The following is a 45,463-nucleotide window of genomic DNA, read 5'->3' as shown; positions in this document are numbered from 1 at the left end:
GTTCAGTTGTACCTGTGATTTCTGGTGTTGTATCGTTTGTATCCGCAATTGGATCAATCGTTACATCGGTATCAGATGGTGCAGTTGTATCAACTTTAAATGAGCCATTAGATGTCGCTTCACCAACGTTACCAGCTTTATCTTTCGCTTCAGCTTTAACTGTATATTCACCTTCTGGTAGTGCTTCAGTCGGTGTATACGACCAGTTACCTTCAGGATCTACAGTCGCATCACCTGTTGCTACAGGGTTGCCATCTTTGTCTAAGATTTCAACTTTTACTGTTGCGCCTGGTTCAGTCTTACCATTAATTTCAGGAGTTGTATCACTAGTATCTTCTAGAGGATCGATTGTAATTTCCGGATCGATTGTATCAACTTCAACCGTAGTTTTAGCAGGTTGACTTACATTTCCTACCGCATCACGAGCTGAAGCCTCGACACTATATGTACCATCTGGTAACGCTTTAGATGGCTTATATGTCCAGCTACCATCGGCTGCAACATTCACAACTGCAGATTGAACAACCTTGCCAGCCGCATCCTTGATTTCAACACGTACTTGTGTTGCACCATCTTCAGTTTTACCTTTAAAGGTAGGCGCATCAATGTTCGTAAGTGGTAACTCTTCAATCGTTACTTTAGGTGGAGTAATATCCACAGTAAAGCTTGAAGTAGCGACTTTACTATTACCAGCCGCGTCATATGCTGTTGCTTCTAGTTTATAGTCACCTTCAGCTAATGTTACAGGTGATTTAAACTGCCATTTACCGTTGGTCACTGTAGCAGGACCTTCTGCGATAATCTTACCTGAACTATCGCGAATCACTACTTTTACGCTCTCACTATCTTTAGTGGTTCCCGTAAATGTAGGAGTTTGATTTTTAGTTGTAGTCACTGGATTATTCTCCGATTCCGAAAGAGTATTTGCGATTGCAGCGATTGCAAAAGTTGATTGATTCGTTGCTGTATCCCAACCCTCAGGTTCAGGATCAGTAGGGATTGGATCGATGTCTATGTCTGGAGGAGTTAAGTCAACATTGAATTCTTGTTTTTCTTCTTCACCTTTATTTCCTGATTTATCAATAGGCGTTACGATAACTTCGTATTTACCTTCATCCAGGTTTTTCTCAGGTGTATATTCCCATTTACCATCTTTATCAACAGGAACAGTTTCTTTATCAACCACGTTCCCATCTTTATCTTTAATTTCTATTTCAACATTAGATTCTGGCTCACCTTCACCTGATAATTTAGGTGTTTCTGAGTTTGTTTCACCCTTATTTCCAATTTCATCAATAGTGATGTCTGATGGTGGGACAGTATCAAGCGTGATTGTCTTAATCGGTGATTTATCACTTTCTTGACCACTTACAGTTTGTGTGACAGAAAGCTCATAGATACCATCTTTTAAATCTTGATCAGGTGTAAAACTCCAATCACCATTAGACAATGCAACCGTCTCACCAATTAGTTCATCGCCATTATAGATTTTGATGATTGCACCAGGTTGAGCTCCAGAACCTTTGATTTCTGGACGAGCATCATTTGTTACACCACCATCAGCAACTTCACCGATATGCTCTGGTACATCATCAATGACGATTGGTGCATTTAATAATGCATTTGGCTTTGGCTGAGGGTTAGGCGTAGGATTAGAGTCAGAACCATTATCTGCGACTGCCGCAATTGCACCAGCTGCACCAGCACCAATTAACCAAGGGAGAATACCACCGATAAAATCATCGGAATAAAGAAGAGGTTCGATTTCTTCGATTGGGTAATACAGAATTGTTTCTGCAATTGAGCCATCTTCATTGGTAAATTTAACCCAATAAAGTTGACCACTTTCATCTTGGAATACGAGGCTGTTATCAGCAAATGAAGGATTGAAATAGTTTTCAATCACAATCACTTCACCATTACGCAAATTGATTAGAGCATTATTATTATCACGAGTGATTGAAGCTACATCATCTTTAGATACTTGAACGACAACTACAGAGTTTTCGTTAAGCCCCACTTGACTAGAGTTGACATTCTCTAATACCTGATGACTCTCTTTAGATATTACGGAGATATTAGCCATGGTAAATTCTCACTTATAAATTTTATTTTTATCGATCTTTCTACATCTAAGATACAAAAAAGATAGACACTATTATCTATAAGTGAGATTTATATCACATTTTTAAGATTTAATGCGAATAGATTTTGCGTCTTTTATCAGCTTTTTGTAACCGCTCATCCACAATCAAAATATATCTTTTATTTACAAACACTTATGACATAAGAATTAATATTTTTACTTACTTTTAGGATATTTCAGGTCACCAAATTTCAAAGGCTTACTTATCATAATTTCTGCTATATTTAGCTTAACTACATACGGTAACTTGCTCACCTAACATTTTAATGTTAGTAAACTAGTATACTTTTCATTTTATATTGAAAATTAATACTTACTTTTTAGTAAGTTAAGAAATAAAATTTGCTTTAAATATGATGTAATTTTCACATTTTAATTTTATATTTCATCGATAAAATTCTGCGTAACTGAATAAAATATTTAAACAATATCACTGTTATCTTCTGCATTGATCATACTTAATTCATAAAAAAAAGAGCAAGCACTATCATGCTTGCCTCAATTAAGTATAATTTTTTTAGAAATTTTCTGGATTTTCTAACTTCTTCACCTCTTCAGCTTTAGCGGGATGATGGACGATTGCCACACCATCATCAGAAGTCCGATCTAATATCACTTCAGGATTATAAATCGTAATAATCTCATTACCTTTACTATCTTCACCAACAATATATTTAAATCCTTTACGATTAAGCTTATTACATAATCGCTGATATATTCCCTTTAAGCCCTCTTTTTCCTCATTAGGGTTGTAATAGAAAGCATTCATGACTGCTGGCAAACCTAAACCACATACTACGCCCGATAATAAAACAACAATAAAAGTATAACCAATCAAGATACTACTGTATTGCCTTAACTCTGGGACATTAGCAACCGCAAGAATTAGAGCCAATGAAATCCCTCCTCTTACTCCCCCCCATGATAAAATTGCTAGGCTACCGTTATAGCTTTTCTTACGAAACGATGGGAAGAATGCAAAAGCCAGAAAGTTCGCAGCAAAACGTGAAATATGTAAAATTACAAATGCGATAATACCGCCAAGTATCATGCTGGCATTAAGATCAAGAATAAACAGCTCTAAACCAATTAAAGTAAATAAAAAAGAATTAATGATACCTTCAACTGTATGCCAAAAGTGATTTACTTCTTGGATTTCACGATTTTGTAAAATTTCTTTCCATTTATTACCAACAATAAGTCCACCAATCACACATGCGATTGGTGCTGATGCATGAGCAAATAAAGCAACCAAATATGAACCACAAGCCAGTAAAGCTGTCGTTAGGATTAATGATTCCATTTCATGCTTCCCGCGAAGCAATCGTAAAATCCCCCAACCAAATACCAAACCAATAATTACAGCTACCACAATTTCATAAAGGAGTGTTTGTAGTGTCAGCAACAGACTAAAATGCTCGCCTTCAAGCACATTCAACAATGTCATAAATACAGCGATACACATTGCATCATTGAACAGTGATTCACCCTCCAATTTCACCATTAAATGATGTGGTGCACGTACAGAACTGAGTACCCCTTTGATTCCGATTGGATCTGTAGCACCTAAAGCAGAACCGAGTAATAAAAGTACGAGTATTGGTACAGGGTTACCAATCAAATATTGAAATCCAAATAATAATCCACCAAACAATGCTGCACACAAAACCAAAGCAATAGTGGCAAGAATACTAATTGGCTTCCAATACACTTTTAGATCAGACACTTTAAATTTCAATGCCGACGATGTAAGAATGAAGCAAATAACACCATTTACGAGAAAATCATAAAAATCAATATGACGAACTGCTTCTTCAATATTTGCCAAATTAATAGTGATAAAACGATTATCCCCTAATAAATTGGCAGCCCATTGCAGAATAAAGACAAAAATTGCTGAAACAATTGGCACCCCTATCGCTTGGGGAAAACCTAGAATTCGTTTATTGAATATGGTTGTGGCAATTGAGAGGGCAAAAACCACTGTAAATACTTGGAGAAAAAAAAAGTTGCCCATTTTGCACTCTATGATATGTTTTATTTAAATGAGATCATTTAAATTTTAAATGAAAAAACTATAGCCATTTATTTATTTTATATAAAGAATGTTTACTCGCAATCCCTTTTTTTTAAAGATGTGTAGCCTTCCTAATAAATTATTCTATTAGCAGGCTACATGTTTTAACTTTGCAGAAAAACAATCGATTCTGCTTGGTAGATTTAGATTGAGGTATTGAATGTATCACATTGGTTCACATCACCTGTTTTCATGCCACGATCGAACCAATACATTCTTTGTTGGCTTGTACCATGGGTAAAGCTATCAGGAACCACATGTCCTCTCGCCTTTTTTTGCAGATAATCATCTCCGATCTTATGCGCCGCATCCATTGCCTCTTCAACATCACCTTGCTCCAAGAATTGAGTTCGTTGATGTGTATCTTTTGCCCACACACCAGCTAGACAATCAGCTTGCAATTCCAAACGGACTGATAATTGGTTCCCTTGAGCTTCAGTAGCTCGTTGTCTAGCTTGTTGGACTTGAGTTGAAATACCTAAAAGATTTTGAATATGATGTCCGACTTCATGCGCAATCACATAAGCTTGTGCAAAGTCACCAGCAGCATTTTGTGTAGATAATTCTGATTGATTGCGTTCACCCGAAATACCCATTTGCTGGCGCATATCTTTAAAAAAATCAGTATCAATATAGATTTTTTTGTCTGCAGGACAATAAAATGGCCCCATCGCGGACTGCGCTGTACCACAGCCTGAATTAACTACGCCACTAAACATGACAAGTTTCGGAGCTTGATATTGCATTCCCTGTTTTTGAAAAACGGTGGTCCATGTATCTTCCGTATCAGCAAGTACTGTACCAACAAATGCCGCTGTTTCTTGTTGCTCGGGTGTTGGGTTTTCAATCCCTATCGCTTGTTGCTGATTATTAGAAGTCACTTGTTTAGTTGCCTGATAGGCTTGTTGTGGATCAACCCCAAAAAATTTCCAAGCAACAAATGCAACAACTAAACCGAGAATACTAATTCCACCAGCTTTAGCCCCACCACCTCCACGGCGATCTTCTAAATTACTACTTACTCTCCGGCCTTTCCAACGCATAATCTCAGCCCTTTTAAATCATATAACTTCTTATAATACGTTATTTCATCAAACTCTAAACTTTTCTAGCGTTCCATAGTTTTTGTATTCCTGAAACAACGACCAAAACAATAAGTCCTGCAATAAAACCTATGACAAAGTTTAAGAGCGTCGGGGTTAAAGCACCGATGATACTGCCTACATTTGGAATATGTTCAATATAATCGACGGAATCTTCAGTAAAATGATGAAATAATGGGATGGTATGATTAATAATACCACCACCAACCAAGAACATCGCGATTGTTCCGACAATGGTTAGTGTCTTCATAAGTTTAGGCGCAAAAGCAAGTAAGCCCTGACCAATTCTCTGTTTCAATGTAGACGTTTGTTTGACGAGATAAAATCCCAAATCATCAATTTTAACAATCATAGCAACTAAACCATAAACACCAATCGTCATTAAAATTGCGATGACTGACAATACTGCAACCTTTATTCCAAAAGTAGCTGCTGCAACTGTACCCAATGAAATCACGATAATTTCAGCAGATAAAATAAAGTCTGTTCGTATCGCGCCTTTGATTTTATCTTTCTCAAAAGTTGCTAGATCTACATTTAAGTTTTCGAGTTCTTTTTCGGCCTGTTCAGATGTTTTAGCTTTTTTATGGTGTAATGAGTGAATTACTTTTTCTACACCTTCATAACATAAAAATAATCCACCTAACATCAATAATGGATTTATAAGCCAAGGTGCAATCACACTAATTAATAATGCTAATGGAACCAAAATTAATTTATTAACAAATGAGCCTTTTGCAACAGACCAAACGACAGGCAATTCACGGTCGGCTTTCACACCACTAACTTGTTGAGCATTGAGTGCTAAGTCATCACCCAATACACCGGCCGTTTTTTTTGCAGCCATTTTACTCATCAGCGCAACATCATCAAGAATGGTGGCTATATCATCTAATAGCACCAATAAACTATTTGCCATTATTGTTATCCTTCTTTGTTTTTTGGAATTTTATTCTTCTATTTCAATTTATTCTGTATCAACATTATTAATACTATCTCAAATAAGGCGTTTTTAATTCGATTCTTTCGATGCTTTATGCTGACATAAAAAAAAATAATGCCGTACAATATTACGAAATTTTAAAAATTCAGCCCTAGTGTTGATGACTTTGGTATAGAAAATGAGTAATCAAGATAATCGCCCTGTTATTTTGACAGGTGACCGTCCAACTGGACAACTTCATTTAGGCCACTTTGTCGGTTCTTTACGTTCACGAGTAGGTTTGCAAGATTCCCATCACCAACATCTATTATTGGCTGATGCACAAGCTTTTACAGACAATGCTGATAACTTCGAAAAAGTTAGACGTAATATTATTGAAGTTGCAACTGACTATCTCGCTGTTGGGATCGACCCGACAAAAACAACAATTTGCGTTCAATCAAGCTTGCCAGCTTTGAATGAGCTGACCATGCTTTATTTAAACTTTGTCACAGTTTCAAGACTAGAACGAAATCCTACGATTAAGTCTGAAATACAAATGCGTGGGTTCGAGCGTGACATCCCAGCTGGATTCTTATGCTATCCAGTTGCTCAAGCAGCTGATATCACTGCTTTTAAAGCATCGATTGTGCCCGTGGGTGAAGACCAAATTCCAATGATTGAACAAACAAATGAAATTGTTCGTCGTTTAAATCGTCAGATTGGTCAAGAGCTTTTGCCTGAATGTAAGGCACTGCTATCGAATGTAGGTCGATTACCAGGATTTGATGGTAAAGCTAAAATGTCTAAATCATTGGGCAATACAATTGTCTTAGATGCTTCTGATAAAGACATTAAAAAAGCGGTAAATGCAATGTATACAGATCCTAATCATCTTCGTATTGAAGATCCAGGTCAGGTGGAAGGTAATGTTGTATTTACTTATTTAGATGCTTTCGATCCAAATCCAGAAGAAGTAGCAGAGCTTAAAGATCACTATCGTCGTGGTGGTTTAGGTGATGGTACAGTCAAAAAACGCCTTGAAGGTGTTCTAAAAGAGTTGATCACGCCTATTCGTGAACGTCGTATGGAGCTTGCTAAGGATCCTGATTATATTATGGATATCTTAAAAACTGGTACTGACAAATGTCGTGATATTACGCAAGCAACATTGGATGAAGTTAAAGCTGGATTAGGTGTTTTTAAATTTTAATCCCTAAAAAATAAACACACTTAAAGCCGCATCACATTGCGGCTTTTTTATGGCTATTTATTAGCCTATTTAAAATTAACCTTCAATTAAACTTATTAACGTAATCTTACACGTTTTAACCCGACTACCAATGAGTTGCTAAATGAAATTGAATATCATTTAATTACTGTTATGAATACCCCCAAAATTCATAACATTTCTCCTTAACCGAAACTGTGTAAGCAGATTCGTTGTTCTGCGCAGTGATCACCCCAATCACTGCGTATTTTTTTATGTTGAATCCATTCAAAATGAAATCAATATTATATAATTGATAATTACGTCACTTTATTTTATTATTTTGATTTAAATTTGATAAAAATTCTAATATTTATAAGAGACTACCCATGTGGGACATGTTTATAAATCCGTCGAACCTATTCTTCAGTATTAGTATCTGCTTGATGTTTTTTATAGGCATTCTTGAAGTCTTTCTATTAATAACAGGTCTCAGTAGTCAAGGATTTTTAGAGCAATTTCTACCTAGTTCATTAGATTCTTCTCCTGAAATGATCGTTGACCATCAATCTAGTATTTGGATTCAATTTTTAGATTGGCTTTATCTTGGACGTATTCCTGTATTAATTTGGCTGATCATCTTTCTCACGACCTTTTCAATTGTTGGCTTCTTATCCCAATCTATCGTCCATCATGTATTTGGATCATTTTTAACAGTCTGGCTCATTACTCCACTGGTACTTGTGGTCTGTATGCCATTCGTACGGCTATTCTCAAGATGGATAGCAAAGATCATCCCTAAAGTTGAAACCACAGCAATTCATAGCGACGATTTAATTGGACTTCGAGCAGAAATCATTTTAGGCACTGCTCGACTGCACTATCCTGCGCAAGCAAAACTCAAAGATCGCTTTGGTCAAACACATTACATTTTAGTCGAACCTGAAGCTGACGAAATATTCGTACAAGGTCAGCAAGTCTTACTTACACAACGTAGTCTCAAAGGCTTTCAAGCAATTTCACAATAAATCAACTTAGAGAAAAAAATGTTTAGTTCAATTTTTTATCAAATTATTATAATTGCAGGACTTATTCTCATTGCGCTGGTTGTCATCGGAACCATTATTGCACGACTATATAAACGCTCTAGCAAGGAAGTTTCATTTGTCAGAACTGGTTTTGGTGGGGAAAAAGTTATATTAGGAGGCGGTGCAATTGTACTTCCTGTTTTACATGAAGTCATTCCTGTCAATATGAATACCCTTCGCTTAGAAGTTAAACGTGCAGCTGATCAAGCCTTGATTACGCGTGATCGAATGCGTGTAGATGTGATGGCTGAGTTCTATGTTCGTGTTAAGCCAACAGCTGAATCCATTGCTACCGCAGCACAAACTTTGGGTCAAAAAACCATGTCACCAAATGAATTAAAAGATTTGGTTGAAGGTAAATTTGTAGATTCCCTGCGTGCAGTAGCAGCAGAAATGGCTATGGAAGAGTTACATGAAAAACGTGTCGACTTCGTACAGAAAGTTCAACAAGTTGTTTCAGAAGATCTGTTCAAAAATGGTTTAGAACTCGAAACTGTATCTTTAACAGGTCTTGATCAGACCAGCTTTAAATTTTTTAATCCACAAAATGCATTTGATGCAGAAGGTTTAACAAAATTAACAGAAACTATTGAAGATCGTCGAAAAAAACGTAACGATATTGAACAAGATGCTGACTTAGCCATTAAAGCGAAAAATTTAGAGGCTGAACAAGCACGCCTTCAAATCCTGCGTGAAGAAGAATACGCAAAGATGCAACAAGAGCGAGAAATTTCGATTCGAAAAGCTGAACAACTTGCTGAAATTGCAACACAAGAAGCTGCCAAAAAGCGTGAGGCAGAAGAAGCCCAAATCGCTGCAGAACGTGAAATTGAATTAAAACGTATTTCAGCTGCACGTGATGTCGAAAATCAAAATATTCAAAAAGCACAAATTATTGAACAAGCGCAAGTAGAACAAAAGAAAACCATTGAACTTGCGGAACAAGATCGCGCAATCGCGATTGCCGAGAAATCTCGTGCTGAATCCGAAGCCAAAGCACTTGCTGACCAAGCTCGTGCGCAAGCAGTGAAAGCCGAGGAAGAAGTTGTGACTGTTCGTGAAACACAGCGAGCTGAGCGAATTAAAGCGGTTGAACTTGTTGCTGCAAAACAGGCTGCAGAAACTGATGCTATTTCAATTACTGTGGCTGCCGAGGCATCAAAACAAGCTGCTGTAGATGAGGCTGAAGCTGTTCGTACTGCGGCTGAAGCAGAAGCTGAAAAAGTCCGCTTGAAAGCTAAAGGTGAAGCTGATGCTAAAATTCTTTTGGCTCAAGCTTTAGAAAAACAATACCAAGTCGATGCTGAAGGGACACGCGCAGTCAATGAAGCAAATAATATTTTGTCAAGTGAACAAGTTGAGATGCAAATTCGTTTGGCACTTTTGAAGTATTTGCCTGAAATCATCCGTGAAAGTGTTAAACCAATGGAAAATATTGATGATATCAAGATATTACAAGTGAATGGTCTGGGTGGCATTACTGGCGCCACGACTTCAGCTGATCAAGCAGATCAATCACAATCTGTTGCACTTTCAGACCAAGTGGTGAATAGCGCACTCAGATATCGTTCACAAGCCCCTCTTATTGACAGCTTAATGAGTGAACTCGGTATTCAGGGTGGAGACATCAACGGTCTTACACAAAACCTAAAACCTAAAACCAATTAATGATAAAAGCCCTGATTTTCAGGGCTTTTATTCGCTTTACTGCTAGCTATTGCTTTTCTTATTATTTTTAAGATAACAAATATTATTTTAAGATTGATCAGTTTTCCCTACCCGACGATCTCATGCATTTTTCTTTTACTCCTGCTTCAGCAATTGATGCAGTCACCTTATGACGTTATGTATCTTTATTCTAGGCGCAATTTTTGCTGGATTTATTCAAGGTCTCACAGGTTTTGCCTTCGCTCTTATTGCGATGTCTTTTTGGGTATGGATTCTACCGCCTCAGATCACCGCCCCCTTGGTCGTTTGTGCATCACTATGGTGTCATATCATTTCAATGTATAAAGAACCAAGAACCTTTATAAAGCCCTCTATCGTTTGGGTCTATATTATCGCTGGCTTAATTGGGGTACCTTTGGGTACTTTTTTGCTTCATTATATCAATGCAGACACGTTCAAATTACTACTTGGGATATTTTTATTAATTTGGTGTCCACTCATGTTCTTTAATCCGCAACTACATTGCTTAAAAGATACCGAACTCAGGATGGACGGCTTGATTGGTTTTTTGGGTGGAATTTTAGGTGGGCTCGGTGGATTCTGTGGTGCAATTCCCTCAGCTTGGGTGATGCTAAAACAACTTCCTAAACATGAGCAACGCAACATTCTTCGACATTTTAATTTCGCCATTCAACTGTTTACTTTGCTCATCTATTTATTTAACCAGACCATTAACGTGAATCACTTGTCTTATTTGTGGATTTTGATCTTTGCAGTTAGCCTACCTACGATCATTGGTGCAAAAATTTTTTATCAAATATCTGAGCAAAAATTTAAATCGATTGTCTTAACTTTATTGTTTTTTTCAGGCTTTATTTTAACCCTAAACGCAATTTTCTTGTATTAAAAAAGGCAGATTGTTCTGCCTTCTCCATATATTAACTGTTGTGTGAATATCGTTGGTCAACACTAAATTTTTCGGGGAATTTAGCTGAAATCTTTGAATAAAATTCCATAATTTCTGCCATATCCACTTCTATATCTCCAGTAGGATAAATAATTTTACCTACACCGCATTTTTTTTGCCTGTAATCCATATATGCTAAAGCGATTGGGACATTCGCTGTAATTGCTACATGGTAAAAACCCGTTTTCCATTTTTCTTGTTTTGACCTTGTTCCCTCTGGCGTCACCAACATGACCAATTTTGGATGATCTTTAAAAAGATCTGCCATTAATTGTACCATGCTTGGTCTTTCCTCTCCCTCTTTCTTCGGTCGGCGATTAATTCCGATCCCTCCCATAGCCCGGACAAAAGGACCAAATGGAAACTTCATATAGCTGTCTTTAATTGTAATTCTGACATTTACACCTAAAGCTTTGAGCGCTAATCGCGCGTATAAAGCATCCCAGTTACTGGTGTGTGGTGCAGCAATCATGACACATTGGTCTAAATCTAAGGGCCAATGGTTATCAATTTCCCAACCTAATGCATTTAAACTCTGTTCAGCAAATTTTTCAAACATATAAATATACAAATGTAAATTTTCGGGATTGTAACAGCTTTGGCATTACTTTTATTCAAAATATGTATTAGGTTTTACTACCGCTGTTTTTCTATCTATACATCAATTAAATTGGCTCATGTATTTAGTTAAATAATTTCATTAACAATAAAAAAACCCTGCTTACGCAGGGTTTTTTTGAATCAGTTCAGTGCTTATGCAGAGAATTGGTTCATTGTATTTTTCGCATCGTCACCCGCTTTAAGCGCGTTGTCGCCAGCGAAGATTTCTTTATGGTCATCACCGATGTCTGAACCAGCCATTGCTTGATGTTTAACACAAGCGATACCACCACGGATTTCTTTACGTTGTACACCAGCAACATAAGCCAACATACCTTCAGAACCGAAGTAACCTTCTGCAAGCTCATGTGTAGAAAGCGCAGCAGTGTGGTAAGTCGGAAGTGTAATCAAGTGATGGAATACACCTGCTTCACGAGAAGCATCAGCTTGGAACGTACGGATCTTCGCATCAGCATCAGCAGCTAATTCAGTATTGTCATACTCAGCGCTCATTAACTTAGCACGGTCGTAAGCAGATACGTCTTTACCTTCAGCAACCCAACGGTCGTAAGCTTGTTGACGGAAGTTTAACGTCCAGTTGAATGATGGTGAGTTGTTATAAACAAGTTTTGCATTTGGCACAACTTCACGTACACGGTTCACCATGTGAGCGATTTCTTCAACGTTTGGCGTTGCAGTTTCGATCCAAAGAAGGTCAGCACCGTTCTGTAAACTTGTTACACAGTCAAGTACAACACGGTCAATTTGAGTACCTTCACGGAATTGATATAGACCAGAAGCTAAACGCTTAGGACGGTGTAATTTACCATCACGTTTGATTAGGATTTCGTCTTCTTGCGCTTCTGAAATATCAATTTCAGTAGTGTCTAAGTAGCTGATGTATTGAGAAGCGATATCGCCTGGCTCTTTAACCACTGGGATTTTTTGAGTCAAGTCAGCGCCTTCAGAGTCAGTACGTGCAACGATGATACCATCGTCAAGACCCATTTCTAAGAATGCATAGCGAAGTGCATGGATTTTCGCAATGAAGTCTTCGTGTGGAACAGTTACTTTACCTGCTTGGTGACCACATTGTTTCGCGTCAGAAACTTGGTTTTCGATTTGAAGTGCACATGCACCCGCTTCGATCATTTTCTTCGCAAGTAAGTAAGTTGCTTCTTCGTTACCGAAACCAGCATCGATGTCGGCAATAATTGGCACAACGTGAGTTTGGAAGTTGTCGATTTGTGAAGTGATTTCAGCAGCTTTAGCAGTATCACCCGCTTCTTGCGCTTTTTTAAGTGCACGGAATAAGTCGTTTAATTCTTTTGCGTCTGCTTGACGTAAGAATGTGTAGATTTCTTCGATCAATGCAGGAACTGAAGTTTTTTCGTGCATAGATTGGTCAGGAAGTGGACCAAACTCAGAACGAAGTGCAGCAACCATCCAACCAGAAAGGTAGATGTAACGGCGTTCAGTAGTGCCGAAGTATTTTTTGTTCGCAATCATTTTTTGTTGTGCGATGAAACCATGCCAGCAACCCAAAGATTGAGTATATTTGCTAGAATCAGCATCATAAGCAGCCATATCACGACGCATAATCGCAGCTGTGTATTTCGCAATATCTAAACCAGTTTTGAAACGGTTTTGAAGTTGCATACGTGCAGCATCTTCAGGACTGATGTCTGCCCAAGTGTTGCCGAATTTTGCTTTTAATTCGCGGATTGCATCAATCGCTGTTTGGTATGTAGTCATGATATTTTACCCTGTATATAATTTTAGGATTTATCAATCGAAGGACTAAATCTACTCGGTATTAATTGTTCAGATTTAGAGCGCTTCGTTGCTATGGACTTAGCTTAGATTGACTCTAGAAATTAATCCAATATTTTCGTTTAATTCTCAGTATTTATTTAAAAAATATGTAGATTAAAGTCGTAACATAAATGAAATACCATTCTATAAATCATTGATTTTAATAAAATTTATAAAATAAGTATTTGTACACTTTTAACACAATTTGAGTGATTCTTATTCATTAGACTTAAGTATCAAGCTCACAATTACGTTTAATTTTTCTTCAAACATCTTTAGATTTTAATCTTCAATTGACTTTTCTGACAGAGCCTCGTTATTAAACTGTTAGTTTTAAATGAATATTTTTTAAACTGTGAACCATATTGATGGAATTACCAATAAAGCATTTAAATTGAGATAAACCTAAAAACAATTTAGAACATAGCATAGTAATTTCAAAAACAACTAAAGCCCTATTTCTTAAATAAATGTATAGGGTCTGTCTTATGACAAAAAAAACGTAAATTTGATGAATATATGTTAAATTCTGCTGAAAAAATCAGCATAAAAACACACAAACCTAAGCGCTTATGGCATAATTCCCCACGATTTCAAAAATTTATTTTCGGTATTTTTTTTATGAATCTTGAGCGGGTTGATCTCAATCTCTTAATTTACTTAGATGTTCTTTTGCGAGAGAAGAATGTTACACGTGCAGCAGAACAATTGGGTGTTACTCAGCCTGCAATGAGTAATATTTTACGTCGTCTTCGTAACTTATTTAATGATCCGCTTTTAATTCGCTCTTCTGAAGGAATGACTCCTACAGAAAGGGCTTTAGAACTACAGCCTCGTATTCGTGATGCTCTTTCTGATCTATCTATGATCTTAGAACCACGAACAGAATTTAGACCTTATACGTCAAATCGTGTTTTCCGCATCATGACTTCAGATTATGCTGAAGCTACACTTGTGCCTCGCTTAGTTAAGGCTCTGCGTTCAGAAGCACCAAATGTTGTTTTAGATTTTCTAACACCGAGTGATGTATCTTATCGTGATATGGAACAAGGTAAAGTTGATCTTGCCATCAACCGTTTCAACGAAATTCCACAAAGTTTTCATCAGGTTCTGGTGTGGCGTGACAGCTTTTCATGCTTACTGAATAATAAGCATCCTGCCGTCAATAATTTGAATCTTAAAAGTTATCTAGATGCGCAACATATCTGGGTTTCTAAAACTGGAATGGGGGTAGGATTTGGTGTTAACCCAGAAAAACAAGCTGGTTTAGGTTGGATTGATCAAGCTTTAGAACGTATTGGTCAAAAACGCAAAATTTCGGTATTTACACGTCATTATCAAATGCCAGGTTTATTAGCGTCTAATGTCGATCTCATTGCGACATTACCGACGAAAATCGCTCGCCTACAAGCTAAAAGTCAAAACTTGATGCTCAAAGACCCTCCATTTTACATTCCTGAATTTGAACTCAAAATGGCGTGGTGCCCTCTATTACATCATCATCCTGCTCATCGTTGGTTACGTCAGTTGATTTTATATGTAGCTCGTCAAATGACTGAGGAAGAAAATCGTGAATTTCTTTCAAATAACAATACCCACTTCTCACAATTTTGATTGAGTAGAGCTGATTTAAATCAATACTTTAAAATTTTTTACTCAATAACTATGATATTGAGGTAGTGTAAAAATTCACTACCTCTATGTTTTTTGTGATAAAACTTTCCTCATAAATAATTTAAAAACAAAGGTGTTCGTGTGAGCCTCTTTCAGAATTTCGTGATCATTATGATTTTGATTGCTGGAGCTGGATTCTTATCATTAAGTGAAATCGCACTTGCAGGATCACGTAAAGTGAAACTGAAAATTTTGGCTGAGTCTGGTGATGATCGTGCACAAAAGGTGCTTACGCTTCAAGAGAATTCAGCTGATTTCTTTGCTGCCTCTCAAATCGGCTTAAATGCTATTGCAATTTTGGGGGGGATTTTAGGTGAAGCTGCATTTAGACCTTATTTTGTGATTTTGGTCGATCGTTTCTATGATGGTCCTTGGTCACAATCAATTGGTTTTGCATTATCATTTACTTTAGTGACATCACTGTTTATTTTATTTGCTGATCTTATGCCTAAACGATTGGCAATGATTGCACCTGAAAAAATCGCTGTCTCTTTAATTAATCCTATTCAGGTATTCATTACTGTTTGTCGTCCATTAGCTTGGTTTATTAATGCAATTGCCAACCTCTTATTCCGTTTATTCAAAGTAAATACTACTCGTGATGATAATATTACTTTTGATGATATTTCCGCGGTAATGGATGCAGGGGCACAAGCAGGTGTCTTACAAAAACAAGAACATCACTTTATTGAAAATGTATTTGAACTTGAAGAACGAAATGTTCCTTCGAGCATGACTACACGTGAAAACGTAGTTTTCTTTACCATCAATGAATCAGAAGAAAGTATTCGTCAAAAACTGGCTGAATTTCCCTATTCAAAATATTTAGTCTGCAATGAAAATATTGATCAAGTGATTGGCTATGTTGATGCTAAAGATATCTTGATTCGTATTTTAAATAATCAAAAATTTAATCAGTTGAATGAATCCACTATCCGTAATGTATTAACGATTCCAGATACACTTACACTGTCAGAATTACTTGATCGCTTCAGATCTAGTAAAGAAAAGTTTGCCGTAGTCATCAATGAATATGCCTTGGTGGTTGGTGTTATTACCCTATCTGATATTATGATTACCGTGATGGGTGACTGGGTTACGCCAACGGATGAAGATCTTCAAATTATCAAGCGGGATGATCATTCTTGGCTTATTGAAGGCAGTACACCTATTGAAGATGTCAAGCATGCATTAGAAATTGATGAAATGCCTGATGATGAAAACTATGAAACTTTAGCTGGGTTTATGATGTTTAAACTTCGTAAGATTCCACGTCCTGCTGATAGTGTAGTATTTAATGGTTATAAATTTGAGGTGGTCGATGTTGACCATTTTAAAATTGACCAACTACTCGTGACCAGATTACTTGATGAAAAAGCAGAATTAGAATCAACTGTTGAATAAGACACTATCCACCACTCAGGTGGATTTTTTATTCAGTTTATCTAATTAAACTTGAGATTTTTCGCCTTCAAAAATTATTAAAATTAGAATTTATACTCAATTTTTATTACAACTATCACACTTAAAAATCATTTTTAATGTCTCCAATCACAAAATATAAATCTTAAACTTATGAATTTTAACTACTATTTTTTATAAAAATTATGGTTATTTTAATATTTTCTAAACAATATTTAGTTTAATCATAAATTTCTCTAAGATGGTCGGCGTTTTCGAAGATAACAAATACTGTAATAGAAACAATATTGATTAAAACGCTAATCTAAGGATAGATCCATGTTGACCTTGCTTGGTTTGGGCATGATTTTGTGCTTTATGTACCTCATTATGTCTAGACGTATGACTCCCCTCGTCGCACTCACGCTTATTCCCGTTCTTTTTGCGCTAATTGCATATGGATTAGGTTTTTTTGTAGATAGTTTGAACCATATTCAACTTAATGAACTTGGTGAAATGATGTTAGATGGTGTTAAAAAGTTAGCACCTACCGGCGTCATGTTGCTATTTGCTATCTTGTATTTTGCCATCATGATTGATACGGGTTTATTCGATCCATCAGTGAAATTTATTCTCAGATTGGTAAAAGGTGATCCCCTCAAAGTAGTATTAGGTACGATTACCTTAACATTGATCGTGTCTTTAGATGGTGATGGCTCTACCACTTATATGATTTGTGTTGCTGCCATGTTACCGCTTTACAAGCGATTAGGCATGAGCCCTTTAATTATGGCCTGTCTCATGATGTTAGCCAGTGGAATCATGAATTTAACGCCATGGGGTGGACCTACTGCACGTGCGGCAAGTGCACTCCATGTAGATCCTAGCGATGTGTTTGTTCCTATGATTTTACCGATGCTGTTCGCCATTGCTTGGTTGTACTTTTTAGGAACCATGTATGGCCGAATGGAGCGAAAAAGATTAGGCATCATGGAATTGGATATTAGCCATGGCGACAATATTCAAATTTCATCAAACCCAGAGGCAAATCGAGCGCATTTGAGATGGTTTAATGGATTATTAACTCTTGCACTGATGGCCAGCCTAGTCATGGGTATTTTGCCTATGCCTATTTTATTTATGATTGCATTGTGTATTGCTTTAGTCGTGAACTATCGTGATATTGATATGCAAAAAAGCTTAGTCGCTCATCATGCTGGTAGTGCTTTAAATGTCGTTGGTATTATTTTTGCCGCTGGTATTTTTACAGGTTTACTCACTGGCACGGGTATGGTCGATGCCATGTCAAAAGAGTTAGTAGCGATTATTCCAGATAGTATGGGTCCATATTTGGCACCAATCACAGCCGTTTTAAGCATGCCTTTAACGTTCTTTATGTCAAATGATGCTTTTTACTATGGTGTTCTGCCCATCTTATCTGAAGCTGCAGCACATTATGGCATCTCTCCTGTGGAAATGGCTCGTGCATCGATTGTTGGTCAACCCGTTCATCTGCTCTCACCCTTAGTTCCATCTACCTTTTTACTCTGCGGGCTTGCTGGGATTGAGTTTGGTCAACACCAAAAATTTACCATTAAATGGGCGATTATTACGTGCTTAGTGATGCTTGCAAGTGGATTAATATTTGGGATGTTCCCATTCTATTCTGCTATTTAATCGTATCTCGAGTTTCGGAGTGATTTTTTGATCACTCCAATCTCTTATTTATAAAGACTTATTGAGCTTGAGTCTCATTCCAAATATTCAAGTTCCCCATGTTAGATAGAAGTTGATACCTCACCACTAAAAACTCTGTCAACAAGGTGGAATAATTCATTTTTGCTTCACTCAACACATTCTGAGCATTAAGCACTTCGAGTAAATTTCCTACACCCGCTTTATAACGTCCTTGGGCGACTTCATAGGCTTCTGAAGCACTTTGATTCAATATCGTTAGCGCCTTAATATTGTCATGGATTGCATTTAGCTCATTATAGCTTTTCCAGATTTCAGCATTAATTTCAAGCTTCAATCTTTCTTGCTCTAATTGCTTTAATTTTAAGTTTTCTTGAGCAACGACAATTTGATTTTTTCGATTATAACCATCAAACAATGGGAAATTGACTTGCACACCTGCTTGTAGAGATTGGCGATCACTTCCATAACTGTCACTCGTTTGTTTTTGATGATCATAAATGCCGTTAAAACTTACAGATGGATATCTAGACCGCTGTATTTCCTTAATTTTATTTTCAGCTGCGAGTGAATCATACTGTGCAGCTTTAAACTTTGGATGCATTTTTTCAGCATCCTGAATGAGGATTTCAATCGGTTTAAGATCTAGCTCTTTTGGAATTTTTAATTGATTATTAATTTTGAAATTTTGGTATGCAGGCACACCCATTAATGATGCTAAAAGTCCTTTTGCTATTTTTAAATCACCTAAAAATTTAGTTTGATCTGACTTTGCTTTCGCCAAATTTGCGGACATTTGTAATGCATCTGATTTGATGCCAACACCCGCACGATATCGAGCATTTGCAATTTCATAGTTTTTTTCTGCAAGTACAACCAACTCATTAATATTATTTAACTTTAACTCAGCCTGAATAATTTGATAATAAGTCGAAATCGTTTTGATGATCATATTTTGCAAAGCAACATCATGCTGTGCCAAAGACATCGCTAATAATTTTTCGGCTTCTTCTGCTTGATAAAATCGACTACCAAAATCATAAAGTAGCCAATTGGCTCTTATTCCAAGTCCGTAACGGCGTAGGTCAGTGTCATAACTCAAAACAGGACGATCTTTTACTTGATTATCATCACGTGACCAATCGTAATTCAAGGTGCTATTCACTTGAGGATAATAATTTGCTTTGGAGATTTTAAGCTGAGCAGCTTGAATACGCGTTTGTACCCAAGCACTTTTAGTCTCAGGATTACGACAAACTGCACGTTCAATGGCATCAATCAGTTCTATTTGCTGTTCATTCTTGAGATTATTTTGAGATAAACAATGTTGAGGTTGACTTAACATTTTCTGATTTTGAAGATCAAGTGACACACTTTGATTGAGTTGTTGTTCTATTTGCTTACGTTTTGTCTCATTCTCACGGGCTTTACGCTGAGCCGTGAGCTCATCAAACCATAAAGTCTCGCGCTGTTTTTTTAGATTTGGAGTCAGTTTTGACAACCAACTCTCTGCATAAGCCAACGAACTATGTCCGAATAGAGACCCTGCAACAACAATGAAAGCGATGTATGTAATTTTCATTTAGGTTGCAAATCCTTGGTCAACATATCACGGACAATCACGCCATCTTGTAAAGCGATAATCCGCTCAGCAGATGAAATCGTTTCTGGACGATGTGCAATAATCAATTTGGTAATATTCAAATGCTTGAGATTTGCATTGACCTCATGTTCTTTTAATACGTCTAAACTACTGGTCGCCTCATCCATAAATAAAATCTTTGGTTTTTTATAGATAGCACGAGCCAATAAAATTCTTTGTTTTTGTCCTCCTGACAACATATTACCAATATCCCCCACTAAGGTTTGATATCCCATTGGCATACGGCTAATGTCATCATGAATTGCAGCATAGGCTGCACATTGTTGTACCCATTGCATATCTGGATTTGAATCAAAAAAGCAAATGTTTTCTGCGATTGAACCAGCAAATAGAATGTCATCTTGTAACACTGTCGCGACTTGATCTCGCACAGCGTTTAATCCTAATTGTTCAAAGTCACGCCCCATGATTTTGACTTCACCTTCATTCTGTTTAAATACGCCTAACAGAACATGTAGCAGTGTGGTCTTACCGCAACCTGTTGCCCCGACAATGGCGACAGATTGATTTTGGGGAATCTTAAAACTAATCCCCTTGAGTACATAAGGATCATTTTCTGAATATTTAAAGTGCAGATTTTCGACTTCAATTGCATTCTCAACCTGATCTACATTTGTGATTTCAGCATCACCGTATAATTTTTCTTGTTCTGTTAACACAATATCGGATAAACGCTCTACATCAATTTGAAGCATTTTAACTTCGATAAACTTATCGATTAGTCCTGCAACCCGACTATCAAATTGGCCTTTATACGCCATAAATGCCATCAGCACACCAACTGTAAAATTACCCTCCAATACCAATGTGGCACCTAACCAAATAATTAGAATGTTCTGAATCCCAAATAAGACTCCATTCGCCAATGAGAATCCTAAACCTAACTTTTGGGTCGTTAATCCAGCATTGACTTGATTGACCATAAGGTTTAACCAAGTCGAACGGCGAACATCTTGTCGCTGGAACAGTTTTATGGTTTTAGCTCCACGCACAGTTTCCATAAAATGGCTGCTTTGCTTCGCTGCATGAATAATTTGCGCTTCAGTCGCTCGCTTCAAAGGTGCATACCAAATCCATCGGATTAAGGCGTATAAGCCCATGGTAAAAATTGCAATCCAAGCTAACTTCGGACTGTATACAAACATTAAAATCAACGTAAATACTGTCATTAATCCATCAAGAATCGCAGCTAAGAACGTTGTGGTGAGCGTGGTTTGAATGTTACCAATTGATCCAAATCGCGAAACAATGTCACCGAGTGATCGTCTTTCAAAATAAGAGACAGGAACATTAATCATGTGATTAAAGACGTTGGCTTGCCACTGCACACTTAAATGTGTGCTCATATACATCATGATCCAAGAACGAAGTAGCCCGATAAACTGCTGAAGCAACATCAACATGCCAAACCCAATAGCCAGTATCGTTAAGAGATCCCGATCTGCAGATACGATCACATGGTCGATCACCCATTGCATAAAAAATGGGCTAATTAATGAAAAAACTTCTAAGGCTAAGGCCAAGATTAAAATTTGCCCGAGAGATTTCCATAAACCACGAACATGACCGATTAGACCTTTAAGCTGAATCTGATTTTTATCTTCTTTTTTTTCAAATTCAGTATCTGGCCAAAGCTCTAATGCAACACCCGTAAAATGTTCAGACACCTCATTGAGTGTCAGTACACGTTTACCAAATGCTGGATCTAAAATCGTGACTTTATTGGCACTGACTTCTTGCAATACCACAAAGTGGTTGAAATCCCAATGTAAAATACACGGGGTTTTAAGCTGATCCAAATCTTCTAAATCCAGCTTTAATGGGCGTGTAACCATTTTCAACTGATTACTAATTTTGATCAGCTGATTGAGATTTGAACCCTTTTGAGAAACTGAAAAACGACGTCTTAACGTTAATAAATCAGACTCATAGCCATAATAATGCGCAATCATCGCAATACAGGCTAATCCACATTCTGTCGCTTCCGTCTGTAAAATGGTTGGAATTTTCCGTCCAAATCCAAGAGAAATTTTGTCTAATATCTGCATGTTATTTCTTCTTATATCTTGCCAGTGATGCTATATAACGGTTCGAGTACCCATTCATATAGTTTTCTTTTTTCTTGCATGATATCTGCATCAAAGGCCATGCCCACTTTAAGAGGCTTACTTTCACCATAGGCTTTTACAAACTGTTGTTTTAATTTGACTTTGACTAAATACACAGGTTCACTTTGGTTAAGTGTTACACCCTGACTTAACTCGCCTAAATTGGTCAGTTCTTGTGGGTTCATCGTCGTCGCTGAGATTGAATGAATCACACCTTCACCTTGACCAAATTTTTGGTAAGGATAGGCTTGAAAACGAAGTTTTACGGTTTGACCAGTCCTTATAAATCCAATTGCTGAACTGGGTACAAAAAGATGTGCTTCTAAATAAGAAGGCGTCGGAACAATATTCATAACAGGAATATTAGGAGAAATAAACTGACCAACCTCTGCATTAATCGATGCTATTTTTCCTGTCGCATTGGCTTGTAATAGCAAACTATCCCGCGCTTTATTTTCTAAAAATTCTTGCTGATTCGAAGCTAATTGACGATCGACCGAAGTCAGCTCACTTTCCAACTTCGATGCTAGTCCTTGCTGAGCCAATAATTTATTTTCTAATTCAGCTTGTTTAGTATTTTTTTCTCGCTCATAGCTCTGTAAAGCAACTTTTAGGCTGATATAGTTATCTTGCTTCAGTTGATATTCTTCAATCGAAATATATTCTTTATCTTTTAAATCTCGATAACGATGTGCATTTTCTTGTGCAAGTGCTAGACGTTGGCGTTGCTCGGCAATTAAGCCATCTAATTTTATTAAATCTAAACGTATAGATTGAATTTCTGCATTTAATTGTTGAACACTATTTAAATGTAAGTCTTTTAGTTTATTTTTTTCAGTATCTAAACTTTGTTTTTTTAACTCAATTTGTTGTTGTACAGACTCATTATAGTTACCTGTACTATTATAACGCGTCATTTTTAATGCAATTAATGGTGTCCCTTTCTCCACTAACTGACCTTCTTTGACGAATTTTTCACTAACTGTGCCGCCTTCGGCACTATAAACTCGGATTAAACCCGTATTAGGAATCAATAATCCTTTAACACTCGTCCTCTTCGTATAGCTTCCAAAAAAAATAAAACTCACTAATAAAACAGTAAAAATGGCGACAACAATCGTGAGTACCGTAAATGAAAATGGTCGAATCAAAATGACTTCACCAATCCACTTTGACTTTTGTGCATCAATCGCTTTGTCTCTAAACAGCTTATTTGTCATATATATTTGTAATTAATTTTTCAAGTACGGGTTTTTATATTGAATTTTCATCAAGTTGACTGCATTTCAACAGCGTGCTTAAAAGAGACAAACATAAACCAAAAGTTTTCAATAAAATAGTCATGATCTGTGTTGTCTCCTGTTCTATCCCACACTTCGCTCAGCTAAATCTGCTTTGAATAAACTCAGTTGGATACTGATTTCAATAGATTAAAAACGAAGCGTTCATCTTGTTTTATTTCAAAACTCGATTGACTAAAGGTGCTGTGAACAAAGCATGAGGATCATATTGCTTTAAAATATGACTACTCGACTGAATAGTTAAATGATTAGATTGACCCTGAGCATGGACGCGTGGAATTTCGTAATCGATATAAGTTGAACTATCCCAAGCTTTTTGATTGGTATAGCCCCACCCTTTAGACCATTCTGGTCGCATCAAAGAATCACCTTGATAACGTTGTGACATCCACTCCTCAACTTCTGTGTAAAATTGCGCTGAGAATGGCGTACCTGGCAAGGTTAAAATATCAAACCAAACGGCACAGTCCCATTCGGGATGATCAGGACAAGGTTTAATGGCTGATAATGCTGCTGTTTGAGCGCCGTGAACAATTGAATCTTCTGGATGATCCAAGCCCGTAACTCGAATTTCAACAGGTCCATTCATTGGGAAACGACCCATTTTTTGATATTGCTTCATCTTAATGCCGTAATAATCACAAAAATCAGCAATAACCCGTTGAACGTTTGCACGACTGGTAATGACAGCATAGCCATTTGCAGTAACACGCAAAGTTGTTGGTTTGACATACAGTAAAACGTTTTTTGACGTTCCCCATAAATCATAAGTTTGAGTAGAAGCCAAACCACCAGTCAAAATCGTCGTGATTCCAGATAATGGCGTACCATTTAAACCTAGTTTAGAGATTTCATACTGAGTAAAACCGAAGGTTGGCGTGAGATAAGTACTTTTATTGACGATGATTTTATGAATTAAATCTGTAATAGGTTTGATTAAATTATCTGAGAACCAATAATTGAATGGTTTGACTGTCTGTCGAGCAGTCAAAGGACGATACGGAGTAACAGTCCAAACTTTTAACCAAGGATAATCGGTGAATGGAAACCAAATTGCTTCTGCACGACCAGATTTATCCAGGAAATGAGAGAAGGTACGTCCAGCATGCTTATCTTGAGCAAATAGCTCATTGATATGAATGTCGGTATAGCTTTCACAACGAATATATTGATTTTTTGACGTTTGTAATTGTGCAGATAAAATAAATGCACGACCTATATGGACTAAAAATGCACGAATTTCAGGATCATTTCGCAGGAAGGTTTTTGCAACGTATCGACCTTCTCGTTGGTCGAAAACAGCAGCAGTGATCGATACCACTAAATTACTGATCGAACCATAAGTTTGACCTTCTTGTTTTATTTCCCCTACGGCAGGTACACCTGTGCCATGACCGTCGATGGCCAACACACCACCCAAAGTTAAATCTCCAGGTGCTGGCACTGCCACAAATCCACGATTACGATATTCCATTGCGGTTAACAATGCTTCCATTTGAATGCCTGCTTCGGCAGTCACAATACCGTTTGCATCAATACTGACTTTGTTGATATGCGTTGGCATATCAATCAATAAAATTTTAGTAATCTTGTCTTGATCATCCAACAATAAAGGTGACCAATTATGTGACATCCCTTTGGCTCTGACTTTATAACCATTTTGATAAGCCCAATTAATCGCTTTTAAAACTTGTTCTTGATTACTGGGTGATGCTGTCCATGCATTTTCATAACGAGATTCCCCAGACCAATTTTCATATTCCTGTTTAAAAATTGAGATTTCAGTTGGGAAATTTACCAATCTTTCTTGTAAAGGAAAAAACCAAGCCTCTGCCTTTTGTGTTGGGAACCATGCTGAAACAGCACCAACAGCAGCTAAGCTACCCATTGTTTTTAGAAAGTTTCTTTTATCGTGATCTATTTGTTCTGATGAGTTTTGCATTGTTATAGCCACCAAAAGTTTTAGCTTTATTATTTCTGTTACTGAAAGCAGACAAGTACTCATGACCAGTCTGCCTTTAACACTTTATTTAAAACTTATGAGAGCCAAGCACGAACGCCATTCAAAGTCGGAAGAAGTTTATATTGACCTTCTGCCTTTTCTTTTTCGTAATGGTTTGGAGTTTCATCTACATCGCCACCAAGTGCACGACCTAGACCAATTAATGTTTTTGATGCCACTAAACCAGTAGTATCAGCAGCTTGGTGTACTAGCCCTAAACCTACTGCACTAAATACAACACCAACTGATGAAATCAGTTTTGAATTAAGTGTTTGATTGAATAAGTTCACACCGTGGATGATTGAGTCACCAATCAATGTTCCAGCACCAGATACTTCATTGATTTCTTCTTGCTTTAATTCAACTAAGCTCATGATTAAAACCTCGTTATAAAGAATTTATGTTAAATACACCTAACTTTTGTTAAGCATTTTTTAATATACAGGATGAAATATGTAGTATTAATGACAAACAACTAACGTTATTTAATTATTTTGTGATTTATTTAACATTATTTAAGATAATCTAGTCGACTATTTTTATCGAAAATAACTGTTCAATTTCAAATCATAGATACATTATTGGCCCGTTCATCACCATTGATAGAATATTTAGGAGCATTACAGACATGGCAATAAAAAACTAAATTTTAAGGTCTATTTTAGAAGGTCTTAATATTTACTAATCCAAAATACACCATGATCATCATGAGCAATAGCACTTGAAAAGTCAGCACCAAGACAAAGCAAAACTGAATACAAAGCAATAAGTATGGTTGTATAACTGTCATAGGGGGTCATAGTATCTGCAGCAATTCCGATAAAGAATCCTAATACAGCGGGCAGATTAAAAAAGTATCCCAGTGCAATGTCCGAGTAGAACAACACCATGGTTGATGGTAAAAGAAAAAACCGATTTAAGTCTGTTACTTAAATCGGTTTTCAGTCAGTTGATTCACTGAACTAAGTTTTCAATTTTTTGTTTAATTTGAATAATAAGGTATTAACGACCATAGATTTCTAAAAGTTTATCTAAAGTTGCTTGATAATGAATGTTGATGTCTTCAGCTAAAATAGCATACGCATTATCTAACTGAACCATTGGCCAGCCTTCTTTCCAAAACGGAAAAATATTGTGTAGATCACGCGTTACGATTGCTTCTTCGCGTGTAATCGCCTGTGCAACCTGCGATAAAACTTGTGCTGTTTCAGCACCATCAATCTCAAGATAATCAATACCACGCGCTTTAAGAATACGAATTCTGTCTTTTTTATATTTAATTTTTTTTGCTTGTGCTTCATTTAAACCTAAAGCAAGTGTCACTGCTTCAACAAACTTTTCTTCAAAAGATTGATGTAATGCAACCAAGGCTTTTTTATGTGCTTCCTGACGCCCCTCTTTACCACCACTACGAATCAGTTTATTCGCCTCAACATTAAGTTCGTCAGATTTCATAGACTGTAAAATATCTAAAATTTCGATATCACTTAAAGATTCAGCATTGTGGTGTGTCATGGGAGTACTTCAATTCAACTTAATCTTGCATTTTCTCATAATTCAACACAAATACATAATCTAATTCAAATTGAATCGATAAGCTTTCAAATGATTCTAAATATTTGGAATTATACTTCTGAGTTTTAATGCAATATTAAAGTCAAAACGATGGGTAGTGTGATTGCAGCACCGATAATTTGCAGACTAATTATGCCAGCCATTAATTGACTGTCACCACCCAATACTTTTGTCAGAATATAAGCAGCTGAAGCCGTTGGTAATGCAAAATATAAAATAAAGATTTGCGTCTCTAAAGCATTGAAGCCCAGCATTTTACAGACCAGCCAAGCCAAAATCGGCATTAAACATAAACGCGATAGCGTGTTGATCATTAGAGGTAATGATTCTTTTTTAAGAGCCACAAATTGCAATGCAGCACCGACACACATTAGTCCCATAGGTAAGCTACATATCGCAAGTTGGTAAATTAATGACTCTGCACCTTTCCATAATGGCAGCCCGGATACATTGTAGAGCACCCCAACCAGGCAACCTAAAATTAAAGGATTTTCGAGTAGCGATATAATCACTGCTCGAAAATTCATATTTTCATGATCGGTCAGTGCCAATACCGAGATGATATTCACAACAGGAATACTGATCGCCAACAGCAATGCAAAAATTGTCATGCCTTCTGCTGGAAAAAGCGAAGCAACTACTGCTAAACCAATATAGGTATTAAAACGTACATTGCTTTGAACATAGACTCCAAATCTTCGTGTTGGGGTCTGAAAAATTCTTTTTAGAATATATAAAACTGCACAAGCAATTGGAAAGACCACGAGTAAAATGACTAAAATTTTACTTACCATCTCCATATGAATATCAGCTTGAGCCAGATTGCCAAAGAGCATGGCAGGGAAAAAAACAAAATAGTTAAGTTTCTCTGCACCCGCCCAAAACTCGTCTGTTAAATACGATTTCTGTTTAAGAAAATATCCAATTAATATGAGCCCTATCAGCGGCACTAAGGATAAAACAATGCTGTACATAAATGATGAGCCTAATCGAGTGCAGATCGCTCAGCCCTAATACGCTCAATCAACCACAGTGGTTTATTGCATGCATTTTGAACTGATCATTTTATATTACACTGCCTCAAGCTGATCGTCTCAAAAATTCATCATTTACATCATGCATTGACTTGTTTTATATACGCTAAAATTTCAGGCAAAGTCTGAATTGTTTTATTTAAGGGCGGTTGATGTTCAGCTAAGGATTGGTGAAACCCCGCCAAATATAGTCCATCTAATCCAGCCTGAGTAGCACCCCAATAATCATTCAATGGATGATCACCAACATAAAGACAATGGTCAGATGCAATTCCTAATTGTTGACAAGTCATATGAAATATTTCTGCTTGAGGCTTTGACACACCTGCCTTCTCAGAACTCATGATTACATCAAAATAATGCGCGATTCCTAAACCTTCGATAATTTTGTGTCGAGTGAAATGTCCTCCATTCGAAATGATTGCCAACTTAAATCCCTCGCTTCTAAGCTGATCAAGCGTCTGAATAGCATTTGGCATCATGACTGCGTTTAGTCCAAATTGATTAAACCAATAGTCACTTAATTCATCTAATTCTGGTGCTTTTTTCCATTTCAACTGATTGAGTAATGCATGAGCGACGGAACCACCAATGGTAGGTGCAGTCATTCTTTCTCGGATGGGATAGCCACCATGATCAATATATCGAATCGTTTCGAGAATCTCAGCTTGCGCAGACGAGGCAGATTGATCGATTTGCTGTTTATAAGTATTAAATAATGCCCGACTAAAAGTTTGAACACTTAAATCTCGGTGTGTCAGTGTATTGTCCAAATCAAAAATAACAGCTTGAATTTTCATAGTGCTTAGAAGAGTGTATTCATTTGCCCATGCTATCAACTCTCCGCAATCTCGATTATTCCTTTTTATTTCATCCTAAGCATGAAAATGAATAAAAGATAGATTACAGACTAATTCCATTGATGTTTGTTTTGAACTGTATACCGACTCCATACTAAAATTGGTATGAACAAAAATAATCCTAATATACAGATCAAAATGAGATATGAGGTATAACCAAGCCAATCGCCTAATATGCCACTCAAGGTATACAGTGCTCCCGCAATGGAAGCCATCAATGCGACTTGGAAAGTAAAATCTGTTCCTGCAAATTCTTTCCGACTGTATTGCATCACCAAGGTTAGAATAATCACCAATAACATCGCAGCGAACATATCTTCTAAAGCATTGATGATATAGATCCACACGACGTTCAATTCAGAAGGTCGCGCCTCATAATGCGATAACCATGCAAATCCAATGAGACTCAATAATTTAAGCAGTGAAAAAGTAATTAAAGCACTTTGACGCGAATAAAACCTAAGTAGCCAACCTGCAATACCTGCTCCAATCAAAGCAGCAAATGCTCCAAGCATGGTCACATTGACACCAATTTGCGTCTTAGATAGTCCTAAATCGACCAACAATGGTTTAAGAATAGGTCCAGACAAACCATCCGTCACTTTAATGCTACACAATACAAAAAACCAAAGTCTGAGTTCTCGATTTTGAAAAAAATATTTTAAGTAATGACTTAAAGCTTTCACGAAACTTTGAGTTTTAGATGATGAATCATCATCTTGATGATTATTGATACTTTGTGAAGCATGTTGAGGCTCACGATACAATAATACGGGTAGCGTATTAAATGCCACCAAAACAGCCAAGCATAAAAAAGTGGTTTGCCAAGTCAATGCATCTAATACCCACAATATCGCACCGCCTCCCACAATAAAGCCCAATCTTGAACCAATCACTTGGAACATATTGCCTAGATGCTGTTGTTCGCCTTTTAGAATATTCACAGCTAAGCCATCAGTTGCTATATCTTGAGTCGCTCCGATACTATTCATCATCAATAATGCCACGAAAAATCCAAAGAGATATTGAGGTTGGTTCAGTGATTGAATGGGGATAAACGATAAGATTATCAGCGTAATCATTGTGAGTAACTGAGTGGGTATAATCCAACTGCGGTAATGCCCTTGATTGAACAAATGATGGCGATCAACCAATGGAGCCCATAAAACTTTGAGTGCCCACGGAGCCATCAGCAATCCAAATCCACCAATATGCGTTAAGGAAACACCTTCAGCACGCAGAATCACGGGCAAAGCATGTGTCATAAATCCTACTGGCAATCCTTGCGCCCAATAGAGTGAAAATAAAAGAACATACATTTTGGTATTTGGTGACATGAAAGAGGTGTCCTGCAACTGATGTCTTCTTAATCAATTGGTATTGAGATGTCCTTGTCACTTGATTCTTATTCTGCCAATGTATCTCATACACAAGGTCTTTATAATAAGTTTAAAAAGCATTTATACAACGCACAATGAACAATAGATTTCCAAAATTACCATCACAAGTTCCTCAACGCGGTTCAAAGTTGAGTCGAGCAGCGTTCAAACAGCTTTATCTTCGACAAGGCTGGTCTTTTGAAGGAGAATTTCCAAATTTTCCCAAAGCTGTCGCAATTGTGTCCCCGCATACATCAAATTATGATGGACTGTATGCCTTTCTCGCGATGCTTGGCATTGGCATTGAAGTCACAATCTTTGGAAAAGATAGTCTGTTCAAATCTCCACTCAAACATTTACTCAAATGGATCGGGGTGATTCCGGTAAAACGTGATACCCCCCAAGGCTTGACTCAACAAATTGTTCAAGCTATTCATGAACGAGAGAAAATTTGGGTGGCAATGGCACCTGAAGGTACACGAAAAAGTGCTAAAAACATTCGCAGCGGTTTTTATCACATTGCCTTAGGTGCAAATATACCAGTGGTAATGTTTGCATTTGATTATGATCATAAAGTCATTCGATGTTTAGGAAGCCTCGAAATGACGGGAGACTATGAATCTGATCTGCATAAAATATTAGAATATTATCGTGGAAAAATTTCTCCTAAAAATATGAGTCGTTTAGCATTACCCTTTAAAGAACTTTTGTAAAAATGCTAGAAAAATAGACAGCAATCTGTTGAGATATGCCTAAAATTTTGACACTTTTTAGCAGATTAATGTCTATGTCATTGCTCCTCAATCTTCCCAAAATCAGCTTCATTGGCCTGAGTTTATTGGCACTATCAGGCTGTAACTCTACTGTAAAAAATCCTACACAATCCACTCAAATTCAAGCACGCGAGCCAGTGATCGCGATTGCTCTAGGCGGTGGTGGTGCAAAAGGTTTTGCGCATATTGGTGTATTAAAGGTTTTAGAATCTCATGGTATAAAACCCAAAATTGTTACGGGTACAAGTGCTGGAAGTTTTGTCGGTAGTATTTATGCTTCAGGCAAATCTCCCTATCAACTACAGCAAATTGCACTTCAACTGAAAGAGTCCGATATTCGTGATTTAACTTTAAATCGACAGGGTGTGGTCCTCGGTCAAAAGCTCCAAGATTATGTCAATCGACAGGTTGGGAACAAACCGATTGAACAATTCCCGATTCGATTTGCTGCAGTTGCCACACGTTTAGATAATGGTAAACGCGCTGATTTCGTCAAAGGTAATACAGGTCAAGCCGTAAGAGCGTCATGTAGTATCCCTAACGTCTTTGTTCCAACAACGATTGGCAAAACCAAATATGTTGATGGTGGACTCGTGAGTCCAATTCCAGTTCAAACTGCCAAAAATATGGGTGCAGATATTGTGATAGCAGTTGATATTTCTGCACGCCCTGCAGGCAATAAGCCGATGAGCATGTGGGGACTGTTGGATCAAACGATTAATATTATGGGTCAACAAAGTATCAATACTGAACTCAATGCAGCTACAGTCGTGATTCAGCCAAAAGTTGGCCATTTAGGAACTTTGGATTTGAAAGCCAGCAATGAGGCAATACTTGAAGGTGAGAAAGCAGCGCAATTGAAAATTAAATCAATAGATACCGCAATTGCCAATTTCAAAAAATCTCCTGCTGCTTTCAAACCTGCACCAACAGCTCGCTTTTAAGCATTTTTTATAGGCTTCTCTGCCCTAGTCTGATATCTTGATATAGATGTTTTCGTCTATAACAAGATAACGATTAGAGTAGATGTATGGACTTATTGATTGAACCTTGGCATTGGTTTGTATTAGGTATTTTGCTCATCCTGTCTGAGCTCATTTTACCGGCCTTTGCTGCACTGTGGTTTGGTATAGCTGCAGTCATTATTAGCATACTGGTGTGGCTATTTCCTTCTATGGGGCTTCCAGCTCAAATTATTTTATGGGTTGTCCTATCGATTTCATGTACGGTGATTTGGTTTAAATTTATTAAACCACTTTCCGTTGATAAGACTAAAGCGGGGCTCTCACGTGAATCGACAATCGGACAAGTTGGGATGGTGATTCAAATTGGTCATGAACCTGAATTGGTCAAAGTTCGTTTTCAGCTTCCAGTTCTCGGCTCTGACGAATGGAATTGCAGAACACTGAGCCCTGTTCAGGTCGGTGATCGTGTCAGAGTTACAGATATTTTAGGTAATGAGCTGGTCGTTCAAGCGCACAATAACCTCAACTCACCGTTATAAACAATAATTCTTAAAGGAGTAGAAATGTCTGGTTCAATTATTGCCATCGCATTTTTGGCATTCGTCGGGATCACTATTTTTAAAGGGGTTCGTATTGTTCCTCAAGGCTATAAATGGATCGTACAACGTCTGGGTAAATACCATACAACCTTAAGTCCAGGTCTAAACTTTGTGATTCCTTATGTTGATGAAGTCGCATATAAAGTCACGACAAAAGATATCGTTCTCGATATTCCATCTCAGGAAGTGATTACAAGAGATAACGCAGTTCTTTTAATGAACGCTGTTGCCTATATCAACATTACTACACCAGAAAAAGCAGTCTACGGTATCGAAAACTATACTTGGGCAATCCAAAACCTTGTCCAAACTTCTTTACGTTCAATCGTCGGTGAAATGGACTTGGATGATGCTTTATCTTCACGTGATCACATTAAAGCGAAGCTAAAAGCAGCAATTTCTGATGATATTTCAGATTGGGGAATTACGCTTAAAACGGTTGAAATCCAAGATATTCAACCATCAGGTACAATGCAATCCGCAATGGAAGCCCAAGCCGCAGCTGAACGTCAGCGTCGTGCGACAGTGACACGTGCTGATGGTGAAAAACAAGCTGCGATTCTTGAAGCTGAAGGTCGTCTTGAAGCATCACGTCGCGATGCTGAGGCTCAAGTTGTACTCGCTGAAGCTTCAGAAAAAGCCATTAATATGGTTACCAATGCCGTAGGCGACAAAGAGATCCCTGTCGCTTATCTACTTGGTGAACAATATGTAAAAGCAATGCAGGATATGGCTAAATCTAATAATGCTAAAACTGTGGTATTGCCTGCTGACATTATGAATACGATTCGTGGGGTAATGGGTCGTAATAATCCTTAAATCGCTCAAACACTCTTCAAAATTTAAAAGGCAGCTTCGGCTGCCTTTGTTATTGATATGACTCAAGATTCAATACTTCAGCATTTATTTTAAATTTATGGTTAAATTTCGCATCCTGAAAGATTGCATGAAAACAATCTATCGTCTAACTGCATCATGGAAATTGTATGAGCACCTTTGATCCCACCTTAATCACTTTCTTGTTCTATATTGTCGCCATGGTCGTGATTGGTTTAATCGCGTATCGAGCGACCACGAACTTTTCAGATTATATTTTGGGTGGACGACGCTTGGGAAGTTTTGTAACAGCCCTTTCAGCTGGTGCTTCTGACATGAGTGGCTGGTTACTTATGGGTTTGCCAGGTGCTATTTATCTTTCTGGTCTATCAGAAATGTGGATTGCAATTGGTTTAATTATTGGTGCATGGCTCAACTGGCTGTTAGTGGCAGGACGTCTCAGAGTTCATACTGAAGTTCAACACAATGCCCTTACACTCCCAGATTACTTTTCCAATCGTTTTAATGATCAGAAAAAAATTCTACGAATCGTTTCTGCATTTGTCATTTTAATCTTCTTTGCCATTTATTGTGCTTCAGGCATGGTGGCAGGCGCTCGATTATTTGAAAGTATGTTTGATCTTTCTTACAGCACTGCCCTTTGGATTAGTGCAATTGCAACGATCAGTTACGTTTTTATTGGTGGTTTCTTAGCTGTTTCTTGGACAGACACCATCCAAGCGGGATTAATGATTTTTGCCTTATTGCTTACCCCCATCGTGGCTTTACTGACTTTTTCCGATTTATCTCAAGTGAATCTAGCACTTGAAGCAGCGCGACCAGAAGCAAGCAGTTTAATGGGTAACTTAAGTACCGTCGCAATTATTTCATTACTGGCTTGGGGTTTAGGCTATTTCGGACAACCTCATATTCTTGTACGTTTTATGGCTGCTGATTCAGTTAAATCGATTCCTAATGCTCGTCGTATTGGTATGACTTGGATGATTCTGTGCCTTGGTGGTGCAGTGGCTGCTGGATATGTCGGTATTGCTTATTTTCAGCAAAATCCACAGTTCGCTAATATTGTGAATGCTAACCCTGAAACTGTATTTATGGAGTTAACGAAAGTTCTATTTAACCCATGGATCGCCGGCATTGTATTAGCTGCCATTTTGGCTGCGGTAATGAGTACATTGAGTTGTCAACTTCTTGTTTGTTCAAGCACTTTAACCGAAGATTTTTATAAATCTTTCATCCGTAAAACTGCTTCTCAAAAAGAACTGGTTTGGGTGGGTCGCTTGATGGTGCTACTGATTGCTTTACTTGCGATTGTTTTAGCGTCAAACCCTGAATCTAAAGTACTTGGTCTAGTTGCCTACGCTTGGGCAGGCTTTGGGGCAGCATTTGGCCCGCTCATTATTCTGTCTTTATTCTGGAAACGCATGACATTAAATGGCGCTTTGGCGGGGATGATCATTGGTGCAGTGACCGTTATTGTATGGAAAAATATTTGGGCTGATACTGGAATCTATGAAATCATTCCTGGCTTTATTTGCTCCCTCATCGCAATCATTGTTGTGAGTTTATTAGGTAAGCAACCGACCTCAGATGTTACTGACCGATTTGACGAAGCAGACCGATTATATAAAGCGACAAAATAACAAATGAAAAAGAGGACTTTCAGTCCTCTTTTTTTTTTTAACTTTTTCGAGCAAGTAAAAAAGCTGAAATCTGCTTAAGTTCAGATGCCGAATCACCAAAATAATCTAAAGCACTAATCGCTTGCTGATGAAGCTTATTTGCATATTCTTTTGCAGCATCTAAGCCCAATAAAGCTGGGTATGTTGATTTTTCGACAAGTTCATCTTTTCCAGCGGTCTTTCCAAGCGTTTCAGTATCCGAAACTATATCTAAAATATCATCTTGTACTTGAAATGCTAAACCTAATGCCTGACCAAATTCACGCAATTTCGGTATTCCTGCATCTACACCGTCCATCACTGTCACTGCTGACATCATGATTGCGGACTGAATCAGTGCACCAGTTTTATTACGATGAATATTTTCCAATGCTTCCTGATCAATTTTCTTGCCTTCCGCTTGCAAATCTAGGACTTGACCACAAACCATCTTAGAAGATGATGTCGCCAATATCTGCATTTGCTTCAACACAATAGAAGGATCTACAGTGACTTGTGTATCAAAAAGGCGACTTCCTAAAACCTCAAATGCCATCGACTGCAAGATATCTCCTGCAAGTAGTGCTGTATCTTCACCATATGCAACATGGCAAGTTGGTTGACCACGACGCAACAAATCATTATCCATACATGGTAAGTCATCATGAGCAAGTGAATAGCAATGAATTAACTCGACTGCAACTGCTGCACGTCGCACAGCAGCAAAATTTTTATGATCTTCACTTAATTCTGCTGTTGCATACGCTAAAGCTGGACGAACCCTTTTTCCACCTAACATGACTGCATGATTTACAGCACTTTTCAATGGCTCTGGAATGAAAAATGCATCTAGGGCAATTTTCAAATCCTGTTGGATTTGCTGTTGAGCACGTTGTAATACTTCACTATTCACAGAGATATGTACTGTCACTGCCGTCTTTGAACCTCAAGTTATACCGTTTCATGTCGGTATATATAAAATTGTCCTTATTCTACAACCAATTGTGATTGCTACAAAACACAATGCTGATTTGTTTTATTTAGTGATAGTTTAAATGAAGAGTGACTATTCATCTAACACATGAATCGAGTTTCGACCCAATACATGTGCAATGTCAACAGCACGATCTAAGGTTTCTAATATTTGCTTTTCTGAGTACATTTTCTGGCAATTAGGATGAAAAATCCCAATCGCACACGTGAGTACCTCATCCTCTTGAGGATCGAAATAAATTTTTTCACGGACCAATGTTTGTTTTAGGCGTTCAGCAATGGTGAGAATTTTCCAAGGAGTCGATTCTTGAATCACCAAGATAAAACTTGCAGAATTCAAACGATAGACTTCTGCTAAATCTTGATTCAACTCCTCTTTAATCAGAGATCCAATACGACTCAAAATTTCATCGCCAATGGTATAACTATTGAGCTGATTAAACTTTTTAAAATTTTCGACTTCAAACTTGATAAAAGAATAATTCTTCCGATCTTGAATAAGGAAGCGATCTTTTAAAAACTGTTCAAATGCCAGCTTATTGTTCATCCCAGTCACAGGGTCCAAATATAGCTCTTCAAACAACCTTTTATTATTTTGGATCAAGACACGTTCACGTCTTTTCAATTTTGTTATATCTGCACATACGATCAACACGCAATCCAAAGAGGATGATTTATCTCTTAAAGCACTAAAATAAATTTGAAAAAAATGCCCTTTTGAATAGAACTCATTTTCAATTTTGTATAAGCGTGAATCATGTCGAAACAATTGCAGCGCATCTTGAAATAATTGGTAAACAGTTGTTGATACGAAACCTAATTTCTTTCCGAGTAAATAGAGTGCATCACTCTCATAGATATCAGCAAATAATTGATTTGCACTAATAAAGACACCATCATGCTGAACTAGCGCCACAGGCACAGGGATTTTGGCAATCACGGATACCAAATCTAATTTATTTGTAGCATGAATTTGGTTTAGAAACTCTTGATCAATCTTGGGCGTATCCTGCTCAAAATTATTATCCTTCTTCATTGGTCTTTCTCATTTTAATTATTCGTGGAGCGAAGGCTATTCAGCAACTTAATTTTATGAATTCGGTGAATATAATCACGTTGACTTATTTCCTTAATATAACATGTCAAAATTGTCATAGTCTTATTTATTTATGAGTGAATCGTACTGTTAGTAATGCTTTCAGACTAATTTAGTATACTTATCACATATTTTAAGCGCGTAAAAAAACCACTCGAAAGTGGTTTTTTCATCTTAAAACGTATCGCCAGGAATTCGCACCCATCCTTCCATGAGTACTCGAGCACTGCGACTCATAATGGCCTTTTTTACCGTCCATTGGTCATTAATTTTCTCCGCTTCAGCGCCTACTCTGAGTGTTCCAGAAGGATGCCCAAATCTGACTGATTTTTTTTCACCACCACCTGAGGCTAAATTGACTAATGTTCCAGGAATTGCAGCGGCGGTTCCAATCGCTACAGCTGCGGTTCCCATCATGGCATGGTGTAGTTTACCCATAGATAAAGCACGAACCGTCAAGTCGATCTCATCAGCGTGTACTGCTTTTCCGCTAGATGAGATGTAATTTTTAGGCGCAGATACAAATGCAATTTTAGGTGTATGCTGACGTTGAACCGCTTCATCAATATGCTGAATAATACCCATCTTTACAGCACCATAAGCACGAATTTTTTCAAACTTGACCAAGGCCTCGACATCATTATTGATATGATCCTGAAGTTCAGTTCCTTCATACCCTAAGTCTGAAGCACACATAAAAATAGTTGGAATACCCGCATTAATCAGCGTCACCTGAAAGCGACCAATATCTGGGACTTCCAGCTCATCAACCACATTTCCTGTGGGAAACATGGCAGCCCCATGCTCTCCATCATCTGCGGGATCTAAAAATTCTATTTGCACCTCTGCAGCTGGAAATGTTACCCCATCAAGCTCGAAATCACCTGTTTCCTGAACCTGACCATTTGTGATTGGGACATGCGCAATAATCGTTTTCTGAATATTGACCTGCCAAATCTTTACCGTACAAATTCCATTCTCTGGGATCTTTTCTGCACTCACGAGACCATTTGAAATCGCAAACGAGCCTACAGCAGCCGTAAGATTGCCACAATTACCACTCCAATCGACGAATGGTCGATCAATTGCAACCTGTCCAAAAAGATAATCTACATCATGATCAGATTGAGCGCTTTTAGAGAGAATGACTGTCTTACTGGTACTAGATGAAGCACCACCCATTCCATCAATTTGTTTGCCATAAGGATCAGGGCTTCCTATCACACGTAATAAGATTTGATCTCTTGCTTTACCTGGAACTTGAGCTTCTTTGGGTAAATCATTTAAGTTAAAGAAAACACCTTTACTCGTTCCTCCACGCATATAAGTGGCTGGAATTTTAATTTGTGGTGTTGAACTCATAGCTCATTCCTTCTCTTTTAATATTTGTTATCAATCGTGATTTTTAGTTCAACACAGTATAAATGATTTTTTATGTGAACATGAGCACTTAACACTATGGTATGAATTTCCATCAATTACGATAGATTAAATTTAATTCACTCTAACAAAAATAAACTCTAATAAAATTAAATGATTGATTAAAAAATAATTAAATCATTTTTCTATAATAATTTTATTTTATTTAAATCATAAAAAACATTCATGAACGCTGACGTACTAGGCTAATGCAATTTGATCTATTACAATCTTGTAACTTATTTCAATCGTCGGGCTGAATACTTTGAATAACAAGTCTTCACAACTTCAGCGTGGCTTAAAGAATCGTCATATCCAATTAATCGCTATGGGTGGTGCAATTGGTACAGGCTTATTTTTAGGTTCCGCACACGTGATCCAATCTGCCGGCCCATCTATTATTTTGGGTTATGCAATTGGTGGTTTAATCGCTTTTTTAATTATGCGCCAATTAGGCGAAATGATTGTTCATGAACCTGTTGCAGGATCATTTAGTCATTTTGCAAATAAATATTGGGGTAAGTTTCCTGGATTCCTAGCAGGTTGGAACTATTGGATTCTTTATATTTTGGTCGCGATGACCGAATTAACAGCTGTTGCAAAATATATTAACTATTGGTGGCCTCACATTCCTGCTTGGTCATCAGTTCTTTTCTTCTTTATTATCATTACCTTAGTTAACCTCTGTAATGTTAAATTTTATGGAGAATCAGAGTTTTGGCTGTCTATTATTAAAGTAGCAGCTGTCGTGTCGATGATTATCTTCGGTCTATTCTTGTTGTTTACAGCAGGATCTGACTCTACTGCATCATTCAGTAATCTTTGGACTCACGGTGGTTTCTTCCCTCATGGATTCGAAGGTTTATTCTTCATGTTGGCATTCCTGATGTTCGCCTTTGGTGGTATTGAACTGATTGGTATGGCGGCAGCTGAGGCTGAAAATCCAGAGAAAACGATTCCTAAAGCAATTAATCAAGTTGTTTTCCGTATTCTGATTTTCTATGTTGGGTCGCTTACAATTCTTCTTTCTTTAGTTCCATGGAATCAACTGCAACTTGGTGGTCTAGATAAAAGCCCATTCGTAATGATCTTCAGTCAACTGGGTATTGATTGGGCTGCTCACCTGCTCAACTTTATTATTTTGACTGCTGCGCTATCGGTATATAACAGTGGAATGTACGCGAATAGCCGTATGCTTTTTGGTTTAGCAAAACAAGGTAATGCCCCTAAAATTTTTGAAAAAACCAATAAACAAGGTGTACCTGTTCCAGCAGTATTGTTGTCAGCGGTGTTAATTTTCGGATGTGTTTTATTAAACTATTTTGCACCTGAAGATGCTTTAAGTAATTTAATTTATATTGTTGTTGGTGCTCTAGTACTTAACTGGGCGATGATTGCGTTGACTCACTTGAAATTTAAACAAGCGATGAAACTGTCAAATACCACTTCAAAATTTCCTGCTCTATGGTCACCAGCCAGTAACTATTTGGTTCTTGGGTTTATTATTGTCGTGCTTTACATCATGTGGACTCAGGGCTTAAGCGGTGCTGTGATCATGATTCCGATCTGGATTATCCTGATGTTGGTATTATTTAAATTACTTTACCGAAAATAGTAAGACGCATTAAAAAAGTTATTGCTAAGCAATAACTTTTTTTCAAAAATTTTTTGATCAGATTAGTATGCGTCCTTAGCTTAACTGGATAGAGCAGTTGCCTCCTAAGTGACCGGCGTGGGTTCGAGTCCCGCAGGGCGCACCATTTTTGAGTTTAATACACTTATCAACAAATTGACCCAAAATAAAAAAAATAATGTCATTTCAGTCAAATTTTTGTTGCATCTCATTACCTTTATGATATGTTGTTTGTAGAGCAAAAAATAAACATTTAAGCATAAATCGTTTATTTATCAGCTCTTAAGGAAATAACTAAAAAAATTCTATTAAATTAAAAATTCAAATTATCTAAGGATAGATAACATGAAATTAAAAACCATCAGTGCATCTGTATTATTTGCTTTATTACCGATTTCTGGGGCTTATGCAGCCGCTATGGATCGCTCAGGTCAATCGATAGGAGCATTTTTACAACCAAATAACTACTTTGAAGCAGGTATCTCCATTATTGACCCTGATGTATCTGGAAAAAATCAATTGGGTCCAATTAGTGATATGGCTGAGGATTATTACTTCCCAAGTGCTGCATTAAAACTGCAATTAAATGAAAAATTCTCTTTCGGCTTACTCTATGATCAACCCTTTGGAGCATCAGCCTATTACACAGATGGATTACTTCCAGGATTACTGCCAGATAGTACACTTCCTCTCTCTTCAACAGAGGTTAAAGTAAATTCAAATAACATATCAGCTATTGTTGGGTTTCAACCTAATGAAAATTTGAATATTTATGGCGGTGGTGTATATCAGGATGTGAGAGGTAATTTAACTTTATCTAGTTTAGCGAATTATCAGGCTCATTTTAAAAGAGATGAAGGTTATGGTTGGTTAGCTGGTGTTGCATATCAAATCCCTGAAATAGCGTTAAAAGCATCCTTAACATATAGATCTGAAATTGACCATAGTTTGGAAACTACGGAAGATGCCAATGGTTTGATAAACGCTTATTCAAGTTATTTTGGTTATCCTAGTTTTATTGTTGAGAGCATAGTTGGACCTCAAGTAGCTCAAGTACTAACTAATCTTAAAAATTTAGATTCGAGTGGGGCATTAAATACACCTTCTCAGAATACTAAAATCAGCACTCCACAATCAGTTAATTTAGACTTTCAAACAGGCATCATGGCAAACACCGTTGCTTTTGCAAATGTTCGATGGGTTGAATGGGGAGGTCTAAAAATTGATATTGATAAATTTAGATTGTTAACACAAGCTGTTACTGGTCAAGGACAAAATATTATTGAATATGATAAAGATCAATGGTCTGCAACGGTTGGCGTTGGTCGTAAGATTAATGAAAAATGGGGCGGTGCATTATCCGCAGGTTGGGATTCTGGAGCTGGGAATCCAGTAACCGCACTTGGACCAACAGAAGGCTACTGGAATCTAGGTTTGAGTGCTCAGTTTAGCCCTACTCCTGCAACCTTTATCGGTGGCGGTGTAAAATATTTTTGGTTAGGAGATGCTGATGGCCGATCTGTTGGTCGTGAAGTGGGTAAGTTTGAAGATAACAATGCTTGGGCATATGGTCTAAAAATAGGTTATCGTTTCTAAATGCCATTTATTTTTCAAAAGAGCACTTTTGTGCTCTTTTTTTATTTAATCATGAATGCCATTGACTGACTGTATAGTTCATTTAAATATTAACGATAAGATAGTGTCGTTCAAAATTAAATAACTCATAAATTCAATAATTTATATAAAAAATAAAATTCCTATTATTTTTATCAGAATTAAAATTCAATTATAAATTTATTTCCTTAGAGTATTTACTCTGATTCTTAATGTGTTATTTTGTGAACATAAGATTTAGGATCAGTTTAAGATAACTAATCCTCAATTCAATTGGAAAATACAAAATAATTCATTGAAGAAGATCAGGGAAAATTCAAGTGAAATTAACAAAATTATCAGCTGCTGTATTATTCGGTTTAGCATCATCAGGCACTTTTGCTGCTGCATTAGATCGTTCTGGACAATCTATTTCATCATTCCTTCAACCAGGAAATTACTTCGAAGCTGGCATCTCAATTTTAGATCCATCTGTCTCTGGTAAAGACTTATCTGGTAATTACACTGGTGATATGGCTGGTGATTACTACTTTCCTTCTGCAGCATTAAAAATTCAAGCGACCGATAAAATTTCATTTGGTTTGATTTATGACCAGCCTTTCGGTGCTGATGCAGCATATAAAGGTAACAATAATTTTACCACACAAGGTTCTGATACCATTTTAGGTGCACTCCCAGTTTACCTTGGTGAAAAGCCAGCAAGTGCTCCTATAGGTGTAGGTTTAAATACTGGTGTAACAGGTGGCACATCAGTCGAAGTAGATACACAAAATATTTCCGCTATTATCGGCTTCCAACCTAACGAAAATTTTAATTTCTATGGCGGAGCTGTTTATCAAACTGTTAAAGGAAATGTAAAATTAAGAGGATCGACGTATAGTATCTTTAATGGATACGATGCTGATATTAAAGAAGACGGCGACTTCGGTTGGTTAGTCGGTGCAGCTTATCAAATTCCTGAAATCGCTTTAAAAGCCTCTTTAACATATAGATCTGAAATTAGTCATGACGTTGAAGTAAATGAAAGTATTCCTGCTGCAACCGCATTAGCAAATCCAGCAAATGCTCCTCAATTGATTAACCTCATTACAACTTTGACTGCACTTGGACAAATCGATCAATATACAGCAGGTAGCCTACAAGGAGCAATCGGTGCTTTAGGTGCTGGCTTCAAACCTGGATCTACAAATGTTACTACTCCACAATCTGTCAACTTAGATCTACAAAGTGGCATTATGGCGAACACCGTAGCATTTGCAAACATACGTTGGGTGGATTGGTCTAGTTTCTCAATTAAGCCTAATAATTTCGGTCAATTGGCTGATGCACTTGGTAGTGCCGGACTTATCCCTGGCAAACCTAATGGATTTAACCTAGTTGATTATTCTAAAGATCAATGGTCTGTAACAACAGGTGTAGGTCGTAAATTTAACGAGCAATGGGCTGGTAATGTTTCAGTTGGATGGGATTCCGGTGCAGGCAATCCTGTAACGACACTTGGACCAACAGAAGGTTATTGGAACGTAGGTTTAGGTCTTCAATATAGCCCTACTCCAGCTACGTTTATTGCAGGTGGTGTTAAATACTTCTGGTTAGGTGATGCTGATGCTCAGACAGGTGCACATAGTGCAGCAGGCAAGTTTGAAGACAATGACGCTTTAGCTTACGGTCTTAAAATCGGCTATAAATTCTAATCATTCGTAAATAAAAAAGACCACATGATTGTGGTCTTTTTTATTTTTATACAAGTATAAAGTAATTGTTTGTTATATCATCATTTAAAATAAAAAAACGACACAAACTACAATTCCTTTTTTGCTCAATAATACTTTTTAAAAACATGGACATAATTATTTAGCCTCATAATTTGATCATGAAGTAATATAAATTTGATTATATTTCAACCACTTCCGAGTATTTACACTTTTTTTATTTATGTTATTTTTCATGCAATTTTTTCGCCATATGGCATTCATGGATGAACATCATGAAATTTAAAGTACTTTCATACTCAATCTTATTGTCTACGCTCCCTTTAACTTCAATTTACGCCGCAGGATTAGATCGTTCAGGTCAGTCGATTTCAGCATTTCTCCAATCAGGTAATTATGCAGAAGCTGGCATTTCTGTTTTAGATCCCACCGTTAAAGGTTCTTCCACAGTGATTAATAAAATCACTGGTCAGGATTTAACAGGCGAAAAAATTACCGATATGGGCAGTGATTATTATTTTGTAAACACTGCTCTTAAACTACAGATTACTGACCAAGTTTCTTTAGGATTAATTTACGATCAGCCTTTTGGTGCAGATGCATTATACGATGCTAAAAATCAATCATTTGGCAATAGTTTAAGTGGTACATCAGTTGAAGTTAAGACACAAAATTTAACAGTACTCATTGGCTATCAACCCACTGAAAATTGGAATTTTTATGCTGGTCCAGTATGGCAAACAGTTGAAGCTGGTATCAATTTAAAAGGTAGTGCATACCAAGTCTTAAATGGCTATAACATCCATGTAGACCAAAAAGAAGCTTACGGCTGGATTGCAGGTACTGCATACCAAATTCCAAAAATTGCATTAAAAGCATCTATCACTTATCGCTCTGAGATTAAACACAAAGCTCAGTCGAATGAAACCTCGCTCCTTCCACTTTACGCCGATGCATTAAAAAAGCCTGAGTTTAATAGATTAGATAAGATCGCTGCAGTAACTGAAGCAGTTACTCCACAATCTGTAAATATTGATTTACAGTCTGGAATTGCAACAAACACTTTGGCGTTTGCTAACCTGCGTTGGGTTCATTGGGATCAATTTACGGTTACACCTAAATTACTTGGATTAGTTGGACAGGACCTCATTTCGTATTCTGATGATCAGTACTCTGCAACCTTAGGTGTTGCACATAAATTTAATGATCAATGGGCAGCAACCACAACTGTAGGCTATGACTCTGGAGCTGGAAACCCTGTAACCACTTTAGGTCCAACTGAAGGTTATTGGAGTGTAGGCTTAGGTGGTCAATTCAACCCATCACAGCAAAGCTTTATTCAAGCTGGTGTTAAATATTTCTGGTTAGGCGATGCAACTGCTCAAACGGGTGGCATAAATGTTGGAGAATTCAGCAACAATTATGCATTAGGTTATGGCATGAAAATCGGGTATCGATTCTAACAATTGTTATAAAAAAAGGACGCTAAAGCGTCCTTTTTTCAAAGTAATAACTTAGGCTGGAATATCACGTACAGAAGCGTTGCGGATCGCTTCTTTCAATGCAGCATAACCATTAATCGCAGGAAATTGTGGGAATTCTGCAATTACATTATCCGGCGCATCAAATAAGAAACCTTGATCTGCTTCACCGAGCATCGTAGTATCGTTGTACGAGTCGCCAGCAGCAATTACACGGAAATTTAAACCGTGTAAAGCTTGCACTGCTTTACGTTTTTGATCAGGTTGACGTAGTTTATAATTTGTAATCATACCATTTTCGTCAGTTTCTAATTTGTGACAGAAAATCGTAGGCCAACCTAACTGCTTCATCAATGGATGAGCAAATTCATAGAATGTGTCTGATAAAATGATGA

General features: G+C 37.3%; 36 protein-coding genes and 1 tRNA gene (1 of these 37 only partly in view). 17 read left to right on the top strand and 20 right to left on the bottom strand.

What is annotated here, in order from left to right; genetic code table 11:
- The 4 genes from AC1M9B_RS10270 to AC1M9B_RS10255 all read right to left on the bottom strand — a co-directional run.
- On the bottom strand, positions 1 to 2,086 hold a 2,086-nt coding region (locus AC1M9B_RS10270; protein WP_481609037.1), incomplete at its 3' end, for an Ig-like domain-containing protein.
- 577 nt (positions 2,087 to 2,663) lie between these two features.
- A complete protein-coding gene (locus AC1M9B_RS10265) occupies positions 2,664 to 4,163 on the bottom strand; it encodes a cation:proton antiporter (RefSeq protein WP_179998547.1) in 1,500 nt (499 codons plus the stop codon).
- Positions 4,164 to 4,366: 203 nt separating this feature from the next.
- On the bottom strand, positions 4,367 to 5,266 hold the full coding sequence (gene ypfJ / locus AC1M9B_RS10260) for a KPN_02809 family neutral zinc metallopeptidase (RefSeq protein ID WP_481591661.1): 900 nt from the start codon (positions 5,264 to 5,266) through the stop codon (positions 4,367 to 4,369).
- Between the two features lie 55 nt (positions 5,267 to 5,321).
- The gene (locus tag AC1M9B_RS10255) at positions 5,322 to 6,245 is read right to left on the bottom strand and encodes a DUF808 domain-containing protein (RefSeq protein ID WP_092767024.1); all 924 of its coding nucleotides are present in this window, start codon (positions 6,243 to 6,245) and stop codon (positions 5,322 to 5,324) included.
- Positions 6,246 to 6,447: 202 nt separating this feature from the next.
- On the opposite strand from AC1M9B_RS10255, the gene trpS reads away from it, so the two are divergent.
- The 4 genes from trpS to AC1M9B_RS10235 all read left to right on the top strand — a co-directional run bounded on the left by trpS (position 6,448) and on the right by AC1M9B_RS10235 (position 11,121).
- The gene (gene trpS / locus AC1M9B_RS10250; RefSeq protein ID WP_092767023.1) at positions 6,448 to 7,461 is read left to right on the top strand and encodes a tryptophan--tRNA ligase; all 1,014 of its coding nucleotides are present in this window, start codon (positions 6,448 to 6,450) and stop codon (positions 7,459 to 7,461) included.
- A 386-nt stretch (positions 7,462 to 7,847) separates the two neighbouring features.
- The gene (locus tag AC1M9B_RS10245) at positions 7,848 to 8,486 is read left to right on the top strand and encodes a YqiJ family protein (RefSeq protein ID WP_481609036.1); all 639 of its coding nucleotides are present in this window, start codon (positions 7,848 to 7,850) and stop codon (positions 8,484 to 8,486) included.
- A gap of 18 nt (positions 8,487 to 8,504) precedes the next feature.
- Entirely contained in the window at positions 8,505 to 10,214 is a 1,710-nt protein-coding gene (locus tag AC1M9B_RS10240) for a flotillin family protein (protein ID WP_481609035.1), read from the top strand.
- A gap of 169 nt (positions 10,215 to 10,383) precedes the next feature.
- Positions 10,384 to 11,121, top strand: a complete 738-nt coding sequence (locus AC1M9B_RS10235; protein ID WP_481609034.1) for a sulfite exporter TauE/SafE family protein — start codon at positions 10,384 to 10,386, stop codon at positions 11,119 to 11,121.
- Positions 11,122 to 11,152: 31 nt separating this feature from the next.
- Here the strand turns inward: AC1M9B_RS10235 and AC1M9B_RS10230 are convergent, their stop codons facing one another.
- Positions 11,153 to 11,740, bottom strand: a complete 588-nt coding sequence (locus AC1M9B_RS10230) for a 1-acyl-sn-glycerol-3-phosphate acyltransferase (RefSeq protein ID WP_481609033.1) — start codon at positions 11,738 to 11,740, stop codon at positions 11,153 to 11,155.
- Between the two features lie 194 nt (positions 11,741 to 11,934).
- Entirely contained in the window at positions 11,935 to 13,536 is a 1,602-nt protein-coding gene (locus AC1M9B_RS10225) for an isocitrate lyase (protein WP_035267987.1), read from the bottom strand.
- Between the two features lie 681 nt (positions 13,537 to 14,217).
- On the opposite strand from AC1M9B_RS10225, the gene AC1M9B_RS10220 reads away from it, so the two are divergent.
- From AC1M9B_RS10220 to AC1M9B_RS10210, 3 genes are all read left to right on the top strand, one after another.
- A complete protein-coding gene (locus tag AC1M9B_RS10220) occupies positions 14,218 to 15,210 on the top strand; it encodes a LysR family transcriptional regulator (protein ID WP_035268043.1) in 993 nt (330 codons plus the stop codon).
- A 141-nt stretch (positions 15,211 to 15,351) separates the two neighbouring features.
- Entirely contained in the window at positions 15,352 to 16,674 is a 1,323-nt protein-coding gene (gene paeA / locus AC1M9B_RS10215) for a polyamine export protein PaeA (protein ID WP_035267989.1), read from the top strand.
- A gap of 336 nt (positions 16,675 to 17,010) precedes the next feature.
- On the top strand, positions 17,011 to 18,348 hold the full coding sequence (locus AC1M9B_RS10210) for a CitMHS family transporter (RefSeq protein WP_035267991.1): 1,338 nt from the start codon (positions 17,011 to 17,013) through the stop codon (positions 18,346 to 18,348).
- A gap of 58 nt (positions 18,349 to 18,406) precedes the next feature.
- Here AC1M9B_RS10210 and AC1M9B_RS10205 read toward each other — a convergent pair whose 3' ends face one another.
- The 10 genes from AC1M9B_RS10205 to AC1M9B_RS10160 all read right to left on the bottom strand — a co-directional run bounded on the left by AC1M9B_RS10205 (position 18,407) and on the right by AC1M9B_RS10160 (position 30,246).
- Positions 18,407 to 19,948, bottom strand: coding sequence for a TolC family protein (locus AC1M9B_RS10205; RefSeq protein ID WP_481609032.1), 1,542 nt, complete (start codon positions 19,946 to 19,948; stop codon positions 18,407 to 18,409).
- Entirely contained in the window at positions 19,945 to 22,077 is a 2,133-nt protein-coding gene (locus AC1M9B_RS10200) for a peptidase domain-containing ABC transporter (protein WP_481609031.1), read from the bottom strand. Before AC1M9B_RS10200 ends, AC1M9B_RS10205 begins: the two co-directional genes overlap by 4 nt.
- 11 nt (positions 22,078 to 22,088) lie before the next feature.
- On the bottom strand, positions 22,089 to 23,357 hold the full coding sequence (locus tag AC1M9B_RS10195) for an HlyD family secretion protein (protein ID WP_481609030.1): 1,269 nt from the start codon (positions 23,355 to 23,357) through the stop codon (positions 22,089 to 22,091).
- A 235-nt stretch (positions 23,358 to 23,592) separates the two neighbouring features.
- Entirely contained in the window at positions 23,593 to 25,380 is a 1,788-nt protein-coding gene (locus tag AC1M9B_RS10190) for a cholesterol oxidase substrate-binding domain-containing protein (protein WP_481609029.1), read from the bottom strand.
- 95 nt (positions 25,381 to 25,475) lie between these two features.
- Positions 25,476 to 25,814 carry a hypothetical protein gene (locus AC1M9B_RS10185; RefSeq protein ID WP_481591651.1) on the bottom strand — a complete coding sequence of 113 codons (339 nt, stop codon included), beginning with the start codon at positions 25,812 to 25,814 and terminating at the stop codon, positions 25,476 to 25,478.
- Between the two features lie 297 nt (positions 25,815 to 26,111).
- Positions 26,112 to 26,330, bottom strand: coding sequence for a hypothetical protein (locus AC1M9B_RS10180; protein ID WP_481596292.1), 219 nt, complete (start codon positions 26,328 to 26,330; stop codon positions 26,112 to 26,114).
- Between the two features lie 112 nt (positions 26,331 to 26,442).
- Positions 26,443 to 26,955, bottom strand: coding sequence for a hypothetical protein (locus AC1M9B_RS10175; protein ID WP_481609028.1), 513 nt, complete (start codon positions 26,953 to 26,955; stop codon positions 26,443 to 26,445).
- A 125-nt stretch (positions 26,956 to 27,080) separates the two neighbouring features.
- Positions 27,081 to 27,989, bottom strand: coding sequence for an AEC family transporter (locus AC1M9B_RS10170; protein WP_481609027.1), 909 nt, complete (start codon positions 27,987 to 27,989; stop codon positions 27,081 to 27,083).
- A 140-nt stretch (positions 27,990 to 28,129) separates the two neighbouring features.
- Entirely contained in the window at positions 28,130 to 28,849 is a 720-nt protein-coding gene (locus AC1M9B_RS10165) for an HAD family hydrolase (RefSeq protein WP_481609026.1), read from the bottom strand.
- Positions 28,850 to 28,959: 110 nt separating this feature from the next.
- Positions 28,960 to 30,246 carry an MFS transporter gene (locus tag AC1M9B_RS10160; protein ID WP_481609025.1) on the bottom strand — a complete coding sequence of 429 codons (1,287 nt, stop codon included), beginning with the start codon at positions 30,244 to 30,246 and terminating at the stop codon, positions 28,960 to 28,962.
- Between the two features lie 137 nt (positions 30,247 to 30,383).
- Between AC1M9B_RS10160 and AC1M9B_RS10155 the strand changes: the two genes are divergently transcribed.
- The 5 genes from AC1M9B_RS10155 to putP all read left to right on the top strand — a co-directional run bounded on the left by AC1M9B_RS10155 (position 30,384) and on the right by putP (position 35,102).
- Positions 30,384 to 31,001: a lysophospholipid acyltransferase family protein gene (locus AC1M9B_RS10155; RefSeq protein WP_481609024.1), complete on the top strand. Its 618-nt coding sequence runs from the start codon at positions 30,384 to 30,386 to the stop codon at positions 30,999 to 31,001.
- Between the two features lie 74 nt (positions 31,002 to 31,075).
- On the top strand, positions 31,076 to 32,005 hold the full coding sequence (locus AC1M9B_RS10150; protein WP_051586590.1) for a patatin-like phospholipase family protein: 930 nt from the start codon (positions 31,076 to 31,078) through the stop codon (positions 32,003 to 32,005).
- 86 nt (positions 32,006 to 32,091) lie between these two features.
- The gene (locus tag AC1M9B_RS10145; protein ID WP_481597685.1) at positions 32,092 to 32,565 is read left to right on the top strand and encodes an NfeD family protein; all 474 of its coding nucleotides are present in this window, start codon (positions 32,092 to 32,094) and stop codon (positions 32,563 to 32,565) included.
- Positions 32,566 to 32,589: 24 nt separating this feature from the next.
- Positions 32,590 to 33,444 (top strand): SPFH domain-containing protein, encoded by an 855-nt coding sequence (locus AC1M9B_RS10140; protein ID WP_035268029.1) that lies wholly within the window; start codon positions 32,590 to 32,592, stop codon positions 33,442 to 33,444.
- A 167-nt stretch (positions 33,445 to 33,611) separates the two neighbouring features.
- On the top strand, positions 33,612 to 35,102 hold the full coding sequence (gene putP, locus AC1M9B_RS10135) for a sodium/proline symporter PutP (RefSeq protein WP_481596299.1): 1,491 nt from the start codon (positions 33,612 to 33,614) through the stop codon (positions 35,100 to 35,102).
- A gap of 37 nt (positions 35,103 to 35,139) precedes the next feature.
- Here putP and AC1M9B_RS10130 read toward each other — a convergent pair whose 3' ends face one another.
- From AC1M9B_RS10130 to prpF, 3 genes are all read right to left on the bottom strand, one after another.
- Positions 35,140 to 36,051, bottom strand: a complete 912-nt coding sequence (locus tag AC1M9B_RS10130; RefSeq protein ID WP_481609023.1) for a polyprenyl synthetase family protein — start codon at positions 36,049 to 36,051, stop codon at positions 35,140 to 35,142.
- Positions 36,052 to 36,186: 135 nt separating this feature from the next.
- On the bottom strand, positions 36,187 to 37,149 hold the full coding sequence (locus AC1M9B_RS10125; RefSeq protein WP_481607713.1) for a GGDEF domain-containing protein: 963 nt from the start codon (positions 37,147 to 37,149) through the stop codon (positions 36,187 to 36,189).
- A gap of 234 nt (positions 37,150 to 37,383) precedes the next feature.
- Positions 37,384 to 38,571, bottom strand: coding sequence for a 2-methylaconitate cis-trans isomerase PrpF (gene prpF, locus AC1M9B_RS10120; protein WP_481609022.1), 1,188 nt, complete (start codon positions 38,569 to 38,571; stop codon positions 37,384 to 37,386).
- A 322-nt stretch (positions 38,572 to 38,893) separates the two neighbouring features.
- Here prpF and AC1M9B_RS10115 point away from each other — a divergent pair, with 322 nt between their 5' ends.
- The 5 genes from AC1M9B_RS10115 (at position 38,894) to AC1M9B_RS10095 (ending at position 45,050) form a co-directional block, all read left to right on the top strand.
- The gene (locus AC1M9B_RS10115) at positions 38,894 to 40,243 is read left to right on the top strand and encodes an amino acid permease (protein WP_092767004.1); all 1,350 of its coding nucleotides are present in this window, start codon (positions 38,894 to 38,896) and stop codon (positions 40,241 to 40,243) included.
- 69 nt (positions 40,244 to 40,312) lie between these two features.
- Positions 40,313 to 40,388 (top strand) — tRNA-Arg (locus AC1M9B_RS10110).
- 218 nt (positions 40,389 to 40,606) lie between these two features.
- Positions 40,607 to 41,857 (top strand): OmpP1/FadL family transporter, encoded by a 1,251-nt coding sequence (locus tag AC1M9B_RS10105; RefSeq protein ID WP_481587251.1) that lies wholly within the window; start codon positions 40,607 to 40,609, stop codon positions 41,855 to 41,857.
- 338 nt (positions 41,858 to 42,195) lie between these two features.
- The gene (locus tag AC1M9B_RS10100; protein ID WP_481609021.1) at positions 42,196 to 43,569 is read left to right on the top strand and encodes an OmpP1/FadL family transporter; all 1,374 of its coding nucleotides are present in this window, start codon (positions 42,196 to 42,198) and stop codon (positions 43,567 to 43,569) included.
- Between the two features lie 293 nt (positions 43,570 to 43,862).
- Positions 43,863 to 45,050, top strand: coding sequence for an OmpP1/FadL family transporter (locus tag AC1M9B_RS10095; protein ID WP_481609020.1), 1,188 nt, complete (start codon positions 43,863 to 43,865; stop codon positions 45,048 to 45,050).
- A 51-nt stretch (positions 45,051 to 45,101) separates the two neighbouring features.
- On the opposite strand, the gene thrH is transcribed toward AC1M9B_RS10095, so the two are convergent.
- A protein-coding gene (gene thrH, locus AC1M9B_RS10090) for a bifunctional phosphoserine phosphatase/homoserine phosphotransferase ThrH (protein ID WP_035269809.1) crosses the window boundary here: on the bottom strand, positions 45,102 to 45,463 show its 3' portion. It continues 256 nt past the right edge of the window; 362 of the gene's 618 nt are visible here — the last part of the coding sequence; its start codon lies off the right edge, out of view; the stop codon is at positions 45,102 to 45,104.

It is taken from the genome of Acinetobacter sp. ANC_7513 (genome assembly GCF_056779915.1).
The sequence above is the reverse complement of the archived record's forward strand: the minus strand, read 5'-3'. Positions and strand labels throughout refer to the sequence as shown.

Excerpts from the sequence above, each read along its gene's own strand:
- AC1M9B_RS10185 (WP_481591651.1), bottom strand. The coding sequence starts at position 25,814 with ATGAGCTTAGTTGAATTAAAGCAAGAAGAAATCAATGAAGTATCTGGT.
- AC1M9B_RS10235 (WP_481609034.1), top strand. The coding sequence starts at position 10,384 with ATGACGTTATGTATCTTTATTCTAGGCGCAATTTTTGCTGGATTTATT.
- AC1M9B_RS10140 (WP_035268029.1), top strand. The coding sequence starts at position 32,590 with ATGTCTGGTTCAATTATTGCCATCGCATTTTTGGCATTCGTCGGGATC.
- AC1M9B_RS10190 (WP_481609029.1), bottom strand. The coding sequence starts at position 25,380 with ATGCAAAACTCATCAGAACAAATAGATCACGATAAAAGAAACTTTCTA.
- AC1M9B_RS10105 (WP_481587251.1), top strand. The coding sequence starts at position 40,607 with ATGAAATTAAAAACCATCAGTGCATCTGTATTATTTGCTTTATTACCG.
- AC1M9B_RS10255 (WP_092767024.1), bottom strand. The coding sequence starts at position 6,245 with ATGGCAAATAGTTTATTGGTGCTATTAGATGATATAGCCACCATTCTT.
- AC1M9B_RS10195 (WP_481609030.1), bottom strand. The coding sequence starts at position 23,357 with ATGACAAATAAGCTGTTTAGAGACAAAGCGATTGATGCACAAAAGTCA.
- prpF (WP_481609022.1), bottom strand. The coding sequence starts at position 38,571 with ATGAGTTCAACACCACAAATTAAAATTCCAGCCACTTATATGCGTGGA.
- AC1M9B_RS10145 (WP_481597685.1), top strand. The coding sequence starts at position 32,092 with ATGGACTTATTGATTGAACCTTGGCATTGGTTTGTATTAGGTATTTTG.
- AC1M9B_RS10225 (WP_035267987.1), bottom strand. The coding sequence starts at position 13,536 with ATGACTACATACCAAACAGCGATTGATGCAATCCGCGAATTAAAAGCA.
- AC1M9B_RS10220 (WP_035268043.1), top strand. The coding sequence starts at position 14,218 with ATGAATCTTGAGCGGGTTGATCTCAATCTCTTAATTTACTTAGATGTT.
- putP (WP_481596299.1), top strand. The coding sequence starts at position 33,612 with ATGAGCACCTTTGATCCCACCTTAATCACTTTCTTGTTCTATATTGTC.
- AC1M9B_RS10175 (WP_481609028.1), bottom strand. The coding sequence starts at position 26,955 with ATGACACACCACAATGCTGAATCTTTAAGTGATATCGAAATTTTAGAT.
- AC1M9B_RS10160 (WP_481609025.1), bottom strand. The coding sequence starts at position 30,246 with ATGTCACCAAATACCAAAATGTATGTTCTTTTATTTTCACTCTATTGG.
- AC1M9B_RS10205 (WP_481609032.1), bottom strand. The coding sequence starts at position 19,948 with ATGAAAATTACATACATCGCTTTCATTGTTGTTGCAGGGTCTCTATTC.
- AC1M9B_RS10245 (WP_481609036.1), top strand. The coding sequence starts at position 7,848 with ATGTGGGACATGTTTATAAATCCGTCGAACCTATTCTTCAGTATTAGT.
- AC1M9B_RS10180 (WP_481596292.1), bottom strand. The coding sequence starts at position 26,330 with ATGGTGTTGTTCTACTCGGACATTGCACTGGGATACTTTTTTAATCTG.
- AC1M9B_RS10165 (WP_481609026.1), bottom strand. The coding sequence starts at position 28,849 with ATGAAAATTCAAGCTGTTATTTTTGATTTGGACAATACACTGACACAC.
- ypfJ (WP_481591661.1), bottom strand. The coding sequence starts at position 5,266 with ATGCGTTGGAAAGGCCGGAGAGTAAGTAGTAATTTAGAAGATCGCCGT.
- AC1M9B_RS10170 (WP_481609027.1), bottom strand. The coding sequence starts at position 27,989 with ATGTACAGCATTGTTTTATCCTTAGTGCCGCTGATAGGGCTCATATTA.
- AC1M9B_RS10200 (WP_481609031.1), bottom strand. The coding sequence starts at position 22,077 with ATGCAGATATTAGACAAAATTTCTCTTGGATTTGGACGGAAAATTCCA.
- AC1M9B_RS10265 (WP_179998547.1), bottom strand. The coding sequence starts at position 4,163 with ATGGGCAACTTTTTTTTTCTCCAAGTATTTACAGTGGTTTTTGCCCTC.
- AC1M9B_RS10240 (WP_481609035.1), top strand. The coding sequence starts at position 8,505 with ATGTTTAGTTCAATTTTTTATCAAATTATTATAATTGCAGGACTTATT.
- AC1M9B_RS10150 (WP_051586590.1), top strand. The coding sequence starts at position 31,076 with ATGTCATTGCTCCTCAATCTTCCCAAAATCAGCTTCATTGGCCTGAGT.
- AC1M9B_RS10095 (WP_481609020.1), top strand. The coding sequence starts at position 43,863 with ATGAAATTTAAAGTACTTTCATACTCAATCTTATTGTCTACGCTCCCT.
- AC1M9B_RS10230 (WP_481609033.1), bottom strand. The coding sequence starts at position 11,740 with ATGTTTGAAAAATTTGCTGAACAGAGTTTAAATGCATTAGGTTGGGAA.
- AC1M9B_RS10210 (WP_035267991.1), top strand. The coding sequence starts at position 17,011 with ATGTTGACCTTGCTTGGTTTGGGCATGATTTTGTGCTTTATGTACCTC.
- AC1M9B_RS10155 (WP_481609024.1), top strand. The coding sequence starts at position 30,384 with ATGAACAATAGATTTCCAAAATTACCATCACAAGTTCCTCAACGCGGT.
- trpS (WP_092767023.1), top strand. The coding sequence starts at position 6,448 with ATGAGTAATCAAGATAATCGCCCTGTTATTTTGACAGGTGACCGTCCA.
- AC1M9B_RS10125 (WP_481607713.1), bottom strand. The coding sequence starts at position 37,149 with ATGAAGAAGGATAATAATTTTGAGCAGGATACGCCCAAGATTGATCAA.